This window comes from Streptomyces sp. NPDC058678 (assembly GCF_042714835.1).
GTDB lineage: Bacteria > Actinomycetota > Actinomycetes > Streptomycetales > Streptomycetaceae > Streptomyces.
Window position 1 is genome coordinate 59,730 of the sequence record NZ_JBHXSG010000008.1, and the last position, 57,180, is coordinate 116,909.

51 protein-coding genes and 1 tRNA gene (1 of these 52 cut by a window edge) are annotated in these 57,180 nt (G+C 70.3%); 29 read left to right on the top strand and 23 right to left on the bottom strand.

Features of this window, described 5'->3' with window-relative positions; genetic code table 11:
- Window positions 1-306 precede the first annotated feature (306 nt).
- Both ACFWWR_RS10545 and ACFWWR_RS10550 read right to left on the bottom strand, forming a co-directional pair.
- Entirely contained in the window at window positions 307-867 is a 561-nt protein-coding gene (locus tag ACFWWR_RS10545; protein WP_384302830.1) for a hypothetical protein, read from the bottom strand.
- A 55-nt stretch (window positions 868-922) separates the two neighbouring features.
- Window positions 923-1,588, bottom strand: coding sequence for a bifunctional DNA primase/polymerase (locus ACFWWR_RS10550; RefSeq protein ID WP_384302832.1), 666 nt, complete (start codon window positions 1,586-1,588; stop codon window positions 923-925).
- A 493-nt stretch (window positions 1,589-2,081) separates the two neighbouring features.
- On the opposite strand from ACFWWR_RS10550, the gene ACFWWR_RS10555 reads away from it, so the two are divergent.
- The 4 genes from ACFWWR_RS10555 (at window position 2,082) to ACFWWR_RS10570 (ending at window position 7,916) form a co-directional block, all read left to right on the top strand.
- Complete coding sequence (locus tag ACFWWR_RS10555; protein WP_383862478.1) at window positions 2,082-3,605, top strand: PP2C family protein-serine/threonine phosphatase; 1,524 nt, start codon at window positions 2,082-2,084, stop codon at window positions 3,603-3,605.
- A gap of 94 nt (window positions 3,606-3,699) precedes the next feature.
- The gene (locus ACFWWR_RS10560; protein ID WP_384302834.1) at window positions 3,700-5,166 is read left to right on the top strand and encodes an aminopeptidase P family protein; all 1,467 of its coding nucleotides are present in this window, start codon (window positions 3,700-3,702) and stop codon (window positions 5,164-5,166) included.
- A 53-nt stretch (window positions 5,167-5,219) separates the two neighbouring features.
- Window positions 5,220-6,596, top strand: a complete 1,377-nt coding sequence (locus ACFWWR_RS10565; RefSeq protein ID WP_383862472.1) for a PLP-dependent aminotransferase family protein — start codon at window positions 5,220-5,222, stop codon at window positions 6,594-6,596.
- A gap of 90 nt (window positions 6,597-6,686) precedes the next feature.
- On the top strand, window positions 6,687-7,916 hold the full coding sequence (locus tag ACFWWR_RS10570) for an MFS transporter (RefSeq protein ID WP_384302836.1): 1,230 nt from the start codon (window positions 6,687-6,689) through the stop codon (window positions 7,914-7,916).
- On the opposite strand, the gene ACFWWR_RS10575 is transcribed toward ACFWWR_RS10570, so the two are convergent.
- From ACFWWR_RS10575 to ACFWWR_RS10585, 3 genes are all read right to left on the bottom strand, one after another.
- Entirely contained in the window at window positions 7,891-8,730 is an 840-nt protein-coding gene (locus ACFWWR_RS10575; protein ID WP_384302838.1) for a triphosphoribosyl-dephospho-CoA synthase, read from the bottom strand. The genes ACFWWR_RS10570 and ACFWWR_RS10575 overlap by 26 nt on opposite strands.
- A gap of 3 nt (window positions 8,731-8,733) precedes the next feature.
- Window positions 8,734-9,678, bottom strand: a complete 945-nt coding sequence (locus ACFWWR_RS10580) for an intradiol ring-cleavage dioxygenase (RefSeq protein WP_383862463.1) — start codon at window positions 9,676-9,678, stop codon at window positions 8,734-8,736.
- A 95-nt stretch (window positions 9,679-9,773) separates the two neighbouring features.
- A complete protein-coding gene (locus ACFWWR_RS10585; protein WP_384302840.1) occupies window positions 9,774-10,229 on the bottom strand; it encodes an ATP-binding protein in 456 nt (151 codons plus the stop codon).
- A 231-nt stretch (window positions 10,230-10,460) separates the two neighbouring features.
- On the opposite strand from ACFWWR_RS10585, the gene ACFWWR_RS10590 reads away from it, so the two are divergent.
- The 9 genes from ACFWWR_RS10590 to ACFWWR_RS10630 all read left to right on the top strand — a co-directional run bounded on the left by ACFWWR_RS10590 (window position 10,461) and on the right by ACFWWR_RS10630 (window position 20,313).
- A complete protein-coding gene (locus ACFWWR_RS10590) occupies window positions 10,461-11,309 on the top strand; it encodes a hypothetical protein (protein WP_383862457.1) in 849 nt (282 codons plus the stop codon).
- A gap of 211 nt (window positions 11,310-11,520) precedes the next feature.
- Window positions 11,521-12,261 carry a YcnI family protein gene (locus ACFWWR_RS10595; RefSeq protein WP_383862454.1) on the top strand — a complete coding sequence of 247 codons (741 nt, stop codon included), beginning with the start codon at window positions 11,521-11,523 and terminating at the stop codon, window positions 12,259-12,261.
- 90 nt (window positions 12,262-12,351) lie between these two features.
- Window positions 12,352-13,005 carry an SCO family protein gene (locus tag ACFWWR_RS10600; RefSeq protein ID WP_383862451.1) on the top strand — a complete coding sequence of 218 codons (654 nt, stop codon included), beginning with the start codon at window positions 12,352-12,354 and terminating at the stop codon, window positions 13,003-13,005.
- On the top strand, window positions 13,002-13,454 hold the full coding sequence (locus ACFWWR_RS10605; RefSeq protein ID WP_384302842.1) for a copper chaperone PCu(A)C: 453 nt from the start codon (window positions 13,002-13,004) through the stop codon (window positions 13,452-13,454). Before ACFWWR_RS10600 ends, ACFWWR_RS10605 begins: the two co-directional genes overlap by 4 nt.
- A gap of 13 nt (window positions 13,455-13,467) precedes the next feature.
- Window positions 13,468-15,378, top strand: coding sequence for a copper resistance protein CopC (locus ACFWWR_RS10610; RefSeq protein WP_384302844.1), 1,911 nt, complete (start codon window positions 13,468-13,470; stop codon window positions 15,376-15,378).
- A gap of 8 nt (window positions 15,379-15,386) precedes the next feature.
- Entirely contained in the window at window positions 15,387-16,679 is a 1,293-nt protein-coding gene (gene efeB, locus ACFWWR_RS10615; protein WP_384302846.1) for an iron uptake transporter deferrochelatase/peroxidase subunit, read from the top strand.
- 71 nt (window positions 16,680-16,750) lie between these two features.
- A complete protein-coding gene (gene pheA, locus ACFWWR_RS10620) occupies window positions 16,751-17,683 on the top strand; it encodes a prephenate dehydratase (RefSeq protein WP_383862440.1) in 933 nt (310 codons plus the stop codon).
- Window positions 17,684-18,223: 540 nt separating this feature from the next.
- A complete protein-coding gene (gene serS, locus ACFWWR_RS10625; RefSeq protein ID WP_217234929.1) occupies window positions 18,224-19,501 on the top strand; it encodes a serine--tRNA ligase in 1,278 nt (425 codons plus the stop codon).
- Window positions 19,498-20,313 carry an HAD family hydrolase gene (locus ACFWWR_RS10630; RefSeq protein ID WP_384302848.1) on the top strand — a complete coding sequence of 272 codons (816 nt, stop codon included), beginning with the start codon at window positions 19,498-19,500 and terminating at the stop codon, window positions 20,311-20,313. Before serS ends, ACFWWR_RS10630 begins: the two co-directional genes overlap by 4 nt.
- A 72-nt stretch (window positions 20,314-20,385) precedes the next feature.
- Here the strand turns inward: ACFWWR_RS10630 and ACFWWR_RS10635 are convergent.
- From ACFWWR_RS10635 to ACFWWR_RS10660, 6 genes are all read right to left on the bottom strand, one after another.
- Window positions 20,386-20,470 (bottom strand) — tRNA-Ser (locus ACFWWR_RS10635).
- Between the two features lie 270 nt (window positions 20,471-20,740).
- On the bottom strand, window positions 20,741-20,980 hold the full coding sequence (locus tag ACFWWR_RS10640) for a hypothetical protein (protein WP_384302850.1): 240 nt from the start codon (window positions 20,978-20,980) through the stop codon (window positions 20,741-20,743).
- A 78-nt stretch (window positions 20,981-21,058) separates the two neighbouring features.
- On the bottom strand, window positions 21,059-21,778 hold the full coding sequence (locus tag ACFWWR_RS10645; RefSeq protein ID WP_217234926.1) for an ABC transporter permease subunit: 720 nt from the start codon (window positions 21,776-21,778) through the stop codon (window positions 21,059-21,061).
- A 9-nt stretch (window positions 21,779-21,787) separates the two neighbouring features.
- Window positions 21,788-22,699, bottom strand: a complete 912-nt coding sequence (locus ACFWWR_RS10650) for an ABC transporter ATP-binding protein (RefSeq protein ID WP_383862431.1) — start codon at window positions 22,697-22,699, stop codon at window positions 21,788-21,790.
- Window positions 22,696-23,613: an ABC transporter permease gene (locus ACFWWR_RS10655; protein ID WP_384302852.1), complete on the bottom strand. Its 918-nt coding sequence runs from the start codon at window positions 23,611-23,613 to the stop codon at window positions 22,696-22,698. Before ACFWWR_RS10655 ends, ACFWWR_RS10650 begins: the two co-directional genes overlap by 4 nt.
- Entirely contained in the window at window positions 23,603-24,568 is a 966-nt protein-coding gene (locus tag ACFWWR_RS10660) for an ABC transporter ATP-binding protein (RefSeq protein WP_384302928.1), read from the bottom strand. Before ACFWWR_RS10660 ends, ACFWWR_RS10655 begins: the two co-directional genes overlap by 11 nt.
- Before the next feature lie 253 nt (window positions 24,569-24,821).
- On the opposite strand from ACFWWR_RS10660, the gene ACFWWR_RS10665 reads away from it, so the two are divergent.
- The 7 genes from ACFWWR_RS10665 to ACFWWR_RS10695 all read left to right on the top strand — a co-directional run bounded on the left by ACFWWR_RS10665 (window position 24,822) and on the right by ACFWWR_RS10695 (window position 31,586).
- The gene (locus tag ACFWWR_RS10665) at window positions 24,822-25,661 is read left to right on the top strand and encodes a M24 family metallopeptidase (protein WP_384302854.1); all 840 of its coding nucleotides are present in this window, start codon (window positions 24,822-24,824) and stop codon (window positions 25,659-25,661) included.
- Entirely contained in the window at window positions 25,658-27,418 is a 1,761-nt protein-coding gene (locus ACFWWR_RS10670) for an SDR family oxidoreductase (protein ID WP_384302856.1), read from the top strand. Before ACFWWR_RS10665 ends, ACFWWR_RS10670 begins: the two co-directional genes overlap by 4 nt.
- Window positions 27,415-27,948, top strand: a complete 534-nt coding sequence (locus ACFWWR_RS10675) for a metal-dependent hydrolase (protein WP_384302857.1) — start codon at window positions 27,415-27,417, stop codon at window positions 27,946-27,948. Before ACFWWR_RS10670 ends, ACFWWR_RS10675 begins: the two co-directional genes overlap by 4 nt.
- Before the next feature lie 71 nt (window positions 27,949-28,019).
- A complete protein-coding gene (locus ACFWWR_RS10680) occupies window positions 28,020-28,934 on the top strand; it encodes a MerR family transcriptional regulator (RefSeq protein WP_384302930.1) in 915 nt (304 codons plus the stop codon).
- Between the two features lie 122 nt (window positions 28,935-29,056).
- On the top strand, window positions 29,057-29,605 hold the full coding sequence (locus ACFWWR_RS10685) for an RNA 2'-phosphotransferase (RefSeq protein ID WP_383862418.1): 549 nt from the start codon (window positions 29,057-29,059) through the stop codon (window positions 29,603-29,605).
- A 107-nt stretch (window positions 29,606-29,712) separates the two neighbouring features.
- The gene (locus ACFWWR_RS10690; protein ID WP_383862415.1) at window positions 29,713-30,624 is read left to right on the top strand and encodes an LLM class flavin-dependent oxidoreductase; all 912 of its coding nucleotides are present in this window, start codon (window positions 29,713-29,715) and stop codon (window positions 30,622-30,624) included.
- Window positions 30,625-30,713: 89 nt separating this feature from the next.
- The gene (locus ACFWWR_RS10695; protein ID WP_383862412.1) at window positions 30,714-31,586 is read left to right on the top strand and encodes an HAD hydrolase family protein; all 873 of its coding nucleotides are present in this window, start codon (window positions 30,714-30,716) and stop codon (window positions 31,584-31,586) included.
- Between the two features lie 28 nt (window positions 31,587-31,614).
- Here ACFWWR_RS10695 and ACFWWR_RS10700 read toward each other — a convergent pair whose 3' ends face one another.
- The 5 genes from ACFWWR_RS10700 to hisC form a co-directional block, all read right to left on the bottom strand.
- Window positions 31,615-32,688, bottom strand: a complete 1,074-nt coding sequence (locus ACFWWR_RS10700) for a M23 family metallopeptidase (RefSeq protein WP_383862410.1) — start codon at window positions 32,686-32,688, stop codon at window positions 31,615-31,617.
- 185 nt (window positions 32,689-32,873) lie between these two features.
- The gene (cydD, locus tag ACFWWR_RS10705; protein ID WP_384302859.1) at window positions 32,874-36,365 is read right to left on the bottom strand and encodes a thiol reductant ABC exporter subunit CydD; all 3,492 of its coding nucleotides are present in this window, start codon (window positions 36,363-36,365) and stop codon (window positions 32,874-32,876) included.
- Window positions 36,366-36,437: 72 nt separating this feature from the next.
- Window positions 36,438-37,445, bottom strand: coding sequence for a cytochrome d ubiquinol oxidase subunit II (gene cydB, locus ACFWWR_RS10710; RefSeq protein WP_383862403.1), 1,008 nt, complete (start codon window positions 37,443-37,445; stop codon window positions 36,438-36,440).
- Between the two features lie 20 nt (window positions 37,446-37,465).
- Complete coding sequence (locus ACFWWR_RS10715; RefSeq protein WP_383862400.1) at window positions 37,466-38,971, bottom strand: cytochrome ubiquinol oxidase subunit I; 1,506 nt, start codon at window positions 38,969-38,971, stop codon at window positions 37,466-37,468.
- A 195-nt stretch (window positions 38,972-39,166) separates the two neighbouring features.
- Entirely contained in the window at window positions 39,167-40,246 is a 1,080-nt protein-coding gene (gene hisC, locus ACFWWR_RS10720; RefSeq protein WP_383862397.1) for a histidinol-phosphate transaminase, read from the bottom strand.
- Window positions 40,247-40,665: 419 nt separating this feature from the next.
- On the opposite strand from hisC, the gene ACFWWR_RS10725 reads away from it, so the two are divergent.
- The 3 genes from ACFWWR_RS10725 to ACFWWR_RS10735 all read left to right on the top strand — a co-directional run bounded on the left by ACFWWR_RS10725 (window position 40,666) and on the right by ACFWWR_RS10735 (window position 44,160).
- On the top strand, window positions 40,666-41,778 hold the full coding sequence (locus ACFWWR_RS10725; RefSeq protein ID WP_383862394.1) for a LacI family DNA-binding transcriptional regulator: 1,113 nt from the start codon (window positions 40,666-40,668) through the stop codon (window positions 41,776-41,778).
- A 243-nt stretch (window positions 41,779-42,021) separates the two neighbouring features.
- The gene (locus ACFWWR_RS10730) at window positions 42,022-43,104 is read left to right on the top strand and encodes a metallophosphoesterase (protein WP_383862391.1); all 1,083 of its coding nucleotides are present in this window, start codon (window positions 42,022-42,024) and stop codon (window positions 43,102-43,104) included.
- 192 nt (window positions 43,105-43,296) lie between these two features.
- Window positions 43,297-44,160 (top strand): hypothetical protein, encoded by an 864-nt coding sequence (locus tag ACFWWR_RS10735; protein WP_383862388.1) that lies wholly within the window; start codon window positions 43,297-43,299, stop codon window positions 44,158-44,160.
- A gap of 91 nt (window positions 44,161-44,251) precedes the next feature.
- Here ACFWWR_RS10735 and thiC read toward each other — a convergent pair whose 3' ends face one another.
- On the bottom strand, window positions 44,252-46,042 hold the full coding sequence (thiC, locus tag ACFWWR_RS10740; protein ID WP_384302861.1) for a phosphomethylpyrimidine synthase ThiC: 1,791 nt from the start codon (window positions 46,040-46,042) through the stop codon (window positions 44,252-44,254).
- A 254-nt stretch (window positions 46,043-46,296) separates the two neighbouring features.
- On the opposite strand from thiC, the gene ACFWWR_RS10745 reads away from it, so the two are divergent.
- Entirely contained in the window at window positions 46,297-47,955 is a 1,659-nt protein-coding gene (locus ACFWWR_RS10745) for a YibE/F family protein (RefSeq protein WP_384302863.1), read from the top strand.
- A gap of 277 nt (window positions 47,956-48,232) precedes the next feature.
- On the opposite strand, the gene ACFWWR_RS10750 is transcribed toward ACFWWR_RS10745, so the two are convergent.
- The 4 genes from ACFWWR_RS10750 to ACFWWR_RS10765 all read right to left on the bottom strand — a co-directional run bounded on the left by ACFWWR_RS10750 (window position 48,233) and on the right by ACFWWR_RS10765 (window position 50,631).
- Entirely contained in the window at window positions 48,233-48,670 is a 438-nt protein-coding gene (locus tag ACFWWR_RS10750; protein WP_383862380.1) for an SsgA family sporulation/cell division regulator, read from the bottom strand.
- 99 nt (window positions 48,671-48,769) lie between these two features.
- Window positions 48,770-49,504 (bottom strand): IclR family transcriptional regulator, encoded by a 735-nt coding sequence (locus ACFWWR_RS10755; RefSeq protein WP_383862513.1) that lies wholly within the window; start codon window positions 49,502-49,504, stop codon window positions 48,770-48,772.
- A 450-nt stretch (window positions 49,505-49,954) separates the two neighbouring features.
- Complete coding sequence (locus tag ACFWWR_RS10760) at window positions 49,955-50,167, bottom strand: DUF5326 family protein (RefSeq protein WP_383862377.1); 213 nt, start codon at window positions 50,165-50,167, stop codon at window positions 49,955-49,957.
- Window positions 50,168-50,313: 146 nt separating this feature from the next.
- Window positions 50,314-50,631: a cupin domain-containing protein gene (locus ACFWWR_RS10765; RefSeq protein ID WP_383862510.1), complete on the bottom strand. Its 318-nt coding sequence runs from the start codon at window positions 50,629-50,631 to the stop codon at window positions 50,314-50,316.
- Window positions 50,632-50,689: 58 nt separating this feature from the next.
- Here ACFWWR_RS10765 and ACFWWR_RS10770 point away from each other — a divergent pair, with 58 nt between their 5' ends.
- From ACFWWR_RS10770 to ACFWWR_RS10790, 5 genes are all read left to right on the top strand, one after another.
- On the top strand, window positions 50,690-51,067 hold the full coding sequence (locus ACFWWR_RS10770) for a phage holin family protein (protein ID WP_030665982.1): 378 nt from the start codon (window positions 50,690-50,692) through the stop codon (window positions 51,065-51,067).
- A gap of 7 nt (window positions 51,068-51,074) precedes the next feature.
- Entirely contained in the window at window positions 51,075-51,566 is a 492-nt protein-coding gene (locus ACFWWR_RS10775; protein WP_383862374.1) for a low molecular weight protein-tyrosine-phosphatase, read from the top strand.
- On the top strand, window positions 51,563-52,717 hold the full coding sequence (locus tag ACFWWR_RS10780) for a cystathionine gamma-lyase (RefSeq protein ID WP_383862371.1): 1,155 nt from the start codon (window positions 51,563-51,565) through the stop codon (window positions 52,715-52,717). The genes ACFWWR_RS10775 and ACFWWR_RS10780 overlap by 4 nt, the downstream gene beginning before the upstream one ends.
- Before the next feature lie 228 nt (window positions 52,718-52,945).
- Window positions 52,946-53,959, top strand: a complete 1,014-nt coding sequence (locus ACFWWR_RS10785) for a LysR family transcriptional regulator (protein WP_383862368.1) — start codon at window positions 52,946-52,948, stop codon at window positions 53,957-53,959.
- Between the two features lie 87 nt (window positions 53,960-54,046).
- The gene (locus ACFWWR_RS10790) at window positions 54,047-54,529 is read left to right on the top strand and encodes an NUDIX domain-containing protein (protein ID WP_383862365.1); all 483 of its coding nucleotides are present in this window, start codon (window positions 54,047-54,049) and stop codon (window positions 54,527-54,529) included.
- 13 nt (window positions 54,530-54,542) lie between these two features.
- Here the strand turns inward: ACFWWR_RS10790 and ACFWWR_RS10795 are convergent, their stop codons facing one another.
- A complete protein-coding gene (locus ACFWWR_RS10795) occupies window positions 54,543-56,219 on the bottom strand; it encodes a globin domain-containing protein (protein WP_384302865.1) in 1,677 nt (558 codons plus the stop codon).
- 416 nt (window positions 56,220-56,635) lie between these two features.
- Window positions 56,636-57,180 carry the 3' portion of an HAD family hydrolase gene (locus tag ACFWWR_RS10800; protein WP_383862359.1) on the bottom strand. It continues 88 nt past the right edge of the window, so the window shows 545 of its 633 coding nt (coding positions 89-633); its start codon lies off the right edge, out of view; the stop codon is at window positions 56,636-56,638.

A 57,180-nucleotide genomic window follows, 5' to 3' on the forward strand; every position in this document is an offset into this window, starting at 1 on the left:
CCCGGGGGTCGCGCGCCGCGGGGGGGGGGGACTGACCACCGGGCTGGTAACGCGGTGTTTACGTGGGAGCTGCGGCTCGCGAGGTGGTCCGCCGCACGGGGTCGCGCCGGAATCAGCGGCTCCGCTCACAACTCCCGTTCCCGGCAAGCCAGTCGGTGTCCGAATAGCCGAGCAGAAACAGAGATCGAATTTGCGAACAGCGGATCTCTTGTTACCGTCTCAGTAGCCCGGTTGCTGGTGCATCCCCCGTCGCCAGCAACCGGGCCTTTTCATGTCCGCGTGCTCTTTACGCAACGGCGTCATGCGTCAACTGCCCGTAGCAGCAACCGAGTTGCTACCGGATCGCAGCAGCAGTGGCCCGTCCCCGGCCCGCGCCGCGAACTCCGCGACCGCCGTGTACCCGTCCGGCTCTCCCCGGGTGTGCTCCCGGGGCGTCTCACAGGTCTTCGGCTCGTCCCCCGCGCCCACCGCGCAGTGCATCTGCACGGTGCGTCCGCCGGGCCCCATGAGGCTCAGTACGGAATCCAGCGCGCCGCCGGTCGCATTGCGGTAGTAGGTCCGCGCCCACGTCCGCTCACCCTGCGTCAGCACACACGTCTGCGCCTCGACGCCGTCGGGGGAGGTGAGTTCGGGACCGCAACGGGCGGCGGTGGCAAGACCGAGACCGAGCAGCGGGGAACCGGTGGACGGGGCGGAGGGAGCCTTGGCGTCGTCGGGTGGGGCGGAAGGACGTACCGCGTCGGGTACGAAAGAGCCACGTGCGGGCGAGCGCCCCTCGTCGCCCACCTGTCCCGCGGACGCCATGGCCAGCGGCAGCGCGACCGCGCATGCCACGACGCCCGCGAGGGCGAGCAGACGAAGGTTCATGGACCGGAACATAGCCAGTGGGGCGGGCGTCCGGTTCCGCCCGCGCCCGACACCCCTACAACTCGGGTGCGCTCACACCCGTACGAGTGAGGGCCTCGACCACCGCGTCCACCACGGCCTCCACGTCGGGCACCCACGGGGAGGCCGAGCCGGGCAGCGGAGCGCGCTCCCAGCGGATCTCACCGTGGCCGGTCTCGGAGGGGGGCAGGGCCAGATAGCCGCCCTCGCCGTGGAAGCGGAGGGAACCGGGGACGAAGTCCTTGGCGTACAGCAGTTCGCCCAACTGCTCCAAGGAGTACGGCTTCACGAGCAGCGCCCACCGCGTGGGCGAGGCGACGACCGGGCCGAGGCGCATGCCCTTGCGGTCGAGCACGGCGAGGGCGCGGGCGGCCGCGGGCGCCGGCAGGCTGACCGCGCAGGGCGCGCTCCCTCCGGTGGCCAGGACGATCGGCGCGGCGGGCCGGTTGGCCCACCACCAGCGCACCATGCGCTCGTCGGTGGTGGCCGCGAGGAGGCCGGGGTCGAACGGGTGGGCACCGGGCACCGTGCACTCGGGGTCGGGGCAGCCGCAGCGGGCACGCCCCTGCGGGTCAGCCGCCACGCCCGGGAGTACGGGCCACTGCCACTGGGTCGCGAAGGTCAGGGCCGCGCTGATCAACTCAGGCCTTCCGTCGCTGCGCTGGGACAGGAGCCTGCGTCGCTTTCCGAGGATCTCGCGCATGAGCGCTCGTTCCTTTCCGTTGCACCGCTGGCAACACCGAGGACCACATCACACCATGTGTCGATCACTTCACTGTGCGTACCTGTTGGCGCATCACACCCCTGTCCGAGACAGGGGGAACCCCTATGGGCCGAACGTTGAGCTGCATCCGCGGCAGCCTCGCCCACACTGCGGTCTATCAGAAGCACGGGCCTGGCGTGGGGTGGCGAAGTCTGGCGTTTGCCGTCGCACGTAGTTCTCTTCGCCTCCGCCGCGGGAGGATGGGGCTCGGTCGTCGGTGGCTAAGACGCCCGGGTCCGTCGCCAGGTTCCGGGTGATTCCCAACCACCCCTGGCCTTCTCCGAGTACGTACCCATCACGACCGCTGTGACGCTCTGTGGAGCAAGGCCAGTCGACCGCAACAAGCCGTTACCCGAGTCAGTTTTAGGCCAAGTTTGTCTTTTGGCAAGTGCGGCACTGATGACCCACGGACACCAGGAATCCCGGCAGGACAATGCTGGACATCCCCTCACGAGTGCGTGTACATGTGGAGACACTGCTAGCGGCGCAGAATGACATGGGGGTTTGCGATGCTTTTGAGCAATACGCACCGGTCGGAAAGCCGGACGCCATGAACGCCCCTCACCCTCCGAAAGTGGCTGGAATCGATTCAACGGTTCCCTCGCCAGCACACACTGTCGCGCCCGCGCCTTCCGTCTCGGGTACCTCGGCGGTTCTCTCACCAAACGCGCCGGGTGCGCTGCTTCAGGACCGGCTCGCCGGCTGGGTCTCGGACCTCACGACCCTGCACGAACTCACCGAACGGCTGGCCCGCACGGACGCGCTGTCCGAGGCCCTGCAGGAGCTGCTGCACGCCGGAGCCGCCCTGGTGGGCGCGCGCCGCGGACTCGTCGTGCTGGAACCGGGCGACGGACTCGGCCCCGACACCACCATCGGCCTGGGCCTCGCCCGCGCCGACCTCGGCCACATCGAGACCGTGCCGCGCAGCTCCCTGTCGTACGGCCGCATCCTCGACGGACTTCCCGGCGGTGACGGCGAGATCGCCCAGCCCGACCTCTTCGCCGAGGACGGCCTCGACCCGCGGCACCGCGAAGTCGCCGCCCGCCTCGGCTACGCCGCGAGCTACGCGCTGCCCCTGACCGCGGACGCGTACACCGAGGGCGCCGGCCGGATCGGCGCCGCCGTATGGCTCTACGACGAGCCCGCGGAGCCCGCCGAACGTCAGCGCCACCTGGTCGGCCTGTACGCGCGCTACGCCGGCGAGCACCTGGCCCGGCTCCTGGAAGTCGAACGCACACGCGCGTGCATGGCGACGATCGCCGAGGAACTGCTGCCGTCCCGCCTCCCCCGCGTCGCCGGAGTACGGCTCGCCGCCCGGCACCGCACCGGCCCACGCGGCGGCGGCGACTGGTACGACGCGCTGCCGCTGCCGGACGCCGCGCTCGGCCTCGCCGTGGGCTCGGTGACGGGTTCCGGGCCCAGCGCGATCGCCGCGATGGGACGGCTGAGAGCGTCCCTGCGGGCGTACGCCGTGATGGAGGGCGAGGACCCGGTCGCCGTGCTGTCCGACCTGGAACTGCTGCTCCGGCTCACCGAGCCGGCCCGCTCCGCCACCGCCCTGTTCGCCTACTGCGAGCCCGCGCTGCGCAAGATCACGCTGGCCGGTGCCGGGCACTGCCCGCCGCTGCTGGTCGGCGCGCGGCGTACCGAGTTCGTGGAGACCTCCGTGTCGGCGCCGCTCGGGATGCTCGCCTGCTGGGAGGCGCCGAGTGTGGAGTTCCAGGCGGAGGCGGGCGAGACCGTTCTGCTCTACACCGACGGGCTGCTGCACCGCACCGGCGACCCCACGGACCGCTCCTTCGCCCGGCTGCACGCGGCGGCGGCCGGCGTGCCCAGGGCGCTGCGGCGCGACCCCGAGGCGATCGTCGACCACGTGCTGCGGACCGTGCTGCCGGACGGGCGGGACGAGGCGGACTCCGAGGAGGACGTGGTCCTGTTCGCCGCTCACTTCGAGTAGCCGCCCATGAAGCTCTCGGTAACAGGTCTTCCGCCCCTGGGCCCCCTTCCGTACGACCGTACGATGGAGGGGGTCCAGTGCCGTATCGAGGAGGATGACCGTGGCCGAGGAGCTCACCCCGGAGACCCCGGAGACTGAGTCTGAAGAGCCGATCAAGCAGCGGAAGAACGGCCTGTACCCGGGCGTGTCCGACGAGCTTGCCGAGAACATGAAGTCCGGCTGGGCCGACACGGAGCTGCGTGACCTGGAGCCGATCGCCCAGGCCGCCGAGACCGCCGCCCGCCGTGCCGCGCTCTCCGCCCGCTTCCCCGGCGACCGCCTGGTGATCCCCGCGGGCAACCTGAAGACCCGCTCGAACGACACCGAGTACGCCTTCCGCGCCTCGGTCGAGTACGCCTACCTCACCGGCAACCAGACGGAGGACGGCGTCCTCGTCATGGAGCCCGTCGCCGGCGGCCACAAGGCGACGATCTACCTCCTTCCGCGCTCCGACCGCGAGAACGGCGAGTTCTGGCTCTCCGGCCACGGCGAGCTGTGGGTCGGCCGCCGCCACTCCCTCACCGAGGCCGAGAAGCTGTACGGCATCCCCGCCTCCGACGTGCGCGAGCTGGCCGACCGGCTGCGCGAGGCCACCGGTCCGGTGCGGGTCGTGCGCGGGTACGACGCCGGCATCGAGGCCGCGCTGACCGACAAGGTCACCGCCGAGCGCGACGCCGAGCTGCGGGTGTTCCTCTCCGAGGCGCGGCTGGTCAAGGACGAGTTCGAGATCGGCGAGCTGCAGAAGGCGGTCGACTCGACCGTCCGCGGCTTCGAGGACGTCGTGCGCGTTCTGGACAAGGCCGAGGCCACCTCCGAGCGGTACATCGAGGGCACGTTCTACCTCCGCGCGCGCGTGGAGGGCAACGACATCGGCTACGGCACCATCGCCGCGGCCGGTCCGCACGCCTGCACGCTGCACTGGGTGCGCAACGACGGGCCGGTGCGCTCCGGTGACCTGCTGCTGCTGGACGCGGGCGTCGAGACGCACACGTACTACACCGCCGACGTCACGCGCACGCTGCCCGTCAACGGCCGGTTCAGCGAGATCCAGAAGCAGATCTACGACGCCGTGTACGACGCCCAGGAGGCCGGTATCGCGGCGGTGAAGCCGGGCGGGAAGTACCGGGACTTCCACGACGCGGCGCAGCGGGTGCTGACCGAGCGGCTCGTGGAGTGGGGTCTGGTCGAGGGGCCGGTCGAGCGGGTGCTGGAGCTGGGGTTGCAGCGCCGGTGGACGCTGCACGGCACCGGGCACATGCTCGGCATGGACGTCCATGACTGCGCCGCCGCGCGCGTGGAGTCGTATGTCGACGGCACGCTGGAGCCGGGGATGGTGCTCACCGTCGAGCCCGGCCTGTACTTCCAGGCCGATGATCTGACGGTGCCGGAGGAGTACCGGGGGATCGGTGTGCGGATCGAGGACGACATCCTGGTGACGGAGGACGGCAACCGGAACCTTTCGGAGGGGCTGCCCCGAGAGTCCGACGAGGTGGAGTCCTGGATGGCGTCCCTCAAGGGCTGAGATTCGTCCGCGGGTAGTTCGTGGCTGGTCGCGCCCACGCGGCGGAGCCGCACATGTCACAGCCCCGCGCCCCTGAGGGGGTGGGGGTGGACCTGCATGTGCAGCTCCACGTCGGGGAAGGGCGCCGCGCCGGGCTGGAGCGTGCCCTTCGCGATGCCGTGCGGGACGGGCGTCTCGCGCCCGGGGCGCGGTTGCCCGCGACCCGGCGGCTCGCGGGTGAGCTGGGCATCTCGCGGGGGACGGTGAAGGCGGCGTACGACCAGCTCGTCGCCGAGGGGTATCTGACCGCGCGACAGGGGTCGGGTACCCGGGTGGCCTCGCTGCCCGCCGCCGACGCCGAGACACCGGAGGCCGCCGCACGCGCGCGTGTGCCGCGTCTCGATCTGCGGCCGGGGAGCCCGGACGTGGGGACGTTTCCGGCGGCGGCCTGGCTGCGGGCGCTGCGGCGCGCCATCGCGACGGCGCCCTCACGGGCGTACGACTACGGCGATCCGCGCGGGCGGATCGAGCTGCGGACGGCGCTGTCGGGGTACCTGGGGCGGGCGCGCGGGGTGATCGCGCCGCCGGAGCGGATCGTGGTCACCTCGGGGTACGTGCAGGGGCTCTCGCTGCTCACGCGGGTGCTGGAGGGCGGCACCGTCGCCATGGAGGATCCCGGGCTGCCCTTCCACCGGGAGGTGGTGCGGCGGGGCGGCGGGCGGGTGGTGCCGGTGCGGGTGGACGAACGGGGCGCTCTCGTCGAGGACTTGGGAGAAGCCTCGGCCGTCGTCGTCACGCCCGCGCACCAGTACCCGACCGGCGTGACCCTGCATCCTGAGCGGCGGCGGGCGCTGACCGACTGGGCACGCGCGCGTGGAGGGCTGATCGTCGAGGACGACTACGACGGTGAGTTCCGCTACGACCGGCAGCCCGTGGGCGCGCTCCAGGGGATGGCGTCCGGACACGTGGCGTACCTGGGCACCGCCTCCAAGACGCTCGGGCCGGCGCTGCGGCTCGGGTGGATGGTGCTGCCGCCCGATCTGGTCGACGCGGTCGCCGACGCCAAGCTGCACAGCGACCATCACACCGAGTCCATCGGGCAGTTGGCGCTGGCCGAGCTGATCGAGAGCCATGCGTACGACCGTCACGTGCGCGCGTGCCGGTTGCGGTACCGGCGGCGCCGGGACCAGCTCCTGGACCGGCTGGGCGCGCGTCGGCGGGTACGCGGCATCGCGGCCGGGCTGCACGCGCTGGTGGACGTGGACGACGAGGCGGCGGCGCTGGCACGCGCGGAGGCGGAGGGGCTCGCCGTGGGGCACCTCGGGGAGCACTGGCACACGCCGGGCGTCGAGGGGCGGACGCAGGGGCTGGTCGTGGGGTACGGGACGCCTCGGGAGCGGGCGTACCCGCAGGCGCTGGACGTGCTGACGAAGGTTCTGGACGAGGGCTGAACCAGCCACTCGGGAGTCCTGGATTGGGCCACTGAAAGGCCTTCCTATTGGGCCTGCCCAGGGGTCCACCGCGCTTCTAGCGTCGTTGGCATGACGAACTCACTCGTCCCGCCCGCGGGGCCGCAACGCGTCCTGGCCCTGGCCCAGTTGACCAACTCCGTCGGTGACGGCGCCTACTACGTGACGTCCGCCCTCTACTTCACCCATGTCGTCGGGCTCGCCCCCGCGCGCGTGGGGCTCGGGCTGACCGTCGCCTGGGCGGTCGGCTCACTGGTGGGGGTGCCGCTCGGGCGGCTCGCGGACCGGCGGGGGGCGCGCGGTACGGCGGTGCTGCTGGCGCTGGCGACCGGGCTGGCGGTGGCGTCCTTCCTCATCGTCCGGGACTTCGTGCCGTTCGTCGTGGCGGCCTGCGCCTACGCCTCAGCCCAGTCGGGACTCGCCGCCGCCCGGCAGGCGCTGCTCGCGGGGCTGGTGCCGGCCGGGGAGCGGACCGGACTGCTCGCGCATCTCCAGTCGACGCTCAACGCCGGTCTGGCGGTGGGCGCGGGCGTGGGCGGGCTCGCGCTGCACGCCGGGACGCGGGCGGCGTATCTCGGGGTGTTCGCGCTGGATGCGGTGAGCTTCGTGGTGTGTGCGGGGCTGCTGGTGCGGTTGCCTGCGGTGGTGCCGGTGCACAAGGGCCGTGGGAAGCGCCGTGATCCCGGCGTACTGCGCGACCGCCCCTACGCCCTGCTCACGCTCCTCAACACCGTGCTCCTGCTGCGCATGCCGTTGCTCAGCCTCGGGCTGCCGCTGTGGATCGCGGAGCGCACGGACGCCCCGGCCTGGCTGGTCTCCGCGCTGTTCGTGCTCAACACCGGGGCGGTGATGGTGTTCCAGGTGCGGATGGCGCGCGGGGTCACAGGCATCGCGTCCGCCACGCGTGCGGTGCGGCGGTCGGGGTGGGTGATGCTGGCGGCATGCGCGGTCTTCGCGCTGTCGGCGGGCGCGTCGCCGTGGCCGGCGGTCGGTGCGCTGGTCGTCGGTGCGGTGCTGCAAGTGGCCGCCGAGATGGGGCAGTCGGCCGGTTCCTGGCAGCTGTCCTTCGAGCTGGCCCCGGCCGACCGCGTCGGCGAGTACCAGGGCTTCTTCGGGACCGGCGTGACCGTGGCCCGGACCCTGGGCCCGCTGGTGCTGACCTCGCTGCTGCTCGGGTGGGGGACGGCGGGGTGGCTGCTGCTCGGCGGAGCGACGCTCGTGGCGTCGTACGCGATGGGCCCGGCGACCCGCCGGGCCCATGCCTCCCGGACGGACGTCAGGCCGCCCGCACCGGTGAACTGACCCGCACCGGAAGCGAGTCCAGGAACAGCGCCCCCGCCAACAGCCCCGCACTCCCCCTCGGGCTCCACACGCGCGCGTGGAGGTCGGCGTCGAGGGCGTACAGGGCTTCGCGGCCCGCGTCCGTCGCCGTGCCGCCCGCTTCCAGGATCCCGCGGGCGCCCGCCTGGACATGCCGCAGGCCGACCGGGCCCGCGGTGTGCAGGAGTTCGGTGTCCTGGAGGGTGGACATCACGGTGAGCAGGGCGTCGAGGCGGGCCTCGTCCTCTCCGGCGCCGGCCGAGCGGGCGGCTGCAAGGGCGTCCAACGCCCGCCGTACGTGCGGGAATCCGGCCCGGGCCTCGCCGCGCGCCCCCGCGGCACCGTACGTCGCCGAGATCGACGAACCGCGCGAGGGCCGTCGCGGGGCCCGGCGGTCCGGGTGCGCGGCGATCCGCTTGGCGGTCGCGGCCAGCTCCTTCGCACCGGCAGTGGGTTCGAGGGCGGCCGCGGCGACCAGCAGGCCGAGCGCCCACAGGGCGCCGCGGTGGCCGCCGCCGGCGAGGCCCACCGAGTGCTCGGTGCAGCGGCCGATCGCGCCCAGTTCGGTACGCAGCTGGGGCGTGGGCTCGCCCGTGCGGCGGGCCGCGGCGGCCATCGCCACGAGGCCGGGCGCGAGCGCCTTGGCGGACCAGCGCAGGGCGCGGTGGTCCACCCGGGTGGTTCGGGCGCCCAGGTCACGCGGGTCGGGCAGGCCGGGCTTGGGGGCGAGCGCCAGCTGCCCGGTCAGCGCGTCCACGGCGGCCTGGGCCAGCGCGTCGTCCTCGCGGCTGTTCATGCGTTACGAGGACGCCGTGGCCGACGGGGAGGCGCCGTCGCTCGGCGGGGTGCCCGTCGGGGCGTCGCCCGGGGGTGTACCGCCCTCGCCGCCGCCTCCGCCCGCGCCGGTGTTCTCGGCGTCGGGGTCCACGCCGAGGGTGAGGGAGCCCTTGTAGCCCTTGGACGGGTCGCTCTTGTGCACGGCCTTGAGAGTGAGCAGGCCACTGGACGCGCCGCCACCGTCGTAGACCATGTCGTCGGCGAGCTCGGTGTAGGTGCCGGAGTGCTTCGCGTACGGCTCCAGCGTGAAGATCTCCTCGGCGATCTCGTCGGCGAAGAACAGCTGTCCGGTGTGGTTGACCTTGCCGCCCTCGTAGGTGCCGTCCTCCTTCTCGCCGCCCGTGTGCACCTTGAGGTGGATGTGGCAGGTCCGCGGGGTGTACCAGCCCGGGAAGATCGTCTCGAACTTGACGACCCCGTTGGCGTTGGCGATCTGGTAGCCGCGCAGATAGGTGTCGTCGTCGGCGGTCGAGCCGTCCTCGCTCTCGGCGGGCGCGGAGCCTCCGGGGTTGGCGGTGGTGTACCCGGAGTAGTAGCCCCAGGCGTCGCAGTGCCAGATCTCGACGGCCGCGCCGGGCACCGGGGTGCAGCCGTCGGTGGCGTCCACGACGGTGAGGCGCAGGGTCAGCGGGACACCGCTCTTGCCCTCGGTGATGTCCTTCCGCACCAGGGCGCCGTCGAGGTAGTACGGCCCCTCGGTGACGCTGGACATCAGGGTCATGCACGCACTGCTGGTGGAGGTCGCGGAGGCGGTGGCGGTGGCCTCGGCAGTGGTCGTCGCGTCGTCGGCGAAGGCCGACTGGTACCCGGCCACGGCGAGACCACCGGCCGCGACCGTGCCACCGGTCACCACGAGGGCGCGGCGCCGGGTGATGGAGGTGTCTTTGTGGTTTCCCGTCATGTCCATGAACGTAGGAGTGACGTCCGTCAGGAAGCTGAGCCGACGCTGTGCGCAAGCTGAGAATGCGTGTCACGCCTCTTCAGGTGTCCGGGCGGTGGGCGCTACACCGCCATCAACGGCGCGTCCTTCTTCCACTTCAGGATCTTGTCGAAGCTCACCACCGCGCCCCGCCGGCCGGGCTTGTTGCCGATGTGGACGTGGTCGGCGAGTTCCTCGATGAGACACAGACCGCGGCCGTTCTCGTCCTCCACCGGCGCCGGAAGGGCCGGCAACCGGGGCAGGGCGGCGGAGAAGCCGGGGCCCGAGTCTGCGACCTCGATGCGGCACTTCTCGCCGTCGAGGTAGGCGGTGACGCGGTACGCCTGCGAGGAACCCTCGTGCCCACCGTCCCCGCCGTGCTCCACGGCGTTCGCGCAGGCCTCACTGAGCGCCAGGGAGAGGTCGTAGGAGATGTCGGGATCGACACCCGCCGTCTCCATGGTGCCGAGCAGCAGCCGCCGGGCGAGCGGAACGCTCGCGGCCTCGCGGCGCAGATGGAGTGACCACCAGATGCTCATGCTCCAGCCTCCTGGCCGCGGCTCGACATACCGTTACGTATTGCCGCGAGTACACCGGTGTAAGCACACAGTTGACGTGATGCCGCCCATATGGCGGATGCGCCGACGACGGCCATCGGTGTATGTGGGGCGCCTTGTGGCAGAACGTGACCTTCCGGCCGTACACCGCGTACGTCATCTTGTGGACCTGCCGTATGGGGGTCATAAGGCCAGTGCGATGATGAGCCCGCCATGACTGCCCCCCACCCACGTACGGCGCGTGCCGGAGGCGACCTCCGGGTGCTGCGGGCCGCGGTGTTCGCCGCGGTCTGTGTCGTGCTGGCCGCGGCCGGTCACGCCCTCGCCTCCTGCGCCACGGTTCCGCTGTGGACGCTGGGCGCGGGTTTCCTGGGGGCCGTCCTGGTGGTGGCACCACTCGCCGGACGCGAGCGTTCGCTGCCGGGCATAGCCACGCTGCTCGCGGTCGGACAGACCGTGCTGCACGTGCTGTTCGGGCTGGGGCAGCACGGGACGACGGCCGCCGCGGCGGCGGGTACGGCCACCACGGCCTCGTCGGTGTCCGACGCCTCCCTGGTCGAGCAGGCCGCACGGCTCGTCTGCGGGACCACGGCGGCGGCGCTCAGCCCCGCGCAGGCCCACAAGATCCTCGTCGACGCTCGGCTCCACCCGAGCGCGGGCGTTCCTCCCACCACGACGCACCACCCGGCGGACGCCCTGTCCACCGCGGCCGGGTCCGCCATGTCGCTGCTGCCTTCCCTGCCGATGCTGCTCGGCCACGTCCTCGCGGGACTCGCCGCGGGATGGCTGCTGCGCCGGGGGGACATGGCGCTGCTGCGGCTCGGCGAGATGTCGGCACTGTCGGCGCACTCGGTCGCCGAGGGAGCGCTCGTGCGGTCCCTGCGCGGGGCGCTCGCGCTGGTGCGTGCCCTGCGTGCCGGGCTGCCGGGCGCGCCCGAGGCCGGTCCGCGCATCCCGCGCACGGCCCTGCTCGCGCCGCCCGCCCCCCACACCACCGCGCTCCAGCACACTCTGATCCGGCGGGGCCCGCCGGCCGCCGACGCGCTCTTCCTCGCCGCCTGACGCGACACGACCTGTGCTCCACCTCCTTCGGAGGACCCTCTCCTGAGGACCCTTCTCGTGAGGAACCGTGGGGAGGGCCGCCGTCGCGCGGCGCGCGTGTACTCGTGCCTTTGAGCGACCGCCCGTCGACGGGTGATCGCTGACGCACGCGCACGCGTACCCCTCTTCATCACCGGAAATCCGGAAAACCTCTCGGAGTGGAGTGCTCCCCATGAAGGCTTCTCGCCTCGCCGCCGTCGGCGCCGTCGCCGCCTCTGCCGTCGTCGTCCTGTCCTCGCCCGCGTTCGCACACGTCAGCGTGCAGCCCGAGGGCACCGCCGCCAAGGGTGGTTACGCGGTCGTCGACTTCAAGGTCCCCAACGAGCGCGACGACGCCTCGACCACCAAGCTCGAGGTCAACTTCCCGACCGACCACCCGATCGCCTCCGTGATGCCGGAGCCGATGGCCGGCTGGGACATCAAGGTCACCAGGTCCAAGCTCGACAAGCCCCTCGAACTGCACGGCAAGCAGATCACCGAGGCCGTCACCAAGGTCACGTGGACCGCCGACGGCAAGGGCATCGAGCCCGGCTACTTCGAGAAGTTCCCGGTCTCCGTCGGCGCGCTGCCCGAGGACGCCGACGAACTGGTCTTCAAGGCGATCCAGACGTACTCCAACAAGGAGGTCGTCCGCTGGATCGAGGAGCAGCAAAAGGGCGCGGAGGAGCCCGAGAACCCGGCACCCGTGCTGACGCTGTCCGCCGCGGCGGAGGACGGGCACGCGCACGACTCCGCGGCCGGCGACGACGCCACCGAGGAAGCCTCCGACGCCGAGGCCGCCGCCGCCGACACCGCGGCCCCCGCCGACAGCAGCGACACCACCGCCCGCGTCCTGGGCGTGGTCGGCATCGTCATCGGCGTGGTCGGCGTGGCGTACGGCGTGCTCGCCGGGCGTCGGCGCACCGACGCCTGAGGTCCACCGTCCGGCCGGTACCGGGGTTCGCACGGCTCCTGTTGCGACCCCGGTGCCGCCCGGCAACCATCACATCTGGGACATTTTTCTATGCGTAAGAAGACGTTCGCCGCGGCCGCACTGCTCGCCGCCGCCACTTTTACCCTCTCCGCGTGCGGCAGCGGTGACGACAGCGGCTCGCCGGTCTCCGTGGTCTCCGAGGAGGCGGGCGCGGACAAGGCCGCCACCGTCCTCGACCAACCGTTCGAGAAGCCGGACCTGGTCCTCACCGACACCCGGGGGAAGTCGTACGACCTCCGCAAGGAGACCGCGGGCAAGCCGACGCTCATCTACTTCGGCTACACGCACTGCCCCGACATCTGCCCGCTGACGATGAACAACATCGCCGTCGCCAAGAAGTCGCTGCCCAAGTCCGAACAGGACGAGCTGCGCGTGGTGTTCGTCACCACCGACCCGAAGCGGGACACGCCCTCCGAGCTCGGCAAGTGGCTCAAGGGCATCGACACCCAGTTCGTCGGCCTGACCGGCGACTTCCCCACCATCCAGGCCGGCGCCCGCACCCTCGGCATCTCCATCGAGCCGACACACAAGGACAAGAACGGCAAGACCGTCTCCGTGCACGGCACCCAGGTCGTCGCGTTCTCCCCGAAGACCGACGCCGGATACGTCCTCTACGGCGAGGACGCCACGGTCGACGACTACACCAAGGACCTCCCCAAGCTCCTGAAGGGCGAGAAGCCGTGAGGCCGCTCACCGTGCCCGCCGCCGTGCTGACCGGGGCCCTGTTCCTGGTCGGCTGCGGCTCGGACGGCTCCGACACCGGGGGCGACGTCTCCGTGTCCGGCGCCTACATGCCGCAGCCGGTGTCCGACGACATGGCGGCCGGCTATCTGACGATCGTCAACGACAGCGGTTCGAAAGCCGAGCTGACCTCGGTCACCAGCGACATCGGCGAGGTCACCATGCACCGGACGGTCGGGGGCGCGATGGAGGAGATCAACCGTTTCTCCATCCCCGCCCGTGGTCAACTCGCGTTCAAAAGCGGTGCCAACCATCTGATGTTCGACAAGCTGAAGCACAAGCCCGAAGAGGGCCAGACGGTCTCCGTCGAACTGCACTTCGCCAAGTCCGACCCGGTCGTCGTCAAGATGCCGGTCGAGTCGGCGACGTACATCCCGAAGACCGGACACTGACGGAGGGACCACCTTGACGCCGACCATCGCCCCCCGCCGCGTCTGGACCCTGGTGCTGCTGCTCCTGGCCTCGGCCGGGCTGCTCCTGGCCGGGGCGGCCCCGGCCTCCGCGCACGCCGCGCTGACCGGCAGCGACCCGCAGCAGGGTGTGGTGGTCGACAAGGCACCCACCCAGATCTCGCTGACCTTCTCCGAGCAGGTCTCGACGTCCGCCGACTCGCTGCGCGTGCTCGACCCCAAGGGCAAGGCCGTCCAGCGCGGCAAACCGTCCAACGTGAGCGGCACGACGTACGCCGTCCAGCTGCTCAGCGGCCTGCCCGAAGGCACCTACACCGTCACCTACCAGGTCGTGTCCGCGGACAGCCATCCCGTTTCCGGCGCCTTCACCTTCTCCGTCGGCGCTCCCTCGTCGACCTCCGTCTCGGTGTCCGGCGAGACCGCGGGCGGCGGGGTCGTCGGCTGGCTGTACGGCTTCGGGCGGTACCTGTCGTACGCCGGCTTCGTCGTCCTGGTCGGCGGGGCCGCCTTCGTCCTCGCCTGCTGGCAGCCGGGCTCCGGCGTACGGGCCGTACAGCGGCTCGTCGTCGCCGGCTGGCTCACACTCACCTCGGCCACGCTCGCGCTGCTGCTCCTGCGCGGCTCCTACACCGGCTCCGGCAAGGCCGGCGACATCTTCGACCTCGACCTGCTCGGCCAAGTGCTCCAGACCAAGACGGGCGCGGCGCTGGTGTCCCGACTGCTGCTGCTCGCCGCGGCCGCGCTGTTCATCGCGGTGCTCTTCGGGGCGTACGACAAACGCGAGGAGGACGAGAAGCGGGACCTGACCTTCGGACTCGCCATCGGCGGGACCGTGGTCGCCGCCGGTCTCGCCGCGAGCTGGGCGATGTCCGAGCACGCCTCCGTGGGGCTCCAGGCCAGGATCGCGATGCCGGTCGACGTCGTCCACCTGCTGGCGGTCGCGGCCTGGCTCGGCGGCCTCACCGCCCTCCTCGTCGCGCTGTACCGGGCACCCGCGGACACACCGGTCGACACGGCCGCCGTACGGCGCTTCTCGACCGTCGCCTTCAGCAGCGTCGTCGCGCTGGTCCTGACCGGGACCTACCAGTCCTGGCGCCAGCTCGGCTCCTGGTCGGCGTTCACCGACACGCGGTACGGACAGCTGCTGCTGGTCAAGATCGGGCTGGTGGCCCTCCTCGTCGGCGTCGCGTACATCTCGCGGCGGTGGACGGCACGGCTGGCGGACGCCGTGGTCCAGCGGAGCAAGCAGGCGCCCGAGAAGGAGCGGGTCACCGCCGGCGCGGGGGACGCCAAGGGTGGTGCCGGGGCGGCCAAGGGTGCCGGTGACTCCAAGCGTGCCGCGCAGCTCGCCCGGCAGCGGGCCGCGATGGACACGGCACGGCAGAAGCGGGAGCGGGACGCCGACCCGCACCGGTTCGGGCTGCGCCGCTCGGTGCTCGCCGAGGCCGGTGTCGCCGTCGTCCTGCTCGCCGTCACCACCGTGCTGACGCAGACCGAACCGGGTCGTACGGAGGAGGCGGCCACGGCGGCCACGTCCTCCTCCTCGTCCACCTCGTCGTCGTCCGGGGCGGTCACCCTGGACATGTCGTTCGACACCGGCGGCAAGGACGGCAAGGGCGTCGTACGCGTCGACATCGATCCCGCGCGCGTGGGCGCCAACGAAATGCACGTCTATGTGGAGCGGTCCAACGGGCGGGCTTTCGACATCCCGGAGGTGAAGGTCGCCTTCACCCTGAAGTCCAAGGACATCGGGCCACTGCCCGTCGTCCCCGACCACATCACCACCGGGCACTGGGCGGCAAGTGGAGTGCAGATCCCCATGGCCGGCGACTGGGAGGTCGCGGTGACCGTGCGGACCTCCGACATCGACCAGACGACCGTCTCCAAGAACACGCAGATCGGCTGAACCACACCATGCCTGACCAGTCCATCCCGGAGGCCCACACTCCCGCTCTCGAAGAGGGCGCTTCCGATCCGGCCCCCTTTGGGGAGGGTCTTTCGCGGCGGAAGCTGCTGAGCACCGCCGGCGCCACCGGGCTCGTCCTCGGGGCGGCCGGCGGGGCCGTCGGATACACCGCGCGCCCGGCCGAGGCCGCGCCGCTCACCTCCCTGGGCGCCGATCAGGTGATGTTTCACGGGAAACATCAGCCGGGCATCACCGAGGGCCTCCAGGCCCGCGGTCACCTCGTCGCCTTCGACCTGGCGGCGGGCGCGGGCCGCAAGGAGGCCGCCGCGCTGCTGCGCCGCTGGTCCCGGACGGCGCGGCGGCTGATGGCGGGTGAGGCGGCCACGCAGGACGACACGGACGTGGCCCGGGACGCCGGCCCGTCCTCGCTGACGGTCACCTTCGGATTCGGGCACAGCTTCTTCGCCCGCACCGGCCTGGAGAAGCAGCGCCCGGCCTCCCTGGACCCACTGCCCGACTTCTCCTCCGACCACCTCGACAAGAAGCGCAGCGACGGCGACCTGTGGGTGCAGATCGGCGCCAACGACGCGCTGGTCGCCTTCCACGCCCTGCGCGCGATCCAGAAGGACGCGGGCAGCGCGGCGCGCGTCCGCTGGCAGATGAACGGCTTCAACCGCTCGCCGGGCGCCACGTCCCATCCCATGACGGCCCGCAACCTGATGGGCCAGATCGACGGCACCCGCAACCCGAAGCCGGCCGAGCCCGACTTCGACCTGCGGATCTTCGTGCCTTCCTCCGGCTCGAACGACCCGTCGTGGATGGCGAACGGCTCCTACGCCGTCGTACGCCGCATCCGCATGCTCCTCGACGACTGGGAGAAGCTCTCGGTCAAGGACCAGGAGGGCGTCATCGGGCGCCGCAAGTCCGACGGGGCGGCGCTGTCCGGAGGCACCGAGACGACCGACATGGACCTGGAGAAGACCGACGCCCAGGGCGACCTGGTCGTCCCGATCAACGCCCACGCCCGCATCACGCGGCCCGACCAGAACGGGGGCGCGGCGATGCTCCGGCGCCCGTTCTCGTACCACGACGGCTTCGACGGCGACGGAGTCCCCGACGCCGGCCTCCTCTTCGTCTGCTGGCAGGCCGACCCCCTGCGCGGCTTCGTCCCCGTACAGCGCAAGCTCGACCGGGGCGACGCCCTGTCCCGGTTCATCCGCCACGAGGCGAGCGGCCTGTTCGCGGTGCCGGGCGGGGCGGCGGAGGGGGAGTACGTGGGACAGGGGTTGCTGGAGGGGTGACCCAGTCGCTCGGCGGAGTGGCTGTACCGAGACGCAGGCGCCGCGTTTGCAAGGCCCATTAGGGTGAGGTCATGCCAGCGAGCTATGCGTATCTCGGCCCTGAGGGCACCTTCACCGAAGTCGCCCTGCGGCAGCTTCCCGAGGCGGCCACCCGGCAGTTGATCCCGTACGTGTCCGTCCAGTCCGCGCTCGACGCGGTGCGTCTCGGTGAGGCCGAGGCCGCGTTCGTGCCGATCGAGAACTCGGTCGAGGGCGGGATCACGACGACGCTCGACGAGCTGGTCGCCGGCGCGCCACTGATGATCTACCGCGAGGTGCTGCTGTCGATCACCTTCGCGCTGCTGGTCCGGCCGGGCACCGAGCTGTCCGACATCAAGACGGTCTCCGCGCATCCGGCCGCCCAGCCGCAGGTGCGCAACTGGCTCAAGAAGAACCTCCCGGACGTCCACTGGGAGTCGGCCGCCTCGAACGCGGACGCCGCCCGCCTGGTCCAGGAGGGCCAGTACGACGCCGCCTTCGCGGGCGAGTTCGCGGCCGCCCGGTACGGCCTGGAGGCCCTGGAGACCGGGATCCACGACGCGGAGAACGCCCAGACCCGGTTCGTGCTGGTCGGCCGGCCCGCCCGGCCCGCGGCGCGCACCGGCGCGGACAAGACGTCCGTCGTGCTGTGGCAGCGCGACGACCACCCCGGCGGCCTGCGCGACCTGCTCGGCGAGTTCGCCACGCGGGGGATCAACCTGATGCTGCTGCAGTCCCGGCCCACCGGTGCGGGCATCGGAAACTACTGCTTCTGCATCGACGCCGAGGGCCACATCTCCGACCGCCGGGTCGCCGAGGCACTGACGGGGCTCAAGCGGATCTGTCTCCAGGTGCGCTTCCTCGGCTCGTATCCGCGCGCGGACGTGGACGTGGCGGACGTACGCCCCGCCTTCCCGGGGACCTCGGACGACGAGTTCGTGTCGGCGGCGGACTGGGTGGCGCGATGCCAGGACGGACGTTTCTAGGACGTTTCCATCCGCTCCTACCTGCATATTTTAGTTATCCACAGGAGTTATCCACAGGCGAGCTTCTCGACCTGGGGACAAGTCGACATCCAAGCGCCACTCGGTCGACAAATCGTCCTACAGCCCTCCAGTTCGTCCACAGTCCCGCAGGTCACTCTTCGTCCACCCGTCTCCCTTCGTACATCCTTTGGGGCGACGCATATCCACCCGAAAGTGGATGTGACGCCGATTTGGGGCGGGAATTGCCCGCCTCGCACACCCGACTCGGAATGATCGATTCCGACATCCACAGATCTTTCGCACAGCCTGTGGATAACTCTTCGGCGCTGTGGATTTCTGTGGACGAGGGCCGACCCAAGTCCCGTTCCCCGCAAGGAAATCGGGTCAACGCGGCGCCCGTCGCATGCCCCGTCCCGGGGAGTGGGACACTTTTTATTGACACGATCGGCAAATGCCGCAGAGCGGAACGTAGGCCGCGATTCGGGGCAGCACGGAATAGTGAGTCGTGAGCCGTCACCCCGCACCGGTAGCCTTGGTCGCGTGATTGACCTTCGCCTGCTCCGTGAGGACCCCGACCGTGTGCGTGCGTCGCAGCGCGCCCGTGGAGAGGACGTCGCGCTCGTCGACGCTCTCCTGTCTGCCGACGAGCGGCGCAGGTCGTCCGGCGTCCGCTTCGACGAGCTGCGTGCCGAGCAGAAGGCCCTCGGCAAGCTCATCCCCAAGGCTTCCGGGGACGAGAAGGCCGAGCTGCTGAAGAAGGCGGGCCAGCTCGCCGCCGACGTCAAGGCCGCCGACGCCGAGCGCGACGCGGCCGACACCGAGACCCAGGAACTCGCCCTCCAGCTCAGCAACCTCGTGCACCCCGAGGTGCCCGTGGGCGGCGAGGAGGACTTCGTCACGCTGGAGACGCACGGCACGATCCGCGACTTCGGCGCCGAGGGCTTCGAGCCCAAGGACCACCTGGAGCTCGGCACGACCCTCGGCGCGATCGACGTCGAGCGCGGCGCCAAGGTCTCCGGCTCGCGCTTCTACTTCCTCACCGGTATCGGCGCGCTGCTGGAGCTCGCCCTGGTGAACGCGGCGATCGCGCAGGCCACGGCGGCCGGCTTCACGCCGATGCTGACGCCCGCGCTGGTCCGCCCGCAGTCGATGGCCGGCACCGGCTTCCTCGGCCAGGCGGCCCAGGACGTCTACCACCTCGACAAGGACGACCTGTACCTCGTCGGCACGTCCGAGGTCGCGCTCGCGGCGTACCACATGGACGAGATCATCGACGCCGACCGCCTCCCGCTGCGCTACGCGGGCTTCTCGCCCTGCTTCCGCCGCGAGGCCGGCTCGCACGGCAAGGACACCCGCGGCATCTTCCGCGTCCACCAGTTCGACAAGGTCGAGATGTTCTCGTATGTCGACCCGGCGGACTCGCAGGCCGAGCACCAGCGTCTGCTGGAGTGGGAGAAGCAGTGGCTGACGTCGCTGGAACTGCCGTTCCGGGTCATCGACGTCGCCTCCGCCGACCTCGGCTCCTCGGCCGCCCGCAAGTTCGACTGCGAGGCGTGGATCCCGACGCAGGGCAAGTACCGAGAGCTGACCTCGACCTCGGACTGCACCGAGTACCAGTCCCGCCGCCTGTCGATCCGCGTCCGTGACGGCAAGCGGGTCAAGCCGCTGGCGACGCTGAACGGCACGCTGTGCGCCGTACCGCGCACGATCGTGGCGATCCTGGAGAACCACCAGCAGGCCGACGGCTCCGTCCGGGTCCCCGAGGTGCTCCGTCCGTACCTGGGCGGCAGGGAGATCCTGGAGCCGGTCGCCAAGTGAGTACATCCGCTGTACCGGACTTCCCCTACCGCCTGATCGCGACCGACCTCGACGGAACGCTCCTGCGCTCCGACGAGTCGGTCTCGCAGCGCACCCGTGAGGCGCTCGCCGCGGCCACCGCGGCGGGCGCCGCGCACATCGTCGTGACGGGCCGTGCGGCCCCGTGGACCCGCCACATCCTCGACGACCTCGGTTACAACGGCCTTGCCGTCTGCGCCCAGGGCGCACAGGTGTACGACGCCGGCGAGCACCGCCTGCTGACCTCGGTGACGCTGGACCGGCAACTGGCCGGGGTGGCACTGGCGAAGATCGAGGCGGAGGTCGGCCCGCTGTACCTCGCGGCGAGCCGGGACGGCCTGGAGGGCGAGGTGCTGGTCGGCCCCGGTTACGCGGTCACCGGCAAGCTCCCCGCGACCCCCTTCACGGACGCGTCCGACCTGTGGACCGCCCCGCTGAACAAGATCTACATACAGCACCCCACGCTGACGGACGACCAGTTGGCCGAGGCCTCCCGCCAGGCCGCCGGCGGCTTCGTCAGTGTCGCGATGGCCGGCGAGGGCATCGTCGAGCTCCTCCCCCTCGGCCTCTCCAAGGCGACGGGACTGTCCCTGGCGGCCCGCCGCCTGGGCATGAAGGCCGCCGACACGATCGCCTTCGGCGACATGCCCAACGACATCCCGATGTTCGCCTGGTCCGCCTACGGCGTGGCGATGGCCAACGCCCACGAGGAGCTGAAGGCCGTGGCGAATGAGGTGTCCTCCTCGAACGAGGAGGACGGGATCGCCGTGGTGTTGGAGCGGTTGCTGGGCTGAGCGTGGGTGTTCCTGCGAGGCGGGGACACCTCGTTGCGAGGAGTTCCTGCGAGGCAGGACACCTCGGTCTTGCGGAGGATGCACGGATCGAACGTGCGCGGGGTTGCCCCCGACCACGGCTTAGCAAGCCGGTGCCTTACCACTCGGCCAATCCTCCGGGTGGGCGGCCTCACGCGAGCGCAGTGCGCCACGTGCTCGAAGCGGCCGCCCCGGGCAGCTCCCCGTATGGGGCGGACTCGACGGAGGGTAGCTACTCCGGAGTCCGCCGCGGGCTGCCCTGTGGGGAGCTCAACGGACTGTCGTGCATGGACATCGTCGAACTCCTCCCCAGTACGTGGCGCCGGTTCGGTCCGGCGTCCTGGACAGTAACCACTGTGCCCGTACGCCGTGTTCGGCGCCACCGATTAACCCGCGGCCCACGGCCCCTTCACCGCCGCCGCCACCTGCGCCGACGCTTGCTGAAGAACCACCCCGCGGGCGGTTCGTCGGAACGCCACGGCTGCGGTTCGGGCTTCTCCTTGCGCCAGCGCTCGGCGAGCATCCGGGCCCGCGCGGACGGCTCGGCGGTCTCGGCGGACCGTATGAACTCCTCGTCCAGGACGAGGTCGTCCCAAGCGTCGTTCCCGGACTGTCCGCGACCCTCGTACTGTGACGCCTCGTCCGTCATCCCGTCCTCCCCGCCGTGCGCCCGCTTTTGCCCAGTGTGCCCGGACCGAGGTGAAGCCCCTGTCAATAAGCGGGGCGTCTACTCCTCGCCCGCCAGCGTCAGCGACCGCAGTTTCTGCCCCGCGTACCAGGTCGCCAGGACGGTGACCGCGACCAGCAGGACCGTCGCCGTCGTCAGCCCGACGTCGGAGGTCACCAGGTCCCCGCCGGCGACCTTCTGGGCCACCGCCAGCGACCACTGCTGGACGCTGAGCGTGCGCGCCCCGGCCACCAGGGAGCCGAACAGAGCCTCCCAGACGAGCGCGTAGACCAGACCGAACACGACCGCGTGCCGCGACACCGTGCCGAGCAGCAAGAAGAGTGCCGCGTAGGCGATGGAAGCGACCAGTGCGGCCACCGTGTAGGCGACGGCGATTTGCTGGCCGTTGCCGTTCAGGATGAGGCCCGCGATCAGGGTGGGCACCGCCGAGAACACCATCGTCACGGCGATGGCGACGATCAGTTTGGTGAAGATGATCGTCGGCCGTTTGATCGGCTTGGACAGCAGGTAGACAACCGAGCCGTCGTCGATCTCCGGGCCGATCGCGCCCGTGCCCGCGATGACGCCGATGATCGGCACCATGGTGGCGAGCGCGAGTCCGCCCAGCAGGTCGGACGCCGTCTGGTCGTCGGCGCCCGCGAGGCCCCGCACCACGACGGAGATCGCGATCAGCAGTAGGGGCAGCGCGCCCAGGATGAGGGCCCGACGCCGGCCGAGCAGGGCGCGGTAGGTGAGTCGGGCGACTGTGGGGTCGTACATCTTGGCCTCCTACGCCGCGACGAGATACGAGAAGACGGACTCGAGGGACTCGTCGGACGGCGAGACCGTGAGCAGGCGGATGCCGTGGTCCCTGGCCACCCTCGGCAACAGGGCCGTGAAGCGGCCGAAGTCGACGGCCTGGATGCGCAACGCGCCCTCCGCGAGGTCGACTTCGATGCCGGACGTGGACGGGTCGGCGATCAGCGCGGCCGCGAGGGCGCGGTCGTCGCTGGAGCGCACCAGGTAGCGGTGCGGGCGGTCGGTCATCAGGCGGCGGATCTTGCGGAAGTCGCCGCTGGCCGCGTGCCTGCCTGCGACCACCACCTCGATGTGCCGGGCGAGTTGTTCGACCTCTTCGAGGATGTGGGACGAGAACAGCACCGTGCGGCCCTCGTCGCCCATGCGCCTGAGCAGGTCCATCAGCTGCATGCGCTGGCGCGGGTCCATGCCGTTGAAGGGCTCGTCCAGCAGCAGCAGCGAGGGGTCGTGGACGAGCGCGCTGGCCATCTTCACGCGCTGGCGCATGCCCTTGGAGTACGTCGAGATCTTGCGGTCCTGCGCGTACTCCATCTCGACCGTGGCCAGCGCCTTGTGGGCCGCCTTGGCGCCCAGGCCGTGCAACTCGGCGTTGGCGACGACGAATTCGCGCCCGGTGAGGAAGTCGTACATCGCCTCGCGCTCGGGGACGATGCCGATGTGCTTGTAGATGTTCTCGTTGCGCCACACCTGCCGGCCGTCGAGGGTGACGGTGCCGGTGGAGGGGGCGAGGAAGCCCCCCATCATGTTGATGAGGGTGGACTTTCCGGCGCCGTTGGGACCGAGCAGGCCGGTGACGCCGGGGCCGATGGTCATGGTGATGTCGTTGACGGCGACCACGTTGCCGAACCAGCGCGAGACGTGGTCGATGTTGAGCGTGGTCACAGTCCGACCTTTCGGTAGCGGCGCATCATGAGGCCGTAGCAGGCGGCGATCAGGCCGAGGGTGACGAGGACGTAGACCACGCCCTCCCCGTTCGTCGGACCGACCCCTCCGGGGAACGCCGAGCTCGCGCCCAGGAACGCGGACTGCACTCCGTCGATGAGCGTGATGGGCGAGAACAGCCCGATCCAGGCGATGGACCCGGTGCTGCTCTGCGCTTCGGCGATGGCCTGGAGCGTGGAGACGGCGCCGTAAGTGATGGTCAGGACGGCGATCACGGCGGCGATGCCGAAGCCGCGGCGCGGGGTGACGGACGCGATGACGAGGCCGAGGCCGGCGAAGAGCAGTGAGAGCAGTGCCACGGAGACGAGCCCCTGTGCGAATCCCTTGGTCTGGTCGGTGAAGTCGAGCTTGGCCAGCAGGGCGCCCACGTAGAGCACCAGCAGCGGGGCCGCGGTGAGGATGAACAGCGCCGACGCCAGGGCCGCGAACTTCGCGCGTACGTAGTCGGCGGTCTCGATGGGCCGCGAGAAGTACAGCGGTACGGTCTTGAAGCGCAGGTCGCGGGAGACGGACTGAGGCGCCTGCGAGGCGACGTACAGGCTGATGACGGCCTGCATGACGATCGCGTAGCGCGTGTAGTCGAGGGGCAGGTCCTTGGCCTTGGTGGCGACCGCGACGGCGACCATGATGGCCGCGGGCACGCACATCACCACGAGCAGCAGCATCGGCAGGACCTTGGACTTGACCGAGCGGCCGAGGCCGTAGGCGCCGCGCAGGGACTGCGAGTAGAGCGAGCGGGTGGCGTAGGAGCGGCCCAGGCGCGGGCCGTCGTAGGAGCGGTAGCCGATGTTGTGAATGCGGGTCTGGTCACCCGAAGGTGCCGCCGGTGTCCGCAGGGGCTGCTCAACCGCCATGGCCGACCGCCTCCTTCTGCTGCTCGTCCTCGTTCGTGAAGACCTCGGAGATGTGGTGCCGGCGCTGTTCCATGCGCACCAGGCCGAGGCCGAGGTCGGCGACCACGTCGCGGACCAGGTCGTACGTCTCCTCGCCCTGCGCGGTGAGCAGCAGCACGTGGCCGGCGCCCGGCAGGCCCGCGCCGCTGTCCAGGATGTCCATCCCGCGCGCGTGGAGCGCGTCGCGCACCGCGCGGGTGCCGTCCGGGTGCTCGTCGGTGTCGGTGACCTCGATCGCGAGAGTGGTCGTGATCTGGGTGAAGTCGGTGGTGGAACTGGAGCGCAGGAGTTTGCCGCCGTCGACGACCACCACGTGGTCGCAGGTGCGCTCCAGCTCGCCCAGCAGGTGGGAGGTGACCAGGACGGAGATGCCGAAGTCGGTGTAGATCCGGCGGATCAGGCCGAGCATCTCGTCGCGCCCGACCGGGTCCAGGCCGTTGGTCGGCTCGTCCAGGAGGACCAGTTGCGGGTCGTGCACGAGGGCTTGCGCGAGTTTCACGCGCTGCTTCATGCCGGTGGAGTAGCCGCCGATGGGGCGGTAGCGCTCCTCGTACAGCCCGACATGCCGCAGGGTGTCCGCGGTGCGCTCGCGCGCGGCGGTGGGCGGCAGGCCGGACATGCGCGCCATGTGCACGACGAACTCGGTGGCCGAGACGTCGGGCGGCAGGCAGTCGTGCTCCGGCATGTAGCCGACCCGTTCGCGGATGGCGGCGCCCTTGGTGGCGACATCGAGGCCGAGCACTTCGGCGCGGCCCTCGGTGGCGGGGGACAGACCCAGAAGGATCTTGATCAGTGTGGACTTGCCGGCTCCATTGGCTCCGACGAGTCCGGTCACACCGGGCCCGACGTCCACGGAGAGCCGGTCAAGCGCGGTCACCCGGGGGAACCGCTTGCTCAGGCTTTCGGTCGCGATCACAGTCACGGCTATGACGGTAGTGACCGGGACCACGCCGGTCGTCACTCCGCAGGGTCGTCTTGGTATCAGACTCCAGGCGTACGGGTCCCTAGGAGCCCCCTCAGGTCGAACCACGCATCGCCGGTTCTCCACATCCACGGAGTTGTCCACAGGCCGGGGCACGCCTATTGACGCAGCCTCTAACGACTGTCACATTCGCCAGTGTCACGTTACGGGCACGTACCGCAGTCGACCGGGACGGTAGGGCGTTGGCATGACGACGGCAGCAGGTGAACTCGCCGCGGAACTGAGCGGGTTCAGGAAGGTCCAGCGCCTCGCCTACGAGTGCGCGGAGGCGGTCGCGGCGCAGCTCGTACCCGGCGTCACCGAACGCGAAGCGGCCCGGATGCAGCGCGAGTGGCTGCGGGAGAGGGGCGTGCGCGACTGGTTCCACCTGCCCTTCGCCTGGTTCGGCGACCGCACGGCGTTCGTGAACTTCCGCGTTCCGCTGCAGTTCTTCCCGACCAACCGCCGACTGGAGCCGGGGATGCCGTTCATCCTGGACATGGCTCCCGTGTACGACGGCTGCACCGCCGACATCGGGTATTCGGGCTCCCTGGGCGGCAACGCCGTGCAGGACCGGCTGCTGGACGACCTGGCGGCGCACCGTGAGCTGATCCTCGACTCGACTCGTGAGCGGCGCCCGCTGCGGGAGATCTACGAGGACGTCGACCGCCTCATGGCTCGCCAGGGTTACGCCAACCGGCACCGCGCCTATCCCTTCGGCGTGATCGCGCACAAGGTGGACCGTGTGAAGGAGCGCCGCTGGTCACCTCATGTCTTCGGGTTCGGCACCCAGTCCCTGAAGGGCCTGGCGGCCGACGCGCTGCACGGCCACCGGGAGGGCTGGTCCCCGCTGTGGTCGCCGTACCGGTTCTCCGACCATCCGCCGCAGCCGGGCCTGTGGGCGGTCGAACCGCACCTGGGCTTCCGGGGTACGGGTGCGAAGTTCGAGGAGATCCTGGTCGTCACCGACTCCAGGGACCCCGAGCAGAGCGCCTTCTGGCTGGACGACGATCTGCCGCACGTGCGGCGCTGGGCGGGGGAAAAGTGACGTTGCCGACGGGTGTGCGGGAGCGCTGGGTGCGGACCGGCGGGGTCGAGCTGTGTGTCGCCGAACTGGGGGACCCCTCGGGGCCGACGGTCGTCCTGGTGCACGGCTATCCGGACAGCAAGGAGGTGTGGTCGGCGGTCGCGTCCCGATTGGCCGAGCGCTTCCACGTCGTGTTGTACGACGTACGCGGGCATGGCCGCTCCACCGCTCCGCGGCCGCTGCGCGGCGGGTTCACGCTGGAGAAGCTGACAGACGACTTCCTGGCCGTCGCCGACGCGGTCAGTCCCGAGAAGCCCGTGCACCTGGTGGGGCACGACTGGGGCTCGGTGCAGGCCTGGGAGTTCGCCACCGTCAAGCGCACCGAGGGCCGGATCGCCTCCTTCACGTCCATGTCCGGACCGTCCCTCGACCACCTCGGCCACTGGATCAACAAGCGCGTCAAGCGCCCCACCCCGCGCCGGATCGGCCAGCTGCTCGGCCAGGGCGCCAAGTCCTGGTACCTGTACCTGCTGCAGACGCCGGTGCTGCCCGAGCTGGCCTGGCGCGGCCCCCTCGGCAAACACTGGCCGAGGATCCTGGAGCGCCTCGAGAAGGTCCCCGGCGGCGGCTACCCGACCTCGTCGCTGCCGACGGACGCGGCGCACGGGACGTGGCTGTACCGGGACAACGTACGGGTCCGGTTGCGCCGTCCTCGTACGGACGCGTACGCGCACGCGCCCGTGCAGCTCATCACGCCCCTGGGGGACGCGTTCCTCTCGGAGAAGCTCTACGACGAGCTGGAGCTGTGGGCTCCGCAGCTGACCCGGCGCACGATCCCCGCCAGGCACTGGGTCCCCCGCTCCCGGCCCGACCAGCTGGCAGCCTGGATCTCGGAGTTCGTGACGTCCGTGGAGGGCGGGAGGCCGAAGGCCGTGGCGGCGACGGGGCCGTACGCCGACCGGTTCGGCGGGCAGCTCGTGCTGATCACCGGTGCGGGCAGCGGCATCGGGCGGGCCACGGCGTTCGCGTTCGCCGAGGCCGGCGCGCGCGTGGTGGCCGTCGACCGGGACGCCGAGGCCGCCGTCCGCACCGCTGAGCTGTCCCGGCTGGTCGGCGCGCCCGCGGCCTGGGCGGAGACGGTCGACGTCTCCGACGAGCAGGCCATGGAGAAACTCGCCGAGAAGGTCGCCGCCGAGTACGGCGTGGTGGACGTCCTGGTGAACAACGCCGGCATCGGCCTGTCAGGCTCCTTCTTCGACACCACCCCGGCGGACTGGAAGAAGGTCCTCGACGTCAACCTGTGGGGCGTGATCCACGGCTGCCGGATCTTCGGAAAGCAGATGGCCGACCGCGGGCAGGGCGGCCACATCGTGAACACGGCGTCGGCGGCGGCGTACCAGCCCTCCAAGGTGCTGCCCGCCTACAGCACGTCCAAGGCAGCGGTGCTGATGCTGAGCGAGTGCCTGCGCGCGGAGCTCGCCGGCCGGGGCATCGGCGTGACCGCGGTCTGCCCCGGCTTCGTCAACACCAACATCACCTCGACCGCGCACTTCGCCGGCGTCGACGCCGCCGAGGAGAAACGGCGCCAGAAGCGGACCGCCCGCCTCTACGGCCTGCGGAACTATCCGCCGGAGAGGGTCGCCGACGCGATCCTGCGGGCGGTGGTGCGGAACGCGGCGGTGGTCCCGGTGACGCCCGAGGCGCGCGGCGCCCACCTCCTGTCCCGCTTCATGCCGAGGGCACTGCGGGCGATCGCACGTCTGGAGCCACGCCTGTGAGCGGGCGGATCGCTCCCCGCGAGGTCGCCTTCGACCGGTCGCGCACCCCGCTGCACCGGATCCCCGGCGAGCCGACCGCGACCCATGTGATCGATGCGCTGCATCTGTTGCCGCCGGCGGGGGAGCGGCGGTTCGTCCGGGTCTTCAAGGAGGGGCTGCCCCTGGTCAGGGACGCCGAGCTGAATGCGCAGCGGCTCGACACCGCCGCGTTCACCCGGCACGTCGACGTCCTCTTCCGGTACGCCCGCCGCCTCGCGGGCATGGCCGTCACCGCCCCGGTGATGCTGTACCTGTGGGTGTGGGGCACGGCGTACCTGATACGCCACGACCAGCAGCTCGCGGGCCGCCTGCACTACTCCCTCGCCAAGCACGAGAAGGCCGTACGCGAGAGCCTGCTGCCCGCGTGGCGTGAGCCGGGGGCAGCGATACCCCGCTGCTTCCGGGCGTCGTACCACCCGGCGCAGGAGAGGGCGTTCAGCCGCGCGGTGGAATACCTGGGGAGGCCACCGGCGGCCAGGGCGGTCTCGTGACGGACGGCGCCCGGGGTTCCGGCCGCCGAGCCGAGGATTCCGCACACCGGGCCGAGGCTTCCGCCTACCGGATCGAGGATCTGGCGCACCTCAGCGGCGCCACGGTCCGTACGATCCGCGCCTACCAGGACCGCGGGCTGCTCCCCCGCCCCGAGCGCCGCGGCCGCGCCAACGTCTACGCCGACGCCCATCTCGTCCGGCTGCGCCAGATCGCCGACCTCCTCGACCGCGGCTACGGCCTGGCCTCCATCAAGGAGCTCCTGGAGGCGTGGGACGCGGGCCGTGGCCTGGGGGGAGTACTGGGCCTGGTCGCCGAGGTGGACGGTCCGTGGACCGACGAGGAGGCGGCACGTATCTCACGGGCCGAGCTGAACGCGCGGTTCGGCGGTGTCCCCGACGACACGGCGGTCGCCGAGGCCGTGCAGCTGGGCGTGCTGGAGCCGGTGCCCGGCGACGACGACTCCTTCCTCGTGCCGAGCCCCCAAGAACTCGCGTTGGCAGTTGAGTTGCACGCGGCCGGTGTGCCGCTGTCCGCGATCTCCGCCCACCTGCGGGAGTTGAGGGGTCGGGTCGAGCACATCGCCGCACGTTTCCTGGAGTTCACGACCGAGCATGTCTTCGCCCGCTACCTGGACGGACCGCACCGCCCGACGGACGCGGACGCGGCAGAAGCGGCCTCTCTCGTGCGGCGGCTGCGACCGCTCGCACAGAAGACGGTGGACGCTGAACTCGCGCGCGCGATGCGTTCGTTGGCGGTCCGGAGTCTGCGGGAGCACCTGGGTGCGGGTGACGTCCCGACATCAGCTGTGCGGAGGCGTGACGTGGCGATCCCCACGGAGACAATGTGGGCTGTGGAAAGGCTGGTTGGTGCCGAACACGCAGCGGAGTTCATCTCGCTGGCCGCCGAACGTGAGGTGCGAGCCCGTGCCTTGGATGGGCTGGCCGCAAGTCACGGCACGTCAAGTGATCTTGGCGAAGAGCCTTGATGTGAAGGGTAGTTGTCCACAGAATCGCCAATTCCCCTGTGGATAACCGCACTTGGCTGTGGATCAAACATCCGGAGCAAAATCATTCGCGTGATTCAGGTCTCGCCCGGCACGCTGGCGGGGTGGATGAAAGACGCACCGTGAAGGTGTCCAAATATCTGTCGAAGCACCTGCGCCATCGGCCGGAGCGGATCGGGTTGCTTCTCGACGACGCCGGCTGGGTGGAGATCGACACGCTGATCGCGGCCGCGGCCGCGCACGGCTTCCGATTCACCCGCGAGGAACTCGACCACGTGGTCGCCGCCAACGACAAACGGCGCTTCGCGATCGACGGCACCCGGATCCGCGCCAGCCAGGGGCACAGCGTCGACGTGGACCTCGGGCTGCCCCCGGCGACGCCGCCGGCGTCCCTCTACCACGGCACCGTGGCCCGTTCCCTGGACGCGATCCGCGTCGAGGGCCTGCGGCCCATGAACCGCCACGACGTGCACCTCTCGCCCGACCGGGAGACCGCGACCCGTGTCGGTGCCCGCCGCGGCCGTCCCGTCGTGCTCTCGGTGGACGCTGGTGCCATGCACCGCGACGGCCACGTCTTCCACGTCAGTGCGAACGGGGTGTGGCTGACGAAGGCGGTACCGCCGCGGTATCTGCGGTTCCCGGAGCCCCGGTGAGGAATACCTGGTCACGACCGGCCTCAGCACGTGGCTGAGCGGGCGTGCGCGATGACCGTCGGTGACGGTTTCACGTGAAACACGTTCGGCCGCATACGCTCGGACCCATGAGTCTGCGTCTGAGCACCGTGATCCTCCCGTACCGCCGCTGGCACGAAGGCAGCCGTTCGGCATGGACACGCGCCGAGCAGCTCGGCTTCCACACCGGGTACACCTACGACCACCTGTCCTGGCGGAGCTTCCGGGACGGGCCCTGGTTCGGGGCCGTGCCGACGCTGACCGCCGCCGCGGCCGTCACCGACGATCTCCGCCTGGGCACGCTGGTGACCTCGCCGAACTTCCGGCACCCGGTGACCCTCGCCAAGGAGCTGATCTCCCTCGACGACATCTCCGGTGGACGGGTGACGCTCGGTATCGGCGCGGGCGGCACCGGCTTCGACGCCACCGCGCTCGGGCAGGAGCCCTGGACCGCGCGCGAGCGTGCCGACCGGTTCGCCGAGTTCGTGCAGCTGCTGGACCGGCTGCTGAGCGAGGACGGCCCCAGCGGGGTGTCGTACGAGGGCGACCACTACTCGGCGCACGAGGCGCGCAACGTCCCCGGCTGCGTACAGCGCCCTCGGCTGCCCTTCGCGGTGGCCGCCACCGGACCGCGCGGGCTGAGGCTCGCCGCGCGCTACGGACAGGCGTGGGTGACCACCGGCGACCCCAGGCTGTACGAGAACGGCACTCCTGAACAGTCGGTTCAAGCCATTCGCGGACAGGCCGAGAAGCTGGCCGACGCGTGTGCCGCGATCGGCCGTGACATCAACTCGCTCGACAAGATCCTGCTCACCGGCTTCACCCCGGACCGCGGTCGGCCGCTCCAGTCCCTGGACGCGTTCGTGGACTTCGCGGGCCGGCACCAGGAGCTGGGCTTCACCGAGATCGTGATCCACTGGCCCATCCCCGACTCGGACTTCGAGGCGGACGAGAAGGTCTTCGAACAGATCGCCATGGAGGCGCCGGGGCAGCTGCGCTGACCTGGAAGACCAGCCGTCTGCGCCTCATCCGTTCCTCATCGGTGCGGACTGCCGCACGGGCGTGCAGGCATGTGCGGGAGAATGACCGGGTGACCTCAGCGACTCGACAGCCCGAGACCCCGGCCGCCGCCCTCCCGCCCCGGCTGATCGCCACCGACCTCGACGGCACCCTGCTGCGCGACGACAAGTCGGTGTCCCCGCGCACGGTCGCGGCCCTCGCCGCCGCCGAGGAGGCGGGCATCGAGGTCTTCTTCGTCACCGGCCGCCCCGCCCGCTGGATGGACGTCGTCAGCGACCACGTCCACGGTCACGGCCTGGCGATCTGCGGCAACGGGGCCGCGGTGGTCGACCTGCACGGCGGCCCCGGCGCCCACCGGTTCGTGAAGGTCCGCGAGCTGGCACGGGACAACGCCCTGGACGCCGTACGGCTGCTGCGTGACGTGGCGCCGGGCACGGTGTACGCGGTCGAGCAGACGTACGGTTTCTACCAGGAGCCGGACTATCCGAAGCTGCACATGGAGATCCCGGACACGCTCGCACCGGCCGAGGACCTGCTGGCGCCGGACGCCCCCGGAGCCGGCGAGCCGGTCCTGAAGATCCTCGCCTATCACCCCGACATCGACCCGGACGCCTTCCTCACCCTCGCCCGCCTCGCGATCGGCGACCGTGCGAACGTCACCCGCTCCAGTCCCAGCGCCCTGCTGGAGATCAGCGGCCCCGGCGTCTCCAAGGCCAGCACGCTCGCCCTGTGCTGTGCCGAGCGTGGCATCTCGCACGAGCAGGTCGTCGCCTTCGGGGACATGCCCAACGATGTCGAGATGCTGACCTGGGCGGGACGGTCGTACGCGATGGGCAACGCGCACCCGGACGTGCTCGCGGCGGCGTCGGGGCAGACGGTCGCCAACAACGAGGACGGGGTGGCCGTCGTGATCGAGCGGCTGCTGGTGGAGCGGGCCGGCTGAGGCCCGCTCGATCGGCGGAGATCAACGGCTAGCCCAGCCTCACTCCCCGTGACGACAGCCAAGGCCCCGGATCCACCGCCGAACCCGTCTGCGAGGTGACCCGCACCTCGAAGTGCAGGTGCGGGCCGGTGGAATTGCCGCTGGTGCCCGACTGTCCGACCCACTGCCCGGTACCCACCTGCTCGCCCTGGTCGACGGCGACGGCGGCGAGGTGGGCGTACTGCGTGTAGTACCCGTCCGCGTGCTGGACCACGACCTCGATGCCGAACGGGCCCCCGCACGACACCTTCACCACCCGTCCCGCGCCCACCGCCCGCACCGGCGTGCCGATCGGCACCGCGAAGTCCTGCCCGGTGTGCCGGTTCGCCCACCGCGCACCACCGCTGCCGAACCCGGCGGACAGCTCGTACGTCTCCACCGGAGCCACCCAGGTGCTCGTGACGTCCGTCTGCGGCTGGTCCAGTCGGACGGCGCCACGGCACGAACCGGCCGCGACGGAGGCGTCGGCCTGGCCCTGCAGCTGCCACCGTGCCTGGTCGAGCTTCGCCTCGATGTCCTTCTTCAGATCGCCGAGTTCGGTGTTCCGCCGGTCCAGCTGCTGCCAGGCCGCCGCGGCCTTCGCCTCGTCCGCGGCAAGCCGAGCCTCGGCCCGGCGGCTCTTGTCGATCGCGTTGTTGAGGGCGAGATCCGCCTGCCAGACGGCCCGCTGACCTCGCATCAGGTCATCGGGATCGTCCGCCAGAATCATCTGCGCGGTGATCGGAAGGCCCCCGCCGGTGCGGTACTGGGCGCGCGCGATCCGACCCAGATCCTCGTGCAGGACGGCGATCCCCTTCCGCTCCCGGTCCAGCAGCGCCTCGAAGCGCTGGGCCTGCGCCCTCTGCACCTCGGCCTCCTGCCGAACCGCTTCGTACTGCTGCGTCGCCGCGGCCGCGTCCTCGTACAGCCGGACCACCTGTGCGCTGATCCCGGCGTCGGCGGCGCCGTGCGTGTCCTCGCCGTCGTCGGCGGCGGCGGAGGTGCCCGTCAGGCAGGCCGCGAGCACGGCGAACGCACACAGCAACGCCGGGACGAGCAGCGGAAGACGGCGGGGAAAGCGCATATCAGCGATCCTGGCCCGTCCCGCGCCCCAAGGCCCTGTTCAAGTCGTGCAGCTGGGGGAGGTTGCCACAGATGGGCTAGTACGGCGTCACGGCGGAGAGGGATCAAAAGCCCCGTCAGCGGGGCCGACGGCACCCGTGGCTCGACGCCGCAGGTACCGGGAGCGGTGTGGTGCGGGTCGACCGACTACCGCACCCCCACCAGCAGATCCGCCTGCTCCTCCCGTTCCACCATCCGCCGCAATGGCCCCTGCACACCGGCCAGTTCGGCGTACGAACCCCGCTGCACGACACGCCCCGCGTCCAGGACGACCACTTCGTCCACCGCTTCCAGACCCGCCATCCGGTGAGTGATGAGCAGCGTCGTACGGCCCTCGGTGGCGGCCAGCAGATCGGCGGTGAGCGCATCCGCCGTCGGCAGGTCCAGATGCTCGGCGGGCTCGTCGAGCACGAGGACGGGGAAGTCCGCCAGCAACGCGCGGGCCAGCGCGAGCCGCTGCCGCTGCCCACCGGACAACCGTGCCCCGTGTTCGCCGACCAGCGTGTCCAGCCCGTCGGGCAGTCCGTCGGCCCAGTCGAGCAGCCGGGCGCGGCGCAGCGCGTCGCGCAACTCGTCCTCGGTGGCGTCCTTCTTGGCGAGCAGGAGGTTCTCGCGCACGGAGCTGTCGAAGAGGTGCGCGTCCTGCGCGCACAGCCCGACCAGCCGCCGTACGTCGTCGCCGTCCAGCGCGTGCGCGTCCACGCCTCCCAGGGTGTACGAGCCCGCGTCCGCGTCCAGGAAACGCAGCAGCACCTGTGCGAGCGTCGACTTGCCGGACCCGGACGGTCCGACCACCGCGATCCGACGGCCCTCCGCCAGGGTCAGGTCGACTCCGGCGAGCGCGTCCCGGTCCTGCCCGGCATGACGGGCGGCAAGTCCCCTGACCGCGACGGGGAAGGGCGATGCGGGTGCCTGCCGCGGCCGCGCCGGTTCCCGTACGGGCTCGGGCGTGTCCAGCACCTCGTACACACGCTCCGCGCTTCTGCGCACCCGTTGCCGGTACTGCACGGCGAGCGGCAGACCCAGTACGGCCTCGAAGGCGGCCAGCGGGGTGAGTACGACGACAGCCATGGTCACGCCGCTCAGCCTGCCGTCGACGACCGCCTGGGCGCCCACGACGGCGGTGGCGGCGACGGTCAGGCCGGAGAGCAGCGCGGTGAGTCCGTCGCCGAGCGCGGTGGCGGTGGCGGCGCGTGAGGCGATCCGGGTGAGCGTCCCGTCGGCCCGCCGCGCCTCGGCCGTGCGGCCGGGCAGAGCGCCGGCGACGGTCAACTCGGCGGTCCCGGTGAGCAGATCGGTCACGCGCGTGGCCAGCACGCCTCGGGCGGGGGCCAGCCTGTGTTCGGCCCTCCGGGCCACGGCGCCGGTGACCAGCGGGACACCCGCACCCGCCGTCAGCAGCCCGACGGCGAGCACGGCGCCGGCCTCCGGCAGCAGCCAGCTCGTGAAGCCGACGGACGCGGCGGACACGACCACGGCGGCACCGGCGGGCAGCAACCAGCGCAACCAGTAGTCCTGCAGGGCGTCCACATCGGCGACGAGCCGCGACAGCAGGTCACCCCGGCGGGACTGCCGAAGCCCCGCGGGCGCCAGCCGCTCAAGGCGCCGGTACACCGCGACCCGGGTGTCGGCCAGCATCCGCAGCACGGCGTCGTGCGAGACGAGCCGCTCGGCGTAGCGGAAGACGGCCCGCCCGATCCCGAAGGCCCGCGTAGCCGTCACGGCCATCATCAGATAGAGCACGGGCGGCTGCTGCGAGGCCCTCGAGATGAGCCACCCGGAGGTGGCCATGAGCCCGACGGCACTGCCGAGCGCGAGGCTTCCGAGCAGCAGGGCGAGCACGAGCCTTCCGCGCCGGGCTCCGGACATGGAACGGACGCGGGCCAGGACACCGCGGGTGTCCGCCGCCGGCACCGTCGTCTCAGGTGCTTCGGGAATGAGATCCGGTGTGGCCTCGGTCATGCGTACCGGAGTGGCCCCGAGCACAACCTCCCTGTGAGTGGGGGACACCGGCTCGGCCAGCCGCACCACCCGGTCCGCCACCGACAGCAGCGCCGGCCGGTGCACCACGAGCAGGACCGTCCGGCCCACCGCCAGCCGCCGCACCGCCTCCACGACCTCGGCCTCGGTGGCCCCGTCGAGCGCCGCCGTCGGCTCGTCGAGCAGCAACACGGGCCGGTCGGCGAGGAACGCCCGGGCCAGCGCGAGCCGCTGCCGCTGCCCGGCGGACAGCCCTGCCCCGTCCTCACCGAGCACGGTGTCGGCACCCTGGGGCAGCGCGTCCACGAACTCCAGCGCGCCGGCGTCCGTCAAGGACCGCCGTACGGCGGTGTCGTCGGCGTCGGGCCGGGCGAGACGTACGTTCTCGGCGATCGTCCCGGCGAACAGGTGCGGCCGCTGCGGCACCCACGCGATCCGGGCCCGCCACTGCTCCAGGTCGGCTTCGGCGAGATCGACTCCCCCGGCCAGCACCCGCCCCTCGCTGGGCCGTACAAAGCCCAGCAGCGCGTTCAGCAGTGTGGACTTGCCCGCACCGCTCGGCCCGACGAGAGCGACCGTCTCCCCGGTCTCGACAGCGAAGGACACGTTCGACACGGCGTCCCCGGACCGCCCGGGGTAGCGGACCGTGACTCCCTCGAAGGACAGGCCTCCCACCGGCACGGCGGCGGAACCGGATGTCGGCACCGGCGTCTCCAGGACCGAGAAGATCTCCTCGGCTGCCGCGAGCCCCTCCGCCGCCGCGTGGTACTGCGCCCCCACCTGGCGCAGCGGCAGATACGCCTCCGGCGCCAGTACGAGGATGACCAGGCCGATGTACAGGTCCATGTCGCCGTGGACGAGCCGCATGCCGATGGTCACGGCGACGAGTGCCACCGAAAGCGTGGCAAGCAGCTCCAGCGCGAAGGAGGAGATGAAGGCGATGCGCAGCGTCCGCATGGTCGCCTGCCGGTATTCGCCGGTGATACGCCGGATCGAGTCGGCCTGCGCCTTGGCCCGTCCGAACACCTTCAGGGTCGGCAGGCCGGCGACCACGTCCAGGAAGTGCCCGGAGAGCCGGGACAGCAGTTGCCACTGCCGGTCCATCCGGGACTGGGTGGCCCAGCCGATCAGCATCATGAACACCGGAATGAGCGGCAGGGTGCCGACGATGATGGCCGCCGACACCCAGTCCTCGGTGACGATCCGCGCCAGTACCGCCACCGGTACCACCACCGCGAGCCCCAACTGCGGGAGATAGCGCGAGAAGTAGTCGTCGAGTGCGTCCACGCCGCGAGTGGCGAGGGCGACCAGCGAACCGGTCCGCTGTCCGCTCAGCCACCCGGGGCCCAGCGCCACGGAACGCTCCAGCAGCCGCCCGCGCAGTTCCGACTTCACCGCCGCGCTCGCACGATGGGCCGAGAGTTCGGTAAGCCAGGCGACCACGGCCCGCCCGACCGCGACGGCCCCCAACAGCAGGAGGGGAGTGGTGAGTTCGGGCACCGACATACCGTGCTGGAAGGCGCCCACCACCACTTCGGCGATGAGCATCGCCTGGGCGATGACCAGCACCGCACCGACGGCACCCAGACCGACGATAGCCACCAGGAAGAGCCGGGTGGCGCGGGCGTACCGGAGGAGTCGCGGATCAATCGGTTTCACGTGAAACATGCCCTTCGGTCCAGGGCGGCGCGTTTCACGTGAAACATCGCGAAACACGCTGCCCTGTGGGACTCAGTGAACGGCGTCGGCGGCCAGGTGCTGCGTGCCGATCCGCTTGCGGAACACCCAGTAGGTCCAGCTTTGGTAGAGCAGGACGATCGGTGTGGCGATGCCCGCACACCAGGTCATGATCTTCAGGGTGTAGGGGCTCGACGAGGCGTTGGTGACCGTGAGGTTCCATTCGGCGTTGAGCGAGGACGGCATGACGTTCGGGAAGAGCGTGAGGAAGAGCATCGCCACGGCGGCGACGATCGTGACGCCGGACAGCGCGAACGACCATCCCTCACGTCCGGCCTGGTTCGCCCCGAGCGCCGCGACCAGTGCGGCGACCGCTACGACGAGTGCGACCAGGCTCTTGCCGTCACCGCTGTCGACCTGTGTCCACCCCAGGAAGACCAGCGCCAGCGCGGCGGCGACGAGTCCCACCCCGAGTGCCAGCTTCCGTGCCCGCTCCCGGATCTCCCCGACGGTCTTGAGCGCCGTGAACACGGTCCCGTGGAAGGTGAACAGCGTCAGCGTCACCAGGCCGCCGAGCAGCGCGTACGGGTTGAACAGGTCCCAGAAGGTGCCGACGTAGTTGAAGCTCTGGTCGATCTTCACTCCGTGCACGATGTTGCCGAAGGCCACACCCCACAGGAACGCCGGGATCAGCGAGGTCCAGAAGATCGCGTGCTCCCAGTTGCGCTGCCAGTTCTCCTCGGGCCGCTTGACCCGGTACTCGAAGGCGACACCCCGGACGATCAGGCAGACCAGGATCATCAACAGAGGCAGGTAGAACCCGGAGAACAGCGTGGCGTACCACTCGGGGAAGGCGGCGAAGGTCGCGCCGCCGGCTGTGAGCAGCCAGACCTCGTTGCCGTCCCAGACCGGACCGATGGTGTTGATCAGCACCCGCCGCTCGGGCCGGTCGCGGGCAAGCAGCCTGGTGAGGATGCCGACTCCGAAGTCGAATCCCTCCAGGAAGAAGTAACCGGTCCACAGGAGGGCGATGAGGACGAACCAGACGTCGTGAAGTTCCATGACTGTGCAGCTCCCTCGGCCTAGTACGAGAAGGCCATCGGCTTGTCGGCGTCACGGGAGTCGCCGCCGATCTTCGTGGGCGGGTTGAGGTCGGCCTCGGTGAGTTCGGGCGGGCCGGCCTTCACGTACTTCGCGAGCAGCCTGACCTCGATGACTGCAAGGACGGCGTACAGCGCGGTGAAGGTGACCATCGAGATGATGATCTCGGTCTGGGAGACGCCCGGGGAGACCGCGTCCCGGGTCTGCATCACGCCGTAGACGACCCAGGGCTGTCGGCCCATCTCGGTGAAGATCCAGCCCCACGAGTTGGCGATCAGCGGGAACGCCATCGTCCAGACCGCCACCAGCCAGTACAGCCGGGTGAGCCTCGCCCCGAGCGGCTTCTTCAGCACCACCAGATGCGGTACCTCGTCCTCGCCGGTCCGCAGAGCGGCCGGCAGCAGGAACTTCTTCCGGGTGAGCCACAGCCCCAGCAGGCCGATGGAGAAGGACGCCATACCGAAGCCGATCATCCAGCGGAAGCCCCAGTAGGCGACCGGGACGATGGGCTTGTAGTCACCGGGCCCGTACTTCTGCTGCTCGGCCTTGTTGGTGTCGTTGATGCCGGGCACGTACGAATCGAAGTCGCTGTGGGCGAGGAAGGACAGCAGCCCGGGTATCTCCAGGGCCACCTTGTTGTGCCCCTCGTCGACGTCCCCGTACGCGAACACGGAGAAGGGCGCCGGCTTCTCGCCGTCCCACAGAGCCTCGGCGGCGGCCATCTTCATCGGCTGCTGCTCGTACATGACCTTGCCGAGGGTGTCACCGCTGATCGCGGTGAGCAGACCGCCGACCGCCAGGGTGACGAGGCCGAGCCGGAGCGAGGTCCGCATCACGGGGATGTGCTTCTTGCGCAGCAGATGGAAGGCGGCGATGCCCACCATGAAGGCGCCGCCCGTCAGGAAGGCCGCCGAGAAGCTGTGGAAGACCTGGTTGAGAGCGGTGTTCTGGGTGAGGACCTGCCAGAAGTCGGTGAGTTCGGCGCGGCCCTTCTCCTTGTTGATCCGGTAGCCGACGGGGTGCTGCATCCAGGAGTTGGCCGCCAGGATGAAGTACGCCGACAGCAGCGTGCCGAGCGAGACCATCCAGATGCAGGCCAGGTGGATCTTCTTCGGCAGCTTGTCCCAGCCGAAGATCCACAGGCCGATGAAGGTCGACTCGAAGAAGAAGGCGATCAGCGCCTCGAAGGCGAGCGGGGCGCCGAAGACGTCACCGACGAAACGGGAGTAGTCAGACCAGTTCATGCCGAACTGGAACTCCTGCACGATGCCGGTGACGACACCCATCGCGATGTTGATCAGGAAGAGCTTGCCCCAGAACTTGGTGGCCCTGAGGTACTTCTCCTTCTCCGTCCGCACCCACGCCGTCTGCAGGCCGGCCGTGAGAGCGGCCAGCGAGATCGTCAGGGGAACGAACAGGAAGTGGTAGACGGTGGTGATGCCGAACTGCCAGCGCGCCAATGTCTCCGGCGCCAGAGCCAGGTCCACGTCGTCACTCTCCTTACATCGCCGTGGTCACAGCGGCGGTTTGCCCCTTACACCCCCCACATCACGGGAGTAACCGGGACACGCTTGTGAACGCGTTCACATTCACAAGCAATTATGGCGCACCCCTTTTCGAAGCACGAAGGGGGGTCCCCCTTTCATCGGAAGACCCCCCTGGCAGCACCCCGGTGCCCGGAGCTACAGCTCCTTGCGGAAGTCCTCCGCCACCTTCAGGAAGATGTCGTTCGCCTCGTTCTCCCCGACCGTGACCCGCACGCCCTCGCCCGGGAACGGCCGGATCACCACGCCCGCCTGCTCGCACGCCGCAGCGAAGGCGACCGTGTGCTCCCCCAGGCGCAGCCACACGAAGTTGGCCTGGGTCTCGGGCACCGTCCAGCCCTGGACGCGCAGTGCCTCGACCAAGCGCGTGCGCTCGCACACCAGCGAGCCGACCCGGCCGAGCAGTTCGTCCTCGGCCTGCAGCGAGGCGATCGCCGCGTCCTGTGCGAGCTGGCTCACACCGAAGGGCACCGCCGTCTTGCGCAGCGCCGCCGCCACCGGCTCGTGGGCGATCGCGAAGCCGACGCGTAGGCCGGCGAGGCCGTACGCCTTGGAGAACGTCCGCAGGACACAGACGTTGGGCCGCTCGCGGTACAGCTCCACACCGTCCGGCACCTCGATGTCGCGGATGAACTCGCGGTACGCCTCGTCCAGCACCACCAACACGTCGCTCGGCACCCGGTCGAGGAACCGTTCCAGCTCGGCCCGCTTCACGACCGTGCCCGTCGGGTTGTTCGGGTTGCAGACGAAGATCAACCGGGTCCGGTCCGTGATCGCGTCCGCCATGGCGTCCAGGTCGTGCACATCACCCGGCGTCAGCGGCACCTGCACCGACGTCGCGCCGCTGATCTGCGTGATGATCGGATACGCCTCGAAGGACCGCCAGGCGTAGATGACCTCGTCGCCGGGGCCGGAGGTCGCCTGGACCAGTTGCTGGGCCACGCCGACCGAGCCGGTGCCGGTGGCCAGATGGGAGAGAGGGACGGCGAAGCGCTCGGACAGCTCGTTCATCAGCCCCGTGCACGCCATGTCCGGGTAGCGGTTGAAGGACGAGGCCGCGGCCATCACCGTCTCCATCACGCCGGGCAGCGGCGGATACGGGTTCTCGTTGGAGGACAGCTTGTAGGCCACCGGGCCGCCGGCCGCCGCCGGCTTGCCCGGCTTGTAGGTGGGGATCCCCGCCAGCTCGGCGCGCAGCTTGGGGCTCGTCTCGCTCACCACAGTCCTCCTCGCGACCGCCGGCGGCCCGTCATCACCGCCCGGCTTCCAATACTCCTCACCTTAAGAGGATTCCGTTCGGCTGCGTACAGGTCGGAGCCGACCTCATCCGTCACACCGGCATCAGGGGCATCAGCGTACGAAGGCGCACGAAACCAGGGGGCGCTGTCACATATATCTATGCGCCGGTGGCTCACGCCCTGGCGCGCATCCCTCGTAGAGGTGAGTTGGTACCTCTTCGAGACATGGGCCACTTGGCAGGCTTGCACGGGCCGACACGTCACGTCCTGACATGGGCAGGTTCAAGTCCCTTGCTTTCCAAGGCATTTGGCATTCTGTGACCTTGCAGAAACGTGCCTGTCAACGCGTGCATATGCGTCCGCCCTACCCCACCGCATGAGCCCTACTATCGGCTCGCCATGACAGCAGCAGGGAAGCACCAGGTGAGCCGCGCGGAAACCTCTCGTCGGGGAAGTCGGCCGGGCCGGGCAGGCATCAGAGACGTCGCCGCCGCCGCCGGAGTCTCGATCACGACCGTCTCCGACGCCCTCAACGGCAAGGGCAGGCTCCCCGACGCCACCCGACGCCATGTCCGCGAGGTCGCCGACCGGCTGGGCTACCGCCCGTCGGCCGCCGCCCGCACTCTCCGCACCGGCAAGTCGGGACTGATCGGCCTGACCGTGACGACGTACGGGGATGAACCTTTCACTTTCACCGAGTTCGCGTACTTCGCCGAAATGGCGCGCGCCGCCACCTCGGCCGCGCTCGCCCGCGGCTACGCGCTCGTCATCCTCCCCGCGACCTCCCGCCACGACGTGTGGTCGAACGTCGCCCTGGACGGCACGGTCGTCATCGACCCGTCCGACCAGGACCCGGTCGTCAGCGAACTGGTCCGGCAGGGTTTACCGGTCGTCTCCGACGGCCGCCCGGCCGGCACACTGCCGGTCACCGCCTGGGTCGACAACGACCACGAGGCCGCCGTACTCGGCATCCTCGACCATCTGGCCGACGCCGGCGCCCGCCGCATCGGCCTGCTGACCGGCACCACGACGGACACGTACACCCACCTGTCGACCACCGCGTACCTGCGCTGGTGCGAGCGCGTGGGCCAGGATCCCGTGTACGAGGCGTACCCGGCGCACGATCCGTGCGCGGGCGCCGTCGCCGCCGACCGGCTGCTCGCCCGCCCCGACCGGCCCGACGCCGTGTACGGACTGTTCGACCCGAACGGCACCGACCTGCTCGCCGCCGCCCGCCGCTACGGGCTGCGCGTGCCGGACGACCTGCTGCTGGTCTGCTGCAGCGAGTCCACCGTGTACGCCAGCACCGAGCCGCCCATCACCACGCTCTCCCTGAAGCCGCGCCGCATCGGCACCGCGGTGGTCCAACTCCTCATCGACGCCATCGAGGGGGTCGAGTCGGACCGGCCGGTCGAGCAGGTGATACCGACCGAACTGATCGTGCGTACCTCGTCCCAGCGACGCCCTCCGCGTACGACCGTCAGCCCGCCGCGGTCGCCCGAAGAGACGTGACGCGACGGCGGCCGCCCCGGGAAAGCGCGTTCCCCGGGGCGGGGCGGGGGCGGTTGCCCGGTAGACGAAGCCCTGCCCAATCGGGGCGAAAGCCGCGTTGAACCGGAGTCCTGCTCCGATTCACCACCCCTGGGTCATCACACAGCGCGATCCGCATTCCTATGATGGGCCCACGACACCGCGGGCCGCTGCGACCAGGCAGTCCGAAGCGGTGCAGATGCGGCGTGATGGTGGAGGGGTCTGATGACTCAGGGGGCCGGTCAGGGACCCGAGGTGGAGCGAACGGCGACGTTGCGCGACTTCCGGGTGCCCGCATACGTCCACGAGACCGGTCCGTACCCGCCCGCCGCGCCCGCCGGCGAGGGAGTAAGACCGGTCGAGGAAGCGGTGGACCATCCCGAGGGGTACACGCCGACCGAGCGTGACCTGCCGGTCATCAACCGGGGTGACACTCTTCAGGTGCACATCGATCCCGCGGCCGTACCGGCCTCGCAGCCGACCAGCGAACCCGGGCCGCTGTACGTCGTCGGAGACGTGCACGGATATCTCGACGAGCTGGTGGCCGCCCTCCAGGAAAAGGGCCTCGTCGACACCGCGGGGGCTTGGTGCGCGGGCACCGCCCGACTCTGGTTCCTGGGCGACTTCACCGACCGCGGCCCCGACGGCATCGGTGTCATCGACCTCGTGATGCGGCTCTCCGCCGAGGCAGCCGCGGCCGGCGGCTACTGCAAGGCGCTCATGGGCAACCACGAGCTGCTGCTGCTCGGCGCCAAGCGGTTCGGCGACACCCCCGTCAACTCCGGCGCGGGCACCGCCACCTTCCAGGCCGCCTGGCTGCTCAACGGCGGCCAGAAGAGCGACATGGACCGCCTCCAGGACCACCACCTCCAGTGGATGGCCCGCCTCGACGCCGTCGAGGAGGTCGACGGTCACCTGCTCGTCCACTCCGACACCACCGCGTATCTCGACTACGGCCGCTCCATCGAAGAGGTCAACGACACCGTCCGCGAGACGATCACCCGCAACGACGCGGACGAGGTGTGGGATCTGTTCCGCAAGTTCACCAAGCGGTTCTCCTTCCGCGACGAAGGCGGCGCGGACGCCGTACGCTCCCTGCTCGACACGTATGGCGGCACCCGCATCGTTCACGGTCACAGCCCCATTCCGTATCTCCTCGGCGACGTCGGCTCCGAAGAGGGCGAGGACCCTGCGACTCCGCTGGTCGAGGGACCGCACCTCTACGCCGACGGACTCGCCATCGCGATGGACGGCGGAGTGACCATGGCCGGAAAGCTGCTGGTCCAGCAACTTCCCCTGGATATCTGAACGTTCCCAGGGCAGACGTTGCCCATGACGGACTGATCGACGGCGGCCCAGGCCAGAGGGCATTTTCGGTAAACCCCCTGTCACCGCGTGCCGACATCGCTCTACCATCGGCTTATCCGTAGCAGGCTCCCCTCCGTTTCTGCCCGACGGCTCGTCAGCGTGCGAGCCCCAAGCCCTACGGAGCATCGGGGGATGCACATGAACAGCGTTCCGCAGCACCTGCTGAGCGAGGACCGCCAGGAATACGAGCGGATCCTCGATGAGGCGCTGCGCTCCGCCCCACACCGCCCTGAACTGGCCGCTGTTGGTCAACGGCTCAACACCGAACAACTGCGCACCATGGCACTCAACGCCACCGCCCTCATCACGGCGGCCGCGGCGACCGAGTACCAGCACTATGTGAAGGTCCGCGGGGAACTGCGGCAACCGGCGTCGTCCGCCCCGTCGTCCACGCGCGAGACCGGCTCACCGGAGCCGGGCACGAGCACGATGGGACTCGCCGCCACCATGGGGGAGGTCGCCGAGACCGCCGGCGCGGGCGCCGTCGCCGTCGTCGCGGTCCTGGCACCCGTCCTCGCCGGAACGGCCGCGGCGATCTTCCTGCTCGTGGGATACATCCTGAAGATGCTCAACCCCGAACCGGCGTTCGCCCAGACCATGCTCACCACCGGGTGGGTGTTCGGCGCGATGACCGCGGCCGCGATCCTCGTCGCCGCCGTCGGACTGCTGCTCACCGCGCTGCGCAACCAGCCCTCGCTCGAAGCAGGGCCGTACGGCGCGATGAGCGAGGAGGTGACCCGGGCCAAGGAATCCTGGCGTGAGGCTCTGCTGGAGCGCGGCATCCTGCCGTTCCTCCGGGAGGCGCTCGCCACCCCCGGCAGCGCCGCACTGCACCGTACGGCACCGCCGGCGCCTACCAGCCGCATGCCGCACCTCGGCTACGACCGACCGGGCTTCAGCAGTCCGGACGAAGGCGCCGGGGGTCCGCGCCCCAGCTTCACGAGCCCGGACTACACCAGCCCGGACTTCGGGGGGCCGGAACACCAGCCGGAATAGCCGGAACGGCCGGGAACGGCCCCTCGGCTTGCGCACCCACCCAGGGCAGCGCAAGCCGAAGACCCGGCCCCCGACCGGGGGCAGAACAGTCTCAGTCCGCGAGGGGCAGGTACACACGGTTGCCCGCCGCCGCGAACTCCTTCGACTTCTGGGCCATGCCCTCCTCGATCTCCTCCTGATTCCCGCCGTGCCGGCGGCGGATGTCCTGGGAGATCTTCATCGAGCAGAACTTCGGCCCGCACATCGAGCAGAAGTGCGCCGTTTTGGCAGGCTCGGCCGGCAGCGTCTCGTCGTGGAACTCCCGTGCCGTGTCCGGGTCGAGAGCCAGGTTGAACTGGTCCTCCCACCGGAACTCGAAGCGGGCGTCCGACAGCGCGTCGTCCCACTCCTGTGCACCTGGGTGCCCTTTGGCGAGGTCGGCCGCGTGCGCGGCGATCTTGTAGGTGATGACGCCGGTCTTCACGTCGTCACGGTTGGGCAGACCCAAGTGCTCCTTGGGCGTGACATAGCAGAGCATGGCCGTGCCCCACCAGGCGATCATCGCGGCACCGATGCCGGAGGTGATGTGGTCGTACGCCGGCGCGACGTCCGTCGTCAGCGGGCCGAGCGTATAGAACGGAGCTTCATCACAGATCTCCTGCTGAAGGTCGATGTTCTCCTTGATCTTGTGCATCGGGACATGTCCCGGGCCCTCGATCATGGTCTGAACATGGAAACGCTTCGCGATCCGGTTGAGTTCCCCGAGCGTGCGCAACTCCGCGAACTGCGCCTCGTCGTTGGCGTCCGCGATGGAGCCCGGCCTGAGCCCGTCGCCCAACGAGTACGTGACGTCGTAGGCGGCGAGGATCTCGCAGAGCTCCTCGAAGTTCTCGTACAGGAAGCTCTCCTTGTGGTGTGCGAGGCACCACGCGGCCATGATCGAACCGCCGCGCGAGACGATGCCGGTCTTGCGGTTCGCCGTCAGCGGTACGTACGGCAGGCGGACGCCCGCGTGGACCGTCATGTAGTCCACGCCCTGCTCGGCCTGTTCGAGGACCGTGTCCTTGTAGATCTCCCAGGTCAGTTCCTCGGCGCGCCCGTCGACCTTCTCCAGGGCCTGGTAGAGCGGCACGGTGCCGATGGGGACGGGGGAGTTGCGCAGCACCCACTCGCGGGTGGTGTGGATGTTGCGGCCGGTGGACAGGTCCATGACCGTGTCGGCGCCCCATCGGGTAGCCCAGGTCATCTTCTCGACCTCCTCCTCGATGGAGGAGGTCACCGCGGAATTGCCGATGTTGGCGTTGACCTTCACCAGGAACCGCTTGCCGATGATCATCGGCTCGATCTCCGGGTGGTTGACGTTGGCCGGCAACACGGCCCGGCCCGCGGCGATCTCCTCGCGGACGACCTCCGGCGAAACGTTCTCCCGGATGGCGACGTACTCCATCTCCGGGGTGATCTCGCCCCGGCGGGCGTAAGCGAGCTGTGTGACCGCGTTGCCGTCGCGGCTGCGGCGTGGCAGGCGCGGCCGTCCCGGGAAGACCGCGTCGAGATTGCGCAGGCCGCCCCGCGGGGAGGTGTGCTTGACCCCGTCGTCCTCGGGGCGGACAGGCCGGCCCGCGTACTCCTCGGTGTCGCCGCGGGCGACGATCCAGTTCTCCCGCAGGGGCAGCAGGCCCCTGCGGACATCGGTTTCGGTGAGTGGATCGGTGTAAGGGCCTGACGTGTCGTACAGCGTGACCGACTGCCCGTTGGTGAGGTGCACCTGACGGACCGGCACCCGCAGATCGGGGCGTGAGCCCTCGACGTACGCCTTGTGCCAGCCGATGGACTTCCCGCTCTCCTCGCCCTCACTGAGCTCGTTCTGCGTGGAGGCAGGCGTGCGTGCGTCCTTGTTGGTCATGAGACCTAGCTCCCTACGCCGGCATTACCCGGTAACAGGTTCGGCGGTCGACGCAGCGAATTCCGTCTGCCGGCGTTTCGTGTGAAACATCACTCGCTTCAGGCGATGTTTCATGTGAAACATGGCAGGGACGGAGGTCAGCGCCCTCTCAGCCCGGTGCTCCGAGCTCCCGCGTGTACAAAGGTGCCTCCACGCTAGCGTCAATTCGGGCGCGGTGAACAGAGGGCCCCTGGCGTTCTTGCGATGATCGGTCGGTGACCACGACACAGCAGTTCCCGTTTCCGCCATCCGAGCCGCCCCGCAGGCCAGGTGGCGGGAACGGCGACGGAGACGACGACGGACGTGGAGACGGGCGCGGCGACAGCCTTGGTGGCGGTCATGGAGGCGCCCGTGGAGGCGGCCATGACTTCTTCGGCGCCGGGGGCGACGCGCGAGCCGGTCGAGCCCACGGGGCCGGTGGCGGTCACGGGCACGGTGGCGGTCAGGGGCACGGTGGCGGGCACGATGGCGGGCAGGGGCACGGTCATGGCTCGGGCGGTGACGACGGGTACGGCGACAACGGTTCCGGCGGCGGGCATGGTCACTCCCACAGTCACGGCCCTGCGGCCCCCGTCTCCAAGCATCTGCGCAAGGTCATCGCGGCGATCCTGATCCCGTTCGCCGCGGCCGTCCTGGTCGGGCTCGTGGTGCTGTGGCCGGGGGGCGCCCCAGGGCATGCGCGCACGGGGGTCGGCTTCGACCGGCAGACCCAGCAGGCCACGGTCACCAAGGTCGAGAGCGTGAGCTGCTCGTCGGTGAACGCCTCCGGGGAGGCCCCGACCGGCGACACCTCCACCGCCGAGGGCTCGTCCGCGCAACAGCAGGCGAACGGCACCTGCAAGAAGGCGACAATCCGGGTCGACACCGGCGATGACAAGGGCCGTACCTTCACCGAGATCGTCCAGCCGGACCAGTCACGGCAGTTGCACCAGGGCGAGAAGGTCGTGGTCGCCTACGAGCCCTCCGCTCCGAAGGACCTGCAGTACTCGGTCACCGACGTCAACCGTCGCCTCCCGATGGCGCTGCTCGCCGGCATCTTCGCGATCGCCGTGGTGATCGTGGGACGGCTGCGAGGGCTGATGGCGCTGGTCGCGTTGGCCATCAGCTTCATGCTGCTGAACTTCTTCGTCCTGCCCGCGATCCTGCAGGGGTCGAATCCGCTGGTCGTGGCCGTGGTCGGCTCGAGCGCCATCATGCTGATCGCCCTGTATATGTGCCACGGCCTGTCGGCCCGTACGTCAGTGGCGGTGCTCGGCACACTGATCTCGCTGCTGCTGATCGGCGTCCTGGGCTCGCAGTTCATCGGATGGGCGGCGCTCACCGGCAACACGGACGACAACACCGGTCTGATCCATGGCCTGTATCCGACGATCGACATGAGCGGTCTGCTGCTCGCCGGCGTCATCATCGGCTCGCTCGGTGTCCTCGACGACGTGACGGTCACCCAGACGTCGGCGGTCTGGGAGCTGCACGAGGCCAACCCGACCATGGGCTGGCGCGGGCTGTACCGCGCGGGCATCCGGATCGGACGTGACCACATCGCGTCGGTCGTCAACACGCTCGTCCTCGCGTACGCGGGTGCCGCGCTGCCGCTGCTGCTGCTCTTCTCGATCGCCCAGAGCAGTGTGGGGACGGTCGCCAACAGCGAACTGGTCGCGGAGGAGATCGTGCGCACGCTGGTCGGCTCGATCGGCCTGGTCGCCTCGGTACCGGTCACCACGGCCCTCGCAGCCCTGGTGGTCTCGGCCGACCGGGCGGGGGCGGGGAGCCCCGCGACGACGGGGACGCCGGGAGCGCCGGCAATGGAAGCGGCAACGACCGGCGCCCGTCCGGCTCCGGCGCGTGGCGGGAAGGGGCGGCGGCGCAGGCGCTGAGGCGTGAGACCTGGCTGCCCTGCCGACCGCGTCCGACGTCGCCTTGCCTCGCCTGCCCGGGCCTGCCCGACTTGGTCGACCAAACCGAGCCGGGCGCGGCACACGCCGGCCTCAGCATCGCCCGGCTGCCACCCCACTCACGCCTCGGCTCACGCGCAACTCGGCTCACGCGCCTCGGCTCACGCCGGCCTCACGAGGTTCACGCCTCGCGCAGAAGCGTTACTGCGCAACCCTCCGCCCGAGGCGAAGCGTTCCGCCATCTCGCTGACGAAGCGCTTCAGCCCGCGCTCTGCTCCTCCGCCAGGATGCGGTCCAGAGCCTCGTCGAGGTGAGCATCGAAGTCGGCGTGCGCCCCTTCCTGGCCCAGCGGCACCAGCTTGTCGGTGCGGTCGAGGAAGGCGATGAGCGGAGCCGTGGACGAGCGGAACAGCGCCTGGTCGCTGCCGACCTGAAGTCGGATCAGCACGTCGCCCAACGAGTCGGGATCGGCCGGCGAGACCCGTACGTCCCCGTCCCCGCACGGCCGCCCCACCCCGTCGATCAGCAGCTCACGACCGAAGGCCCAGGTCACCGGGGCGTCTCCCGGCAAATGGAAGGTCAGGCGGACGGCGTAGGGGTCGCAGGTCTCGTAGCGCAGCTCCACCGGAATCCGGAAGGAGAGCTCCTCGGAGACGAGAAAGCTCATCATGACCTCTGCTTGCACGGACTCGCGCATCGCCTATCCCGTCACTCGCCGTCGGCTGGCTGGGAACCATCCTTCTAACACTGAGGGAATCTTGCTGAAAGTACACGAGAGATCACAAGGAGTGAGTTTTCAGATACTGATAGAGATCGCGAGTGACCCCAGCAGCAGCCCCAGCGCGCTCTGCAACTCATGCGTCGCGGACTGCAGCCGGTCGGCCTGGTGGGCGGGTAGCGAAATGGCCATCGTCGCAGCCAAGTTACCCACCGTGATCGGAATGGCGGCGCACACCGTCCCCAGTGCGTATTCCTGCCGCTCTGTGACTGGATCCGCCCGCCGCATGCGTTCGAGTCGCCGCAGCATGGAGTGGGTGTCGCGCACCGTGTACGGGGTGATGGACTGCACGGGATAGCGGTCGAGGTGGTCGCGGCGGGCCTCGTCGTCCAACTGGGCCAGCAGACATTGGCCGATGGCGTGCGCGTGCCCGGTTTCGCGGAAGTCGGCCCACTCCTCGACCGCCGGGTTGCCGGGGGTGTCGGAGACGCACATCACCTCGATCTCGCCGTCGCGGTACATCGCGTAGTACACGGGTGCGCCGATCGCGTCGCGCCAGTGTGCGAGCGTCTCCACGACCGTGGTGCGACGTTTCTGCTGGGCACCGCTGCTGCCCAGCCGTTCGGCCGCCTCGCCGAGGAAGAACATCCCCTTGTCGCGGCGCAGATAGCCCTCGTGCACGAGGGTGCGCAACAGGTGGTAGGCCGTGGGGAGCGCCAGGCCCGTCTCGCGGGCGAGTTGTTTGGCAGGGGCTCCGTGTTCGTGCTCGGCGACGGCCTCCAGCAGGCGCATCGCGCGCTGCACGGATCCGATGAGGGTCGCGGACTGGGGCGACGCGGATGAGGGGGTCGCCTGCCGCTGCGTCGGAGGTGTCGTCGGGCGCCGCCGGGGCGGCGATGCGGCGGGCTGCTCGGGTGGTCGGATGCGGGCTCCCGGAGGCGGGAGCGCGGCCCGGCCGGCCGCGGCGGACGCATGGGGTGGGGCCGCTGCGGCGGACGACTGGGGCTGGGCAGGTGCGGTAGGTACGTGGGGTTGGACAGGTGGGGTGTCAACCGTGGCCAAGGGGCACTCCCGAAGCGCGAGGGGGCAGCCCGTGCGGAGAACACGGGTGGGGGTGTTTGCCGCTCGCGGGGTCGTCCCCGCGTCGAGTTCCGGACTCTAACCGTCCGTCACCGCTCGCAGACCGCCTCCCCGGGAAACTTCCCTCCCCCGAGGGAACCGGTGATTCCTGTTACCGATCGCCGGTCGCCCCGAGTTGACGACTCACCAGTCGCCGCGGGAGGAGGAGCTCGTCGTGAACTTCCGTACGACGTAGACCAGTCCTCCGACCAGGGCCACGAAGACCAGCACCTTGAAGAGCAGGCCGATGACGAACCCCACGACGCTCGCGATCAGTCCGCCGAACACGACCAGGGCGATGACCGGCACCGCGACCCACTTCACCCACCACGGCAGTCCCGTGAAGATCTCTCGCATCGCCCCAACCTCTCTGTGCCCGGCACTTCCGCTGCCGGATCTTCTGATGTCCTGCACTCGATGCTAGGGCCGGGAGGGACCCGGGCGGGGGCCTCGCATCCCTTGTCCTCCCCTGACTGATCCCCTAGGGAACCCCGAGGCCGAGCTCAGCTCTCGGGCGGAGAGAAGACCACCATCACCCTCAGGTCCTCGCTGATGTGGTGGAACTTGTGCGCCACACCGGCCGGTACGTACACGACACTGCCGCGCGCCACCTGGGTGGTCTCCATTCCCACGGTGATCGCGGCGCGACCGCTCACGACGAAGTAGACCTCGTCCTGGTTGTGCGGCTGCTGCGGGTCGTGCGCGCCCGCGTCGAGGGCGTACAGGCCGACCGACATGTTCCGCTCCCGCAGGAACTGCAGGTAGGCGCCGTCATTGGCGGCACGCTCCGCCTCCAGTTCATCCAACCGGAATGCCTTCATCGACTTTGTCCGCCCTCGCCCGTACTCGTAACCGATCTCGTCTGTCACGATCAGACACATGAAGAATTTCGTAGTCAAGACGATCGCCAACGCGGGCGCCCTGGCGGTCGCCGTATGGCTGCTCGACAAGATCACCCTGACCGGCGACAGCACCGGCAAGAAGGTCTGGACGCTCATACTCGTCGCCCTGGTCTTCGGGCTGGTGAACTTCCTGGTCAAGCCCATCGTGAAGGTTCTCACCTTCCCGCTGTTCATCCTGACCCTCGGCCTGATCACCCTGGTGGTCAACGCCCTGATGCTGCTGCTGACCTCCTGGCTGGCCGACAAGCTCGACCTGAGCTTCCACGTCGAGGGCTTCTGGACGGCCGTCCTGGGCGGCCTGATCATCTCGATCGTGTCCTGGGCGCTCCACGTCGTCCTGCCCGACGAGGACTGAGCACGCCATGACGTACCGGGTCTGCTTCGTCTGCACCGGCAACATCTGTCGTTCTCCGATGGCCGAATCCGTCTTCCGCGCCCGCATACGGGAGGCCGGCCTCGACGGCGTGGTGGAGGTCGACAGCGCCGGCACGGGCGGCTGGCACGAGGGAGACGGTGCCGACCCGCGCACCGTCAGCGTCCTCGAGACCAGCGGCTACGACGGTGCTCACACGGCACGCCAGTTCCAGCCGTCGTGGTTCGCCCGCCTCGACCTCGTCATCGCCCTCGACGCCGGTCACCTCAAGGCCCTGCGCCGCCTCGCACCCACCTCGCAGGACGCGGAGAAGGTCCGGCTGCTGCGCTCCTACGACCCCGCCGCGGGCGGTGACCTCGACGTACCGGATCCGTACTACGGGGGCATGGACGGCTTCGAGGAGTGCCTTGAGATGGTGGAGGCGGCGAGCGAGGGTCTGCTCGCCGCCGTACGCGAGGACGTGGAGGGACGGGCGGCATGAGCGCTACGAGCGGGCAGGGACTGCCGGTGGACAGCGGTGACGGCACGCGCGCGGTGCGGGCAGGGCTGCCCGAGCCGGTCAAGCACGAGCCGACCCTGCCCGGTCCGGTGTTCGCCGCCCACTTCCATCTTCCGGGCGAGGTGACGGGTCCGTACGGCTACGGCCGTGACGACAACCCGACCTGGACCCTGCTGGAGCGCGCCATCGGCGGGCTTGAGGCACCCGGGCAGGACGGCGTCGAGACACTCGTGTTCGCCTCGGGCATGGCCGCCATCTCCTCGGTCCTGTTCTCGCAGCTGCGGGCCGGGGACGCGGTCGTCCTGCCCAGCGACGGCTACCAGGCGCTGCCCCTCGTGCGCGCGCAACTGGAGGCGTACGGCATCGAGGTGCGCACGGCGCCCACCGGCGGCGACGCCCAGCTCGACGTCCTCGACGGGGCGAAGCTGCTGTGGATCGAGACGCCGTCGAACCCCGGGCTGGACGTGTGCGACGTACGGCGGCTCGCCGAGGCGGCACACGCGCGTGGCGCCCTTGTCGCGGTCGACAACACGCTCGCGACACCGCTCGGTCAGCGCCCGCTGGAGCTCGGAGCCGACTTCGCCGTGGCCAGCGGCACCAAGCAGCTCACCGGGCACGGGGACATCCTGCTGGGATACGTCGCCGGCCGCGACGCCGAGGCCATGGCCGCCGTACGGCGCTGGCGGAAGATCGTCGGGGCGATCGCGGGGCCCATGGAGGCCTGGCTCGCCCATCGTTCGATCGCCACGCTCCAGCTGCGGGTCGACCGGCAGAACGCGACGGCCCTGGTTCTCGCGGAGGCGCTGCGGGAGCGCCCCGAGGTGGCCGGGCTGCGCTATCCCGGGCTGCCCGACGACCCCTCTCACAAGGTCGCCTCGCAGCAGATGCGGCGCTTCGGATGCGTGGTCTCCTTCACGCTGCCCACGCGCGCGCGTGCCGACCGCTTTCTCGACGCGCTGCGGCTCGTCGACGACGCGACCAGCTTCGGCGGGGTGCGCTCGACGGCCGAACGCCGCGGGCGCTGGGGCGGAGACGCCGTGCCGGACGGCTTCGTTCGGTTCTCGGTGGGTGCCGAGGACCCCGAGGACCTGGTGGCGGATGTGCTGCGCGCGCTGGACGAATCGTCCCGGTGACCCCTTCGCGCCCGCTCCGGGCGGCGTACGGCTCCGTGCAACGGACGGTCCGAGCCTCCCCCCTCGTGGCTCGGACCGTCCCGGTTCTGCGCGCGAAGAACCGCGCGAACAAGGCTAGTTGACTCTGTGTCAGTGTCCAATCACGGTAGCGACAGAGACCTATCGACATATTTATAGTTGGGCCCTGCCTCGGGCCGGGAGAAGGGCAGGGAAGAGGAGGGCGACACCATGGATCTGGCCTTGCTGCGCACCTTTGTGACGGTGCACCGGGCCGGTTCCTTCACCCGCGCGGCCGCGCTGCTCGGCCTGTCGCAGCCGGCCGTCACCTCGCAGATCCGCACCCTGGAGCGCCAGCTGGGGCGTCCCCTGTTCCTCCGGCAGGCCCGGGGCGTGACGCCTACGACCATCGGTGACGAACTCGCCCACAAGGCCGCCCCGCATCTCGACGCACTGGTGGAGATCGCCGAGACCGGGCTCGACGACGAGTCGTCCTTGCGGACACTGCACCTCGCGGGCCCACCCGAGTTCACCGCCGAGCGGGCGCTGCCCGCACTCACCCGGCTGACCGGCGATGACGGTCAGGGCTTCGCCCTGCGCGCCTCCTTCGGGAACGCCGAGGAGGTTCTGGAAGGGCTGGCCGCCGGGCATCATGATCTGGCCATCTGCCCGGCCCGTCCACGCGGCGCTCTGCTCACGGCGACTGCGCTCTGCGACGAGGAGCACGTCCTGGTCGCCGCCCCGCGCTGGGCCGAGCAGCTGGGCTCCGGGAAACCACGCCGCAAGGGGGCACGGGTCCTGGAGAACGTCACCTCGGCCAAGGGGAGGCGAGCGGCGGAGAACATCTCCGGATCCAAGGGAAGGCGAGCGGCTGATTGTGCCTCCGTGGCCAAGTCGGCACCCGCGCTGGAGACCGTCCCGGTGATCGAGGTGCACGAGTCACTGCCCTTCGTGTCCCGCTACTGGGCTTCGGTGTTCGACTCCCTCCCGCCCGCCCCCGGCACCGTGATCGTCCCCGACCTGCGCGCGGTCCTCGCCTGCACGGTGGCAGGGGCTGGGCTCGCGGTGCTGCCCCGCTATCTGTGCGCGTCCGCCTTGGACCGCGGGGAGGTCGTCGCGCTGCACGATCCGGCGGTTCCGCCCCTGCGGACGTACTTCCTGGTGGTCCGCACCGGCACTCTGGCGATGCCGCACATCGCGCGGGCCCATGAGTGGCTGCTGCGGGCGGCCGGCGACTGGTGCTGAGGCTCGCATTTCAGCTGGTCACACGGTGAGCCCATTCGGTGGCCTTCATGATGTTTCACGTGGAACCAGCGGGGCCACATTTCTCCCATGACCGTCCGACCCGTGGTCAAGCGCACCGCCCGTGCCGTTCTGCTGGACGGTGACGACCTGATCCTGATCAAGCGCACCAAGCCTGGCATGGATCCCTACTGGCTCACTCCCGGTGGCGGGGTCGAGCCGGACGACACGACCGTCGTCGACGCCCTGCACCGCGAGGTGTACGAGGAGCTCGGCGCCAAGATCACCGATGTGGTGCCCTGCTTCGTCGACACCGTCGAACACATCGGCGACGACGGCGGCGCGACCGGCGTGAAGGTGCAGCACTTCTTCGTCTGCCGTCTGGAGTCCATGGACCCGGCCCTGCGGCACGGCCCCGAGGTGGACGAGCCCATCGGCGAGTACGAGATCGTGCGGGTGCCGTTCACCCGCGTCGGTATCGCCTCCGTACACCTCGTACCGCTGTCGCTGCGGCACTACCTCGACGGAAACATCGAGGGCGTACGCGCCATGCACGCCCCGGACCTCGGCTGACGTCGACGTAGGGTCACTGAGGCGCGGCGACGAGCTCCTCCACCGAGTCGTGGCGTATGCGTGCCGACGGGATGCCGATGTCCCTGAGCGCGTCCACGCCGCTGCGGATCATTCCGGGCGGGCCGGAGAGATAGGCGTCGTACTCGTTCCACGGGCCGTACTCGCGTATGGCGTCCGGGAGCTGGAGGTGCGCCTGCTGATCGATGACCGCGCGGACCGAGAGCCAGGGGTGGCTCTGCTGGAGCCGGAGCATCGTGTCGATGTCGTAGAGGTCATGGTCGGTGCGGGCGCCGTAGAACACCTCGACCGGGCGCCGTTCGCCGTGCTCGGCGACGTCCTCGACGAGTGCCTTGATGGGCGCTATGCCGGTCCCACCGCCCAGGCAGAGCAGTCCGCTGTCGGTGGTGTGGTCGACGGTCATCGAGCCGGCGGGCGGGCCGAGCCGGATGATGTCGCCCGGCCGGGCGCGGTGCACCAGGGCGTTGGAGACCCAGCCCGCGGGGACGGCCTTCACGTGGAACGACAGCAGACCGTCCGAGCGGGGCGCGGAAGCGAAGGAGTAGTGCCGCCAGATCCGCGGCCACCAGGGCGTTTCCACGCTCGTGTACTGACCGGCGAGGAAGGGATAGGGCTGATCCGGGCGGACCGTGACCACCGCGACGTCCGGCGTTCTGAGATCGTGCGTCACGACCTCCGCGTACCACCAGGCCGGTGCGCGCAGTTCGTCCGCCGCCGCCGCGTCGATCATGACCTGCGAGATCGTCGTGTACGCCCGGACCCAGGCAGCCTCCAGTTCCGGGTTCCAGATCCCGGAGGCGTACTTGCTCAGGGCGCCGATGAGGCACTCGCCGACGGCCGGGTAGTGCTCGGCCCGCGTGCCGTACTTGCGGTGGCCGCGGCCGAGGTTCTGCAGGTACTCGACGAGGACCTCGGTGTTGTCGATGTGCTCGGCCGCGGTGAGCAGCGCCTTGAGCAGGCGGTCCCGCTGCGTGTCCATCGCGGCCGGGAACAGTGACCGCAGATCGGGGTGGCGTACGAAGAGCAGGGCGTAGAAGTACGAGGTGACCTTGTCGGCCACGGGGCCGACCTCGGCCATGGTCCGACGGATGAGAACGGCGTCCGGGGAGGCGTCCTGCTGCGGGGTGGAGCGCTGGGCGGGTACGCGCTGTTCGGCGGGCGGGGCTTGGGCCGGCGCGGCCTCGGTGAGAAGGGAGGAATGGGCAAGCGGTGCTCGGGAGGGCGAAGCTGGGGCGCCGGCCGGCGTGAGAGCCGATGTCGAGGGCGACATCTCGGGGGCCTGTGGCGCGCTCGGCCTCCCGGATGCGGTGGCGGCCGGTGTACCGGTGGCTGTGCCGGACGACGTGTCGTCCGCGGCGGCGAACGGGGCGTCGGTTGCTTCCGCTGTAGGGGGTGCGCCGGCTGTCATCGCTGCGGGCGGTGTGTCGCCCGTGGCCACCGTGGGCGATGCGCCGCCGGCTGTCGTGGCGGGCGGTGCGGGGTCCGGCGTCGGTGGGGCGGTGCCGGTGCCTGTCGCGGTCCTGCCCACCGGGCGCATCGCTGCCAGGCGGCTGCCCTCGGGGCTCTCTTGTTCGCCGCCAGGAGGGGGCTCCGGCTGCTTGTGCGGCGTGAACCAGCCGCTCCCGCCGCCGGAGGTGCCGTTGTCGGCCGACGTGGTGGTCGGAGCGTCCATGGTGTGCCTCGCCTCGAACATCTTTCGGTCGGTCTGCGCACTTCCCTGGTCGGAAGATGCCTGCTTTCCCCCGCAGACGGCTTGCTCTCTTGTCCGGCGCCGCAGCCGATGCGGCCACATTCAACCCGTGTTCCGGCTACGTACGGACAAGTAAGGCGAGAGTGTGACATTGGCCGCAGTACTTCACCGCAGCGTCCCACCTGGTGCGGCCGCCTAGGCCGTATAACCGGAAATGCTGGTTTTGATCTCTCCGTCTCGTTAGGCTGCATTGCCCTGCTCTCGGCCCACTCGGGCCTGCAGGAGGGGTTCCTCACCCGGACAGGAACCGGAGTCGACCATACCGGCCGCTGCTGCCCACACAAGTCCCCCCTCCTCCTCCACGAATGCGACGAGGCCCGACCCATCAATTCCTGCAATTACCGGGCCTGCCGCACCAATTCATAGGCTTCCCACAGGTCCTGGCCCATGTAGGAGTGAGTCGAGATACCGGCCAGATGACGGTCCGCGTTGACCGCGACGGAGATCGGCACCACGCCGAACAGGTCCCTGTCCGACAGCGAGTCCCCGTAGGCGATGCAGTCGGCCCGCGTCACGCCGAACTCCTCGCACAGCCGGTCGGCGATCCGGACCTTGGCAGCAGCGCTGAGCACCCCGGCCGGATCCACGGGCTCAGTGAAAGGCAACGCGGGAAAGCGCGACCCGTACGCCGCGTGTGCGCCCCAGCCGATGAGCCGCTCCACGAAGAAGGACGGCGAGAGTGAGACGACAGCGCAGTAGTCGCCGCCCTTTCTGATCTCCGCCCAGACCTCGCGGATACGCGCCAGCCAGGGGGCGCTTTCGAAGGCCGCCGCCACATGAGCCTCGGTGAGTTCCGCCCAGAGCGTGTACACCTCCGCTGCGTATTCGGGCGGGCCTATCAGCCCCGCCCCGATCGCCTGGTCGAGCGCCACCGCCTCGGCTT

Bases quoted from the DNA above. Each gene is read 5' to 3' on its own strand.
- ACFWWR_RS10580 (WP_383862463.1), bottom strand. From the start codon at position 9,678: ATGGACATGACGGGAAACCACAAAGACACCTCCATCACCCGGCGCCGC.
- ACFWWR_RS10785 (WP_383862368.1), top strand. From the start codon at position 52,946: ATGGATCTGGCCTTGCTGCGCACCTTTGTGACGGTGCACCGGGCCGGT.
- ACFWWR_RS10690 (WP_383862415.1), top strand. From the start codon at position 29,713: ATGAGTCTGCGTCTGAGCACCGTGATCCTCCCGTACCGCCGCTGGCAC.
- cydB (WP_383862403.1), bottom strand. From the start codon at position 37,445: ATGGAACTTCACGACGTCTGGTTCGTCCTCATCGCCCTCCTGTGGACC.
- ACFWWR_RS10590 (WP_383862457.1), top strand. From the start codon at position 10,461: ATGACTGCCCCCCACCCACGTACGGCGCGTGCCGGAGGCGACCTCCGG.
- ACFWWR_RS10775 (WP_383862374.1), top strand. From the start codon at position 51,075: ATGACGTACCGGGTCTGCTTCGTCTGCACCGGCAACATCTGTCGTTCT.
- ACFWWR_RS10765 (WP_383862510.1), bottom strand. From the start codon at position 50,631: ATGAAGGCATTCCGGTTGGATGAACTGGAGGCGGAGCGTGCCGCCAAT.
- efeB (WP_384302846.1), top strand. From the start codon at position 15,387: ATGCCTGACCAGTCCATCCCGGAGGCCCACACTCCCGCTCTCGAAGAG.
- pheA (WP_383862440.1), top strand. From the start codon at position 16,751: ATGCCAGCGAGCTATGCGTATCTCGGCCCTGAGGGCACCTTCACCGAA.
- ACFWWR_RS10780 (WP_383862371.1), top strand. From the start codon at position 51,563: ATGAGCGCTACGAGCGGGCAGGGACTGCCGGTGGACAGCGGTGACGGC.
- ACFWWR_RS10795 (WP_384302865.1), bottom strand. From the start codon at position 56,219: ATGGACGCTCCGACCACCACGTCGGCCGACAACGGCACCTCCGGCGGC.
- ACFWWR_RS10570 (WP_384302836.1), top strand. From the start codon at position 6,687: ATGACGAACTCACTCGTCCCGCCCGCGGGGCCGCAACGCGTCCTGGCC.
- ACFWWR_RS10585 (WP_384302840.1), bottom strand. From the start codon at position 10,229: ATGAGCATCTGGTGGTCACTCCATCTGCGCCGCGAGGCCGCGAGCGTT.
- ACFWWR_RS10595 (WP_383862454.1), top strand. From the start codon at position 11,521: ATGAAGGCTTCTCGCCTCGCCGCCGTCGGCGCCGTCGCCGCCTCTGCC.
- ACFWWR_RS10725 (WP_383862394.1), top strand. From the start codon at position 40,666: ATGACAGCAGCAGGGAAGCACCAGGTGAGCCGCGCGGAAACCTCTCGT.
- ACFWWR_RS10560 (WP_384302834.1), top strand. From the start codon at position 3,700: ATGACCGTGGCCGAGGAGCTCACCCCGGAGACCCCGGAGACTGAGTCT.
- thiC (WP_384302861.1), bottom strand. From the start codon at position 46,042: ATGACCAACAAGGACGCACGCACGCCTGCCTCCACGCAGAACGAGCTC.
- ACFWWR_RS10790 (WP_383862365.1), top strand. From the start codon at position 54,047: ATGACCGTCCGACCCGTGGTCAAGCGCACCGCCCGTGCCGTTCTGCTG.
- ACFWWR_RS10760 (WP_383862377.1), bottom strand. From the start codon at position 50,167: ATGCGAGAGATCTTCACGGGACTGCCGTGGTGGGTGAAGTGGGTCGCG.
- ACFWWR_RS10750 (WP_383862380.1), bottom strand. From the start codon at position 48,670: ATGCGCGAGTCCGTGCAAGCAGAGGTCATGATGAGCTTTCTCGTCTCC.
- ACFWWR_RS10555 (WP_383862478.1), top strand. From the start codon at position 2,082: ATGCTGGACATCCCCTCACGAGTGCGTGTACATGTGGAGACACTGCTA.
- ACFWWR_RS10545 (WP_384302830.1), bottom strand. From the start codon at position 867: ATGAACCTTCGTCTGCTCGCCCTCGCGGGCGTCGTGGCATGCGCGGTC.
- ACFWWR_RS10655 (WP_384302852.1), bottom strand. From the start codon at position 23,613: ATGGCGGTTGAGCAGCCCCTGCGGACACCGGCGGCACCTTCGGGTGAC.
- ACFWWR_RS10565 (WP_383862472.1), top strand. From the start codon at position 5,220: ATGTCACAGCCCCGCGCCCCTGAGGGGGTGGGGGTGGACCTGCATGTG.
- ACFWWR_RS10600 (WP_383862451.1), top strand. From the start codon at position 12,352: ATGCGTAAGAAGACGTTCGCCGCGGCCGCACTGCTCGCCGCCGCCACT.
- ACFWWR_RS10640 (WP_384302850.1), bottom strand. From the start codon at position 20,980: ATGACGGACGAGGCGTCACAGTACGAGGGTCGCGGACAGTCCGGGAAC.
- ACFWWR_RS10550 (WP_384302832.1), bottom strand. From the start codon at position 1,588: ATGCGCGAGATCCTCGGAAAGCGACGCAGGCTCCTGTCCCAGCGCAGC.
- ACFWWR_RS10575 (WP_384302838.1), bottom strand. From the start codon at position 8,730: ATGAACAGCCGCGAGGACGACGCGCTGGCCCAGGCCGCCGTGGACGCG.
- ACFWWR_RS10770 (WP_030665982.1), top strand. From the start codon at position 50,690: ATGAAGAATTTCGTAGTCAAGACGATCGCCAACGCGGGCGCCCTGGCG.
- ACFWWR_RS10730 (WP_383862391.1), top strand. From the start codon at position 42,022: ATGACTCAGGGGGCCGGTCAGGGACCCGAGGTGGAGCGAACGGCGACG.
- ACFWWR_RS10665 (WP_384302854.1), top strand. From the start codon at position 24,822: ATGACGACGGCAGCAGGTGAACTCGCCGCGGAACTGAGCGGGTTCAGG.
- ACFWWR_RS10700 (WP_383862410.1), bottom strand. From the start codon at position 32,688: ATGCGCTTTCCCCGCCGTCTTCCGCTGCTCGTCCCGGCGTTGCTGTGT.
- ACFWWR_RS10735 (WP_383862388.1), top strand. From the start codon at position 43,297: ATGCACATGAACAGCGTTCCGCAGCACCTGCTGAGCGAGGACCGCCAG.
- ACFWWR_RS10645 (WP_217234926.1), bottom strand. From the start codon at position 21,778: ATGTACGACCCCACAGTCGCCCGACTCACCTACCGCGCCCTGCTCGGC.